This window comes from Niallia sp. WK069_GA_01 (genome assembly GCF_983173855.1).
The window spans coordinates 4785343-4843013 of sequence record NZ_OZ470138.1; the positions used below are offsets into that span (position 1 = coordinate 4785343).

General features: G+C 35.0%; 55 protein-coding genes and 1 pseudogene (2 of these 56 only partly in view). 8 read left to right on the forward strand and 48 right to left on the reverse strand.

Annotation, left to right across the window (positions count from 1 at the left end):
- The 9 genes from AC5LWL_RS22255 to AC5LWL_RS22295 form a co-directional block, all read right to left on the reverse strand.
- On the reverse strand, positions 1–905 hold the 5' portion of the coding sequence (locus AC5LWL_RS22255) for a dipeptide epimerase (RefSeq protein WP_493436327.1). The gene continues 196 nt to the left of window position 1, outside the view; only the first 905 of its 1101 coding nucleotides appear in the window; the start codon lies at positions 903–905; its stop codon lies beyond the left edge, outside the window.
- 87 nt (positions 906–992) lie between these two features.
- Positions 993–1895: a S66 peptidase family protein gene (locus AC5LWL_RS22260; RefSeq protein WP_493436689.1), complete on the reverse strand. Its 903-nt coding sequence runs from the start codon at positions 1893–1895 to the stop codon at positions 993–995.
- 182 nt (positions 1896–2077) lie between these two features.
- The gene (locus tag AC5LWL_RS22265) at positions 2078–3688 is read right to left on the reverse strand and encodes a peptide ABC transporter substrate-binding protein (RefSeq protein WP_493436328.1); all 1611 of its coding nucleotides are present in this window, start codon (positions 3686–3688) and stop codon (positions 2078–2080) included.
- 163 nt (positions 3689–3851) lie between these two features.
- Complete coding sequence (locus AC5LWL_RS22270) at positions 3852–4841, reverse strand: ABC transporter ATP-binding protein (protein ID WP_493436329.1); 990 nt, start codon at positions 4839–4841, stop codon at positions 3852–3854.
- Between the two features lie 3 nt (positions 4842–4844).
- Positions 4845–5804 (reverse strand): ABC transporter permease, encoded by a 960-nt coding sequence (locus AC5LWL_RS22275; RefSeq protein ID WP_493436330.1) that lies wholly within the window; start codon positions 5802–5804, stop codon positions 4845–4847.
- Between the two features lie 4 nt (positions 5805–5808).
- Entirely contained in the window at positions 5809–6738 is a 930-nt protein-coding gene (locus AC5LWL_RS22280; RefSeq protein ID WP_493436331.1) for an ABC transporter permease, read from the reverse strand.
- Positions 6739–6752: 14 nt separating this feature from the next.
- On the reverse strand, positions 6753–7580 hold the full coding sequence (gene dppA, locus AC5LWL_RS22285) for a D-aminopeptidase DppA (RefSeq protein WP_493436332.1): 828 nt from the start codon (positions 7578–7580) through the stop codon (positions 6753–6755).
- 308 nt (positions 7581–7888) lie between these two features.
- Positions 7889–8197, reverse strand: a complete 309-nt coding sequence (locus AC5LWL_RS22290) for a DUF3870 domain-containing protein (RefSeq protein ID WP_493436333.1) — start codon at positions 8195–8197, stop codon at positions 7889–7891.
- 215 nt (positions 8198–8412) lie between these two features.
- Positions 8413–9987 (reverse strand): histidine kinase N-terminal 7TM domain-containing protein, encoded by a 1575-nt coding sequence (locus AC5LWL_RS22295; protein ID WP_493436334.1) that lies wholly within the window; start codon positions 9985–9987, stop codon positions 8413–8415.
- 279 nt (positions 9988–10266) lie between these two features.
- Between AC5LWL_RS22295 and AC5LWL_RS22300 the strand changes: the two genes are divergently transcribed.
- The gene (locus AC5LWL_RS22300) at positions 10267–11010 is read left to right on the forward strand and encodes a TspO/MBR family protein (protein ID WP_493436335.1); all 744 of its coding nucleotides are present in this window, start codon (positions 10267–10269) and stop codon (positions 11008–11010) included.
- A gap of 171 nt (positions 11011–11181) precedes the next feature.
- Here AC5LWL_RS22300 and AC5LWL_RS22305 read toward each other — a convergent pair whose 3' ends face one another.
- The 12 genes from AC5LWL_RS22305 to AC5LWL_RS22360 form a co-directional block, all read right to left on the reverse strand.
- Complete coding sequence (locus AC5LWL_RS22305; RefSeq protein WP_493436336.1) at positions 11182–12579, reverse strand: protoporphyrinogen oxidase; 1398 nt, start codon at positions 12577–12579, stop codon at positions 11182–11184.
- Between the two features lie 643 nt (positions 12580–13222).
- Positions 13223–14389, reverse strand: coding sequence for a teichuronic acid biosynthesis protein TuaH (gene tuaH / locus AC5LWL_RS22310; RefSeq protein WP_493436337.1), 1167 nt, complete (start codon positions 14387–14389; stop codon positions 13223–13225).
- A 15-nt stretch (positions 14390–14404) separates the two neighbouring features.
- Entirely contained in the window at positions 14405–15163 is a 759-nt protein-coding gene (gene tuaG, locus AC5LWL_RS22315) for a teichuronic acid biosynthesis protein TuaG (protein WP_493436338.1), read from the reverse strand.
- On the reverse strand, positions 15163–15846 hold the full coding sequence (locus AC5LWL_RS22320; RefSeq protein WP_493436339.1) for a hypothetical protein: 684 nt from the start codon (positions 15844–15846) through the stop codon (positions 15163–15165). Before AC5LWL_RS22320 ends, tuaG begins: the two co-directional genes overlap by 1 nt.
- Positions 15843–17291, reverse strand: coding sequence for a teichuronic acid biosynthesis protein TuaE (gene tuaE, locus AC5LWL_RS22325; protein ID WP_493436340.1), 1449 nt, complete (start codon positions 17289–17291; stop codon positions 15843–15845). The genes AC5LWL_RS22320 and tuaE overlap by 4 nt, the downstream gene beginning before the upstream one ends.
- A 22-nt stretch (positions 17292–17313) precedes the next feature.
- Positions 17314–18252 carry an NAD-dependent epimerase/dehydratase family protein gene (locus tag AC5LWL_RS22330; protein ID WP_493436341.1) on the reverse strand — a complete coding sequence of 313 codons (939 nt, stop codon included), beginning with the start codon at positions 18250–18252 and terminating at the stop codon, positions 17314–17316.
- Between the two features lie 262 nt (positions 18253–18514).
- Complete coding sequence (tuaC, locus tag AC5LWL_RS22335; protein ID WP_493436342.1) at positions 18515–19687, reverse strand: teichuronic acid biosynthesis protein TuaC; 1173 nt, start codon at positions 19685–19687, stop codon at positions 18515–18517.
- A 224-nt stretch (positions 19688–19911) separates the two neighbouring features.
- On the reverse strand, positions 19912–21354 hold the full coding sequence (gene tuaB, locus AC5LWL_RS22340; protein ID WP_493436343.1) for a teichuronic acid biosynthesis protein TuaB: 1443 nt from the start codon (positions 21352–21354) through the stop codon (positions 19912–19914).
- Positions 21355–22014, reverse strand: a complete 660-nt coding sequence (locus AC5LWL_RS22345) for a sugar transferase (protein ID WP_493436344.1) — start codon at positions 22012–22014, stop codon at positions 21355–21357.
- 368 nt (positions 22015–22382) lie between these two features.
- The gene (locus AC5LWL_RS22350) at positions 22383–22622 is read right to left on the reverse strand and encodes a helix-turn-helix domain-containing protein (RefSeq protein ID WP_493436345.1); all 240 of its coding nucleotides are present in this window, start codon (positions 22620–22622) and stop codon (positions 22383–22385) included.
- A 1-nt stretch (position 22623) separates the two neighbouring features.
- Positions 22624–22788, reverse strand: coding sequence for a YvrJ family protein (locus tag AC5LWL_RS22355; protein WP_493436346.1), 165 nt, complete (start codon positions 22786–22788; stop codon positions 22624–22626).
- Positions 22785–23408, reverse strand: coding sequence for a sigma-70 RNA polymerase sigma factor region 4 domain-containing protein (locus AC5LWL_RS22360; protein WP_493436347.1), 624 nt, complete (start codon positions 23406–23408; stop codon positions 22785–22787). The genes AC5LWL_RS22355 and AC5LWL_RS22360 overlap by 4 nt, the downstream gene beginning before the upstream one ends.
- A gap of 344 nt (positions 23409–23752) precedes the next feature.
- On the opposite strand from AC5LWL_RS22360, the gene AC5LWL_RS22365 reads away from it, so the two are divergent.
- The gene (locus AC5LWL_RS22365) at positions 23753–24040 is read left to right on the forward strand and encodes a dihydrodipicolinate synthase family protein (RefSeq protein ID WP_493436348.1); all 288 of its coding nucleotides are present in this window, start codon (positions 23753–23755) and stop codon (positions 24038–24040) included.
- Between the two features lie 396 nt (positions 24041–24436).
- Here the strand turns inward: AC5LWL_RS22365 and AC5LWL_RS22370 are convergent, their stop codons facing one another.
- From AC5LWL_RS22370 to AC5LWL_RS22385, 4 genes are all read right to left on the reverse strand, one after another.
- Positions 24437–25756, reverse strand: a complete 1320-nt coding sequence (locus tag AC5LWL_RS22370) for a preATP grasp domain-containing protein (protein ID WP_493436349.1) — start codon at positions 25754–25756, stop codon at positions 24437–24439.
- A complete protein-coding gene (locus AC5LWL_RS22375; RefSeq protein WP_493436350.1) occupies positions 25753–26898 on the reverse strand; it encodes a hypothetical protein in 1146 nt (381 codons plus the stop codon). The genes AC5LWL_RS22370 and AC5LWL_RS22375 overlap by 4 nt, the downstream gene beginning before the upstream one ends.
- A gap of 138 nt (positions 26899–27036) precedes the next feature.
- Positions 27037–28194 (reverse strand): cytochrome P450, encoded by a 1158-nt coding sequence (locus tag AC5LWL_RS22380; protein WP_493436351.1) that lies wholly within the window; start codon positions 28192–28194, stop codon positions 27037–27039.
- Between the two features lie 71 nt (positions 28195–28265).
- Positions 28266–29513 (reverse strand): MDR family MFS transporter, encoded by a 1248-nt coding sequence (locus AC5LWL_RS22385; RefSeq protein ID WP_493436352.1) that lies wholly within the window; start codon positions 29511–29513, stop codon positions 28266–28268.
- Positions 29514–30081: 568 nt separating this feature from the next.
- Here AC5LWL_RS22385 and AC5LWL_RS22390 point away from each other — a divergent pair.
- Positions 30082–30258 (forward strand): annotated as a pseudogene (locus tag AC5LWL_RS22390) (dihydrodipicolinate synthase family protein); the annotation flags it as partial.
- A gap of 153 nt (positions 30259–30411) precedes the next feature.
- Entirely contained in the window at positions 30412–31101 is a 690-nt protein-coding gene (locus AC5LWL_RS22395; RefSeq protein WP_493436353.1) for a metal-dependent hydrolase, read from the forward strand.
- Between the two features lie 60 nt (positions 31102–31161).
- On the opposite strand, the gene trhO is transcribed toward AC5LWL_RS22395, so the two are convergent.
- The 4 genes from trhO to AC5LWL_RS22415 all read right to left on the reverse strand — a co-directional run bounded on the left by trhO (position 31162) and on the right by AC5LWL_RS22415 (position 34607).
- Entirely contained in the window at positions 31162–32130 is a 969-nt protein-coding gene (trhO, locus tag AC5LWL_RS22400) for an oxygen-dependent tRNA uridine(34) hydroxylase TrhO (RefSeq protein WP_493436354.1), read from the reverse strand.
- Between the two features lie 139 nt (positions 32131–32269).
- A complete protein-coding gene (locus AC5LWL_RS22405; protein ID WP_493436355.1) occupies positions 32270–32941 on the reverse strand; it encodes a DUF975 family protein in 672 nt (223 codons plus the stop codon).
- Positions 32942–33071: 130 nt separating this feature from the next.
- Positions 33072–33539 carry an immunoglobulin-like domain-containing protein gene (locus AC5LWL_RS22410; RefSeq protein ID WP_493436356.1) on the reverse strand — a complete coding sequence of 156 codons (468 nt, stop codon included), beginning with the start codon at positions 33537–33539 and terminating at the stop codon, positions 33072–33074.
- Positions 33540–33704: 165 nt separating this feature from the next.
- Complete coding sequence (locus AC5LWL_RS22415; RefSeq protein WP_493436357.1) at positions 33705–34607, reverse strand: DMT family transporter; 903 nt, start codon at positions 34605–34607, stop codon at positions 33705–33707.
- Positions 34608–35265: 658 nt separating this feature from the next.
- Here AC5LWL_RS22415 and brnQ point away from each other — a divergent pair.
- Positions 35266–36633 carry a branched-chain amino acid transport system II carrier protein gene (gene brnQ / locus AC5LWL_RS22420; protein WP_493436358.1) on the forward strand — a complete coding sequence of 456 codons (1368 nt, stop codon included), beginning with the start codon at positions 35266–35268 and terminating at the stop codon, positions 36631–36633.
- 178 nt (positions 36634–36811) lie between these two features.
- On the opposite strand, the gene AC5LWL_RS22425 is transcribed toward brnQ, so the two are convergent.
- Positions 36812–37351: a GrpB family protein gene (locus tag AC5LWL_RS22425; RefSeq protein WP_493436359.1), complete on the reverse strand. Its 540-nt coding sequence runs from the start codon at positions 37349–37351 to the stop codon at positions 36812–36814.
- Between the two features lie 172 nt (positions 37352–37523).
- Between AC5LWL_RS22425 and AC5LWL_RS22430 the strand changes: the two genes are divergently transcribed.
- Positions 37524–38978 (forward strand): SulP family inorganic anion transporter, encoded by a 1455-nt coding sequence (locus AC5LWL_RS22430; RefSeq protein ID WP_493436360.1) that lies wholly within the window; start codon positions 37524–37526, stop codon positions 38976–38978.
- 118 nt (positions 38979–39096) lie between these two features.
- Here the strand turns inward: AC5LWL_RS22430 and AC5LWL_RS22435 are convergent, their stop codons facing one another.
- The 18 genes from AC5LWL_RS22435 to modA form a co-directional block, all read right to left on the reverse strand.
- Positions 39097–39984: an SMP-30/gluconolactonase/LRE family protein gene (locus AC5LWL_RS22435; protein ID WP_493436361.1), complete on the reverse strand. Its 888-nt coding sequence runs from the start codon at positions 39982–39984 to the stop codon at positions 39097–39099.
- A gap of 101 nt (positions 39985–40085) precedes the next feature.
- Positions 40086–40562, reverse strand: a complete 477-nt coding sequence (locus AC5LWL_RS22440) for a flavodoxin domain-containing protein (protein WP_493436362.1) — start codon at positions 40560–40562, stop codon at positions 40086–40088.
- Between the two features lie 19 nt (positions 40563–40581).
- The gene (locus AC5LWL_RS22445) at positions 40582–41475 is read right to left on the reverse strand and encodes a beta propeller repeat protein (RefSeq protein ID WP_493436363.1); all 894 of its coding nucleotides are present in this window, start codon (positions 41473–41475) and stop codon (positions 40582–40584) included.
- Positions 41465–41932 (reverse strand): flavodoxin, encoded by a 468-nt coding sequence (locus tag AC5LWL_RS22450; RefSeq protein WP_493436364.1) that lies wholly within the window; start codon positions 41930–41932, stop codon positions 41465–41467. Before AC5LWL_RS22450 ends, AC5LWL_RS22445 begins: the two co-directional genes overlap by 11 nt.
- Positions 41933–42220: 288 nt before the next feature.
- Positions 42221–43345: a homocitrate synthase gene (nifV, locus tag AC5LWL_RS22455; protein ID WP_493436365.1), complete on the reverse strand. Its 1125-nt coding sequence runs from the start codon at positions 43343–43345 to the stop codon at positions 42221–42223.
- A gap of 31 nt (positions 43346–43376) precedes the next feature.
- A complete protein-coding gene (locus AC5LWL_RS22460; protein ID WP_493436366.1) occupies positions 43377–43688 on the reverse strand; it encodes a HesB/IscA family protein in 312 nt (103 codons plus the stop codon).
- Positions 43688–44008: a nitrogenase-stabilizing/protective protein NifW gene (locus tag AC5LWL_RS22465; protein WP_493436367.1), complete on the reverse strand. Its 321-nt coding sequence runs from the start codon at positions 44006–44008 to the stop codon at positions 43688–43690. The genes AC5LWL_RS22460 and AC5LWL_RS22465 overlap by 1 nt, the downstream gene beginning before the upstream one ends.
- On the reverse strand, positions 44005–44778 hold the full coding sequence (locus AC5LWL_RS22470; RefSeq protein ID WP_493436368.1) for a HesA/MoeB/ThiF family protein: 774 nt from the start codon (positions 44776–44778) through the stop codon (positions 44005–44007). The genes AC5LWL_RS22465 and AC5LWL_RS22470 overlap by 4 nt, the downstream gene beginning before the upstream one ends.
- Positions 44779–44798: 20 nt before the next feature.
- On the reverse strand, positions 44799–45182 hold the full coding sequence (locus AC5LWL_RS22475) for a NifB/NifX family molybdenum-iron cluster-binding protein (protein WP_493436369.1): 384 nt from the start codon (positions 45180–45182) through the stop codon (positions 44799–44801).
- A gap of 18 nt (positions 45183–45200) precedes the next feature.
- Positions 45201–46487, reverse strand: coding sequence for a nitrogenase iron-molybdenum cofactor biosynthesis protein NifN (gene nifN, locus AC5LWL_RS22480; RefSeq protein WP_493436370.1), 1287 nt, complete (start codon positions 46485–46487; stop codon positions 45201–45203).
- A 4-nt stretch (positions 46488–46491) separates the two neighbouring features.
- Positions 46492–47844 (reverse strand): nitrogenase iron-molybdenum cofactor biosynthesis protein NifE, encoded by a 1353-nt coding sequence (nifE, locus tag AC5LWL_RS22485; RefSeq protein WP_493436371.1) that lies wholly within the window; start codon positions 47842–47844, stop codon positions 46492–46494.
- A gap of 97 nt (positions 47845–47941) precedes the next feature.
- Positions 47942–49471 (reverse strand): nitrogenase molybdenum-iron protein subunit beta, encoded by a 1530-nt coding sequence (gene nifK / locus AC5LWL_RS22490; RefSeq protein ID WP_493436372.1) that lies wholly within the window; start codon positions 49469–49471, stop codon positions 47942–47944.
- Positions 49472–49491: 20 nt separating this feature from the next.
- Positions 49492–50925, reverse strand: a complete 1434-nt coding sequence (gene nifD, locus AC5LWL_RS22495; protein ID WP_493436373.1) for a nitrogenase molybdenum-iron protein alpha chain — start codon at positions 50923–50925, stop codon at positions 49492–49494.
- Between the two features lie 31 nt (positions 50926–50956).
- Positions 50957–51832 carry a nitrogenase iron protein gene (gene nifH / locus AC5LWL_RS22500; RefSeq protein WP_493436374.1) on the reverse strand — a complete coding sequence of 292 codons (876 nt, stop codon included), beginning with the start codon at positions 51830–51832 and terminating at the stop codon, positions 50957–50959.
- A gap of 39 nt (positions 51833–51871) precedes the next feature.
- Positions 51872–53248 (reverse strand): nitrogenase cofactor biosynthesis protein NifB, encoded by a 1377-nt coding sequence (gene nifB, locus AC5LWL_RS22505; RefSeq protein ID WP_493436375.1) that lies wholly within the window; start codon positions 53246–53248, stop codon positions 51872–51874.
- Between the two features lie 521 nt (positions 53249–53769).
- Positions 53770–54408 (reverse strand): ATP-binding cassette domain-containing protein, encoded by a 639-nt coding sequence (locus AC5LWL_RS22510; protein ID WP_493436690.1) that lies wholly within the window; start codon positions 54406–54408, stop codon positions 53770–53772.
- Between the two features lie 23 nt (positions 54409–54431).
- Positions 54432–55106 carry a molybdate ABC transporter permease subunit gene (modB, locus tag AC5LWL_RS22515; protein ID WP_493436376.1) on the reverse strand — a complete coding sequence of 225 codons (675 nt, stop codon included), beginning with the start codon at positions 55104–55106 and terminating at the stop codon, positions 54432–54434.
- Positions 55107–55198: 92 nt separating this feature from the next.
- Positions 55199–56005, reverse strand: a complete 807-nt coding sequence (gene modA, locus AC5LWL_RS22520; RefSeq protein ID WP_493436377.1) for a molybdate ABC transporter substrate-binding protein — start codon at positions 56003–56005, stop codon at positions 55199–55201.
- Positions 56006–56196: 191 nt separating this feature from the next.
- On the opposite strand from modA, the gene AC5LWL_RS22525 reads away from it, so the two are divergent.
- The gene (locus AC5LWL_RS22525) at positions 56197–57150 is read left to right on the forward strand and encodes a helix-turn-helix transcriptional regulator (protein ID WP_493436378.1); all 954 of its coding nucleotides are present in this window, start codon (positions 56197–56199) and stop codon (positions 57148–57150) included.
- Between the two features lie 268 nt (positions 57151–57418).
- Positions 57419–57671, forward strand: the 5' portion of a protein-coding gene (locus tag AC5LWL_RS22530) for a 2-oxoacid:acceptor oxidoreductase family protein (RefSeq protein WP_493436379.1). The gene runs 764 nt beyond the window's last position; 253 of the gene's 1017 nt are visible here — the first part of the coding sequence; the start codon lies at positions 57419–57421; the stop codon falls past the right edge of the window.

Genomic DNA, 57671 nt, shown 5'->3' on the forward strand with positions numbered 1-57671 from the left:
AATTTTGTTTCAATCATGCTTCCAACCATACATTCCATGCCGGAAACTTCTGCAAGATGATTGATAATCTGGGCTTGATATATGCCTCCGGATTTCATCAATTTAATATTAATCATATCTGCACTTCTTGTTTTTATAACTTCAAATGCCTGTTTAGGCGTAAATACTGCTTCATCCGCCATAATAATTGTATCTACTGCATCTGTTACTTTTTTTAAACCTTCCATATCATCTGCTTTAACCGGTTGTTCTACTAATTCTATATTCAAACCTAAATCTTCCATTTTGCGAATAGCAGTTATCGCTTCTTTTGGCTTCCAGCCCTGATTTGCGTCTAACCTTATCTTTATGTCCTTACCTATTCTTCTTCTTATTTCTTGAATTCTATTAACATCTGTTTGGATTTCGTCTTTCCCAACTTTTACTTTCAATACATCAAAACCTTTTTCCACATAAGAAACAGCGTCTTCTCCCATTTCTTCTGGACCATTAACACTTACAGTAAAGTCGGTTTCAATTTTTTCCTTATGTCCACCCAAAAACTGATAAAGAGGCATATCGCAATATTGTGCAAAGCAGTCATAAAGCGCCATATCAACAGCTGCTTTCGCACTGGAATTGCCGATAAGTATTGTTTGAATACCTTGTAATAATGACTCTAAACTTAATAAATTTTTTGTTACTAAATACGGTTTAAACACTTGATGTATAGCTGATTCGATGCTATTTAAGCTCTCGCCTGTAATGACTATAGTTGGAGGTGCTTCCCCCCAGCCGGTTATACCATTATCACAGCTGATTTTCACTAGTATAGAATCAGCTATTGTTACCGTTCGTAAGGCTGTCTTAAATGGTTTGATTAACGGAACTGCCACGCGGAATGTTTCTACTTTTATTATTTTCAATATGTATCAATCCTTAGTTTCAATTAATAATCTACTCCTGCTTCCTTAACCCTTATCCCTTTTAACTAATCAATCTATTAAATAAACTTATTGAACACCAGTTTCTAGTATTACTTTTTTTGTACTTGCATATAAATCTGCCTGAACACCTAATGGCACCGCAATATTTGGCGAGCAGTGGCCAATCTTAAATCCTTTTAATGCGGGTTTCCCTTGTTGTGTAATATATGTATCTATTACTTCTTTAAGGGTTAAAGACTTTTCTCTTTTTGACTCGCATTGATGAAAGTCACCAATAATAAAACCTGCAGCATCTCGAAGCTTTCCTGCTGACTGCAATTGATTTAACATCCGATCAATGCTCCTAGGCTCTTCATTCACATCTTCTATTAAAACTATCTTTGACTTTGTATCCACTTCAACAGGGGTTCCGAGTGTACTCGCAATAAGCGATAAATTTCCGCCAATGACCACTCCAGAAGCATTTCCCTCCACAAGGGTTTCTAATGGAGAATATTCCTCTGTATAGCTGATCTTTTGTGGTTCAAATAATTGCCGGAACATAGCATTTGTTGTTTCACAGGAAGAGCTTCCAATATCTGAAGATAGCATTGGTCCATGAAAGGTGCTTAAACCTGTTTTTTTGTATATGGCAAGATGCAAATAGGTAATATCACTATACCCCCAAAACATTTTTGGATTTGAAGCTATTATTGAATAATCTATTTCTTCAGCAATGCGAGCAGTCCCGTATCCTCCACACGCACAAAAAACCCCTTTTATTTCCTTATCTGTAAACGCCCAATGAAAATCTGCCAACCTTTGTTGATCACTGCCCGCTAAATAACCGTATTGATGAAAAAGATGATTGCCAAGCTTTACTTTTAAGCCTAATTTTTCTAAAAAAGCTATTCCTCTTTCTAGATTCTCTTTATTAGGTGGACTCGCAGGAGCTATTACGGCTACTGTGTCCCCTTTTTGTAATCTCATCGCCTTCAATTTTGTATACACCTCCATAGCCAATAATCTTTTTTGTTTTAAACGCTATTCTTCGATAAGTATCTTATAAATATTAAGGAGCTGTCCTAGAATGCAGTAAACTCTTCCACCATATCGCTTTTAGGTGAAAGTCAGCTAATTTCAGACAGCCCCTTTTAACTCTTCCTTATTCTTTACTTCTTATCCGCCCATTTTAACTCTAAATATCCAACAGGATGGCGTACAATTCCTGTTACATCATCATTCTGCATATATACATAGTTATAAAAATGAATAGGGAAAATTGGTGCTTCGTCTAAAAGCAGTTTTTCTGCTTGATACATGATTTCAAATCGTTTTGTTTCATCTGATTCATTTTTTGCTTCTTTAATCAACTGATCATATTTCGCATTAGACCAGCCAGTTCTATTCATTGCTAATCCAGTTTGGAAATTTTCAAGGAAATTAATTGGATCGCCATAATCAGCTAGGAAAGAACTTCTTGATAACTGTAATTTCAGCCCCGTTTGATCTTGAACAAATACATTTGCTTCCATATTTGCAAGCTTTACATCTACCCCTAAATTATCTTTAAACATTTGCTGAAGCGCTTCTGCTATCGCTTTATGTGTATCACTTGTACTATACGTTAATGTCACTTCAGGAAGCTTGTCATATCCCTCCTCTTTCATCCCTTGTTCTAACAGCTTTTTCGCTTCTTCCACATTCGTTTTCAATAAGTCACCACTTTTTTCACGGAAATCATTTCCATCTGCGTCTTTGAATCCGTAAGAAACAAATCCGTAAGCTGGTTTTTCTTTGCTTTTTGTTACATAATCAACAATTTGCTGTTGATCGACTGCTAAAGCAAATGCTTTACGAATATTTTTATTATTAAACGGCTTTTTCGTTACATTAAATCGATAAAAATAAGTTCCTGCTTGATCTTCTATTTTTACTTTGCCATCTTTAAATAGCTGTTCGCTTAAATCCGGTGGTACATCTGAAGTATCCAGCTCGCCATTTTGAAACATCTGATACTCTGTATTAGTGTCGTTAATCATAGCCCAGTGAACTTTATCTAATTTCACTGTACTTGCATCCCAATAATCTTTATTTTTTGTCATTTCAAAATAGTTATCGTGTTCCCAGGCAGTTAAGTTAAATGGACCGTTCCCCACAAAGCTGTCTGCTTCCGAGAACCACTCTGGATTTTCAACTGCCACTTTTTCATTGATTGGAAAAAACGCTGGATTAGAAATAACATTTAAAAAATATGCCTGTGGACTTGTTAGCGTCACTTCGAATGTTTTATCATCTACTGCTTTTAATTTGACATCATCTGCAGACCCTTTTCCATTTGCATAATCTTCTGCTCCATCAATGAAATACCCTAAGAAAGAAGCAGGTGAAGCCGTGTCTGGATTTAACAGCCTTTTCCACGCAAACACAAAATCTCCTGCTGTCACGTCATCTCCATTTGACCATTTAGCTTTATCACGAATATGAAAGGTATATACTTTTCCATCTTCTGAAACATCCCATTTCTCAGCTGCAGCAGCAACTGGTTCGTTGTTTTTGTCTAACCTTACCAGTCCTTCCATTAGATTATTTAATGCACTCCAAGAAACACTGTCGAATCCAATAGGAGGATCAAAAGAAGTCGGCTCTACTTGATTATTTAAATAAAGGACTTTCTCACTGTCTTCGCTTTTCTTATCTGTACCTGCATCGCTGTTTGCCGTACATGCTGATAGTGTAAAAATAAGCATGATTGCTAGAATACTACACCATAATTTTTTCATTGTTCTCCCCCTAAGATATAAGTTTTTACCTAATCTATAAAAATGCTTTTTCTAGAGGCTGTTTTCGTATGAATATTGCTTTTGAATGGGCAGCCTTTTTACTTTCATTAGAATCAGCAACTAGATTACTCGTTTATCTCTCACTTACTAAGCTATTTTTTTATTATCTAGCCAAAACTTTCTGTGCACGCTTATCCTGCAGCCAGCAGTCCACCTCATGATTTTCCTGTATGGATGTTTTCATTGGATATAAACGTTCACATACTTCCATGGCAAAATCACATCTTGCAGCAAACGGACAGCCTGTTGGCGGAGAAAACAAATCCGGTGGAGTGCCGTCTATTGGTACTAACTCCCCATCTTTGTCCAATCTTGGAACAGAACGCAATAACCCTTTTGTGTAAGGGTGCTGTGGATGATAGAAAATATCTCTTCTATCTCCCATTTCTACAATTTTGCCTGCATACATAACAGCAACTCGATCCGCTACTTGAGCAACTACACCTAAATCATGTGTAATAAGAATGATAGAAACTTGAGTTTTTTGTTGAATCTCCCTAAATAAATCTAATATTTGAGCTTGAATCGTTACATCAAGTGCGGTAGTCGGCTCATCTGCAATTAGTACTTCCGGTTCACAAATTAAGGCCATGGCAATTACAATCCGCTGCCTCATCCCTCCACTAAACTGATGGGGATATTGCTTTAATCTCAATTCCGGATTCGGTATTCCGACTAATCGGAGCATTTCTAGCGCTTTTTCTTTTGATTCATGCTTGGTGATCCGTTCATGCTGTCTGATTCCTTCCATAATCTGTTCCCCGACAGTTATGGTTGGATTAAGTGCTGTCATTGGATCTTGAAAAATCATTGAAATATCCGCACCTCTGATTTTTTGCATATCCGCTTCTTTTAATTTTGTTAAATCCTTATTTTTAAAAATAATCGAGCCATCTTTTATTTGACCAGGAGGATTGGGAATTAAACGCATAATACTTTGCGAGGTAACGCTTTTCCCACAGCCTGATTCTCCAACGATGGCTAATGTTTCTCCTTTTTGAAGAGCAAAGGATACTCCCCTTACTGCTTGCACTTCTCCACCATATGTTGTAAATGATACATGAAGATTATTCACTTCCAGTATAGTTGTCATCCGTTACCTCCTTAACCTTGGATCAAGGGCATCTTGCAGGCCATCCCCTAAAACATTAAAAGCAAACATTGTTAATGAGATAAATAGGGTAGGAAAAAACAATCTCCACCAATGACCAGATAATACAGATGACAAACCTTCGTCTGCCATTACACCCCAACTTGTTAATGGCGCTTGGATTCCCAGTCCTAAAAAGCTCAAAAATGCTTCCGCAAATATTGCTGTTGGAATCGTTAAAGTCATTTGTACAATAATTGGCCCCATTGTATTTGGAAGAAGATGTTTTTTTAATATTCTAAATGTTTTTGTTCCAAAAGTTTTCGACGCTAAAATAAATTCATAGTTTTTAATTTGCAGCACCTGCCCTCTGACAATCCTCGCCATTCCAACCCATCCTGTTATAGAAAGGGCGATAATGATGGTTGAAAGTCCTGGTCCTATCACTACCATAATTAAGATGACAATTAAAAGGTATGGCAATCCGTATAGAACCTCTACCACTCTCATCATATAGTGATCGGTTTTCCCTCCCTTATAACCAGAGAAGCCACCATATACAACACCTATAACAAAATCAATTACCGCAGCAATAACTCCTACAAAAATTGATATACGTGCTCCATACCAAGTTCTTGCAAAAACATCTCTGCCTAAATTATCCGTTCCGAACCAATAATCGGAGGAAGGAGGTAGATTTTGATTCATAAGTTTTTGTTCACTAATCGAATGAGGCGAAATGATTGGGCCAATAATAGCCATAATTATTAGACCAATTAAAAAAACAAGTCCACTCATTGCCAGCTTATTTTTCACTAACCTTCTCCATGCATCCTGCCAATACGATAAACTAGGTCTGACAACAGCTTCCGTTTCCCCTGCCTTTTTCTGTAATGGAACAAACCATTCATCAAGAGCATTATCCTGTTGTGTATTTTCAAATAAACGTTCCTTGCGCAAGCCCATCTCCTTATCCCTCCTTCTTATGCAGCTTTATTCTTGGATCTAAGATTCCATATGCTACGTCGACTAGAAACAACATAACAATTAATATCGCACTATAAAAAATCGTAGTACCCATGATTACCGGGTAATCTCGGTTATTGATGCTGTCTACAAAATATTTCCCCATTCCAGGTATGGCAAATATTTTTTCAATAACAAACGTACCTGTTAATATGCTGGCAGCAAGGGCGCCAAGCAATGTTACTACTGGGAGCAGTGCATTTCGTAATGCATGTTTAAAAATTATTTTCAAAGGAGTTAAACCTTTGGCTTTCGCTGTTTTTATGTACTCTTGTGTTAATACCTCCAACATGCTTGTTCTTGTTAATCTCGCTATTATGGCAGTTGGTCCAGTAGCCAATGCGATGATAGGCATCACCATATGCTTCCAGCTTGTCCATGTTGCAGTAGGTAGTATGTTCCAGTTCACTGCAAATTGCTGAATTAACATGGTCGCCAATACAAAATTCGGAATAGAAATACCAATTACCGCCAATGTCATCGCTATGTAATCAACCATTCCGTTATGCTTTAGTGCTGCTATAACTCCGAGCGTGATTCCCGAAATAACAGCAACAATAAGGGCAATTAGTCCAAGCTCTAATGAAACCGGAAATCCCCTGCCGATCATTTCATTAACAGTTTGAGAGGATTTTTTTATCGATATGCCAAAATCAAATGTCGCCACTTGTTTTAAATAAATGCCATATTGAACAATTAGCGGCTTATCCAAGTGATAATATGTTTCTAGATTTTTTTGAATGGTGCTGTTTGTGCTGCGCTCTTCGTTAAAAGGAGATCCTGGAGTAATATGCATTAGAAAAAAAGTAGCTGTAATGATTATCCATAATGTAATAAGCATGGAAAAAAATTTTTTTATATAATAGGACCTCATGATGTATCACACTCCTAACAAAATGTTGTATGCATCGCTAATTCGGTCATAACAAGCATTGCTTGATACGCTTCAAGAATATTTTTTGCTTGATATCGAACAACGGTTGTTCCTGATTCTATTTCTGTCCCAGGCATTAAATTAGCCCATTCCGCTTGACCATGATTGGCAAACTCAATTCGCAGCAATGGATTTTCAGGTGGAACCAGTGGCTGCACTTGATCCCTTTTCTCTAAAGCAAGTTTTGTTTTTTCCTTTAACAGCTCCCCTGCCATTTTAGGTGTTAATGAAAGTGCGCTTGACCGGGAAATACTTTCTTTTACTACCGCTGTTGTAATGTTAGGAATAAGCTCTTCCGCTTCTTTCGCCGCCTGGTCATCTCCAGCAACCATTAAAACAGGAACGCCAAAATAGCCTGCGACAAATGCATTAAACCCTAACTCTCCAACAACCACATCATCTATGTACATATGTCGTACACCGTAAATCATGCTATGTGTCATCACGCCAGGAGTAGAGGCACGAGCATGATATCCTACAAAAATTGCACCGTCATTAGTATCATCCAAACCTTGTACCATAGAATACGGCTTGACATCACCGGTAATTAGCTTCGTTTTGGGATGCAATCTTTCAATAAGCAAATTATTCATTTTACTATGGCTATCATTTACGATTACTTCTTCCATTCCATTGTCAAAAGCACTTGTGACGACATAATTCGCTTCATCTGTCATGATAATTCGGCTGCGGTCATAATTTAATTTGCCTGAATCTACTTGAGTGTGGTCGATTAAACCTGTAATTCCTTCCATATCAACGGATATATATAATTTTTTCACTTCATTAACCTCCTATATATTAGTAATTATTATTATACATCTAGATTGAAAATTCTGTTATTTTATAAGAGAAAGGCAAACGCCTTGTTCAGCTCCGAAGAAAAATGTTCTCTGGCCGGCTAAATGCGCGTAAAAAAAGAAAATCGACTAAATACGCAACATCCTGTATGGCGAAGCTAGACACTTATCAGAATTCAAAAATCTTATACTTTCTTACCTTTTAAATAAAAAAATCCAGTTGACAGAGAATATATTTACTCTCTATCAACTGGATTCTCTCTGCGTATAACAGAAAAAGCAGTTTTCATTTATATTTGTTTATATTTTAGATAAGCATTTTTAAAAGCAACCATTACCGCTTTTTGAGATGAACCAAAATAGCGTGTTTCAATTTCCTTTAATACTAAATCAATATCAAAAATAGAATATCCTATTAAGATAGATTTGATAAAGGCTGAAGTTAAATCGATGGTAGAGGAACACTCAGCATCTACTATCTTATTCGTTGATTTATCAATAATAAGGGCAATAAAAAAACCGTTATATTGCTGCATAATAGCATTATTGGAAGATGTTTTACTCTCACCAATAACATAAACAGTATTAGGATTATACATAAAAGTCCTCCTGCTGCACACGGGTATTATATGAGGTATTTATGGGTTAACATAAATATTCATTATAATGCATATGCCTTATAAAAATTGTAATACAGGCTATTGCTTTTCGCAATCATTTTTTACGTATTTTCTGATTTTTTTAACAATAGATGTTAAATTTTCTAACATACTTTATTTAAATCACTAGTTTGGTAGAAGCTTGCTTGAAAAAATCATATTTTTCTCATCTCTGCACCTTCTGCTACATAAACCATGTTTCTACCGTTCTTTTTAGAAGCATATAAAGCTTGGTCAGCTTTATTAATCAGTTCGTCTACCTTTTCTAATCGGTTAGAACAATCTATAGACGCTACTCCAAAGCTTGCTGTCATCTTTAGTGCTTTATCCCCAGCATAAAACAAGCTTCCTTCAATTGCTGTTCTTAATTCATCAGCAAACATTCCCGCTTGTTCTAATGAAAAATCGGGTAAACAAATGACAAATTCTTCACCCCCATATCTACCAAAAATCCCTTTATTATCAAGGATTTTTTTCCCGACAGATGCAATATGTTTTATGGCTTTATCCCCGCACGCATGCCCATAATGATCATTAATGATTTTGAAATGATCAATATCAAATAAAATAAATGAAACAGGCTGTTGTGATTGTAATGAATTTATAGTCAATTTTTTTGCTTGTTCAGAGAAATAGGTTCGGTTATATATGTTCGTTAATCCATCCGTATATGCAAGCTGCTGTAATTGCTTTTCTAATTTTTTATGCTCTGTAATATCTATTAATACGATGATGCTTCCTACAATTTCCCCTTTACGCTTACTAACAGATGAAATTTTCACTTGAAAATATTTCATCTCATTTAAGTCGGAATATTTTATTTCTGTTATAACTGGAGATCCTTTCAATCGTTCAAGTGAATAAAGTATCTTTTTATCGATGAAGTCTACTTTTTTTATCTCTTGGCTGATATTTAAATAAGGAAATAGTTCTTTTGCCAACGAATTAAATTCTACAACTCGACTGGAAAGATCCAGTACAATAACACCATCTCTCATACTTTCAAAGATATAATCTTTTGCTATCGGATTAACGACTAGCCAATGAGTAGAAATAATTGCCCATAAATACATACTAGACGTAAAAAACATGACAATTGGAACGGGATCTATTCCTTTTGGTGTTATACCTACTAAATAAGAGAGGGATGCCGTTACTGGCAGTATAATCCCTATTATTAGAGTCAATATTTGCTTCCAATGTTTAGATTTTGTTTTCACCCAATACCATACTAGAAGGAGAGCACCAATAAAAAGCGTGCCGAATGTATAGCTGCCGTGCACAATATACCATTGGCCAACTGTTATATTTAACAGTGCGGTTCCCTTCACATAGGTTAGTTCTGTTGCTTTATAAAAAAGATGATGATACTCATTTGTAGCTATCAGGATAAAGGAAAGGGCAGGAATAAGATAAAAGAAACTATAAGTCTTCTTGTTTACAAGCTTCGCTAGTCCAATATATTGTAAAACAAGAATCAGCGTTGCAGGAGCAGAAAAAGGCATTCCAATATACTGAAATACTACCCAAAACATAACACCATCCATTGTGGTACTGGTCAGTTCTAAAGCATGCCCAAAAGAATAAATGGCAGAAAACGCCGATAACCAAACAAAAGTTTTTGTCCCTTCAAAGATATGTCTATTCCAATAGGCAATTATTCCTAAAATAACTTGAAAAACACCTGTTAGAGACATCACAACAATATAAATCATAATAACGTGATCCATTTTTAAGCCTCAATTCACCCATTAATAATTGTTTAAAAGGAAGAATTCTTTCTAATCATCAAGAACTAATTCTCTCTTTCTATTATTATAATAGTGGTTAATCCGGCTTACTAGCAAAAAAGTGATTTTCTTCCTTTTTTCAAGCATTAATGAGCGAAGGAAATTCTTCACTATTTCTTTTCTGCTTGTCGTTAGAAGAAACACTACTGAGTAAATGGATTAGATAATGCCCTATTGTGGAATATAAGGAAAAGAATCTTGATAGGAAGGGAGAAATTCGTGAAGCTTTTTATCTTAAATCTTAGTGCCTTTTTCATTATGGTAGGAGTAAATGCACTAGCCAATCTTATCCCACTGAATGGGCATACAACAGGTGAAATATCCAACAAACTAAATGTACTAATTACTCCAGCACCATATGCGTTTATGATTTGGGGGTTCATTTATGCGATGATAGGGATTTGGCTAGTAAGAGAGATTCCAAGAAACAAGCGGAATTCTCCAGTATATACAAAAACCTCTTTTTTATTTGTGCTAAGTTGTTTATTTAATGCTTGTTGGATTATTGTTTGGCATTATGAACAAATTGCATTATCTGTTATCATTATGATTTTTTTATTTATTGTTTTGCTATTGTTGTATAAAAAGATCAAATTCTATTCTAGGCGTTTTTTTGCTTATTTTGCTTTTTCTGTTTATTTTGGATGGATTAGTGTTGCAAGTCTTGTGAACATTAACTATTACGTTAAGCACCGAGGATGGAATGTTTTTTCTGTTTCGGATACGATATGGACCATTTTTTTATTATGTTTGACTGCAGCTTTTTGCATCTATTTTCGTATTAGGGAAAGGGACTGGCTTTATTCTCTTGTGATCATATGGTCGTTTATTGCGATTGGCATAAAGAATATGGAGCATTTTCCTCTTGTTGCTTATACGGCATATGTATTAGCAGTTGGTTTGTTTATTTTTAATTTCTTTCCTTCATTGGAGAAGAAAAAAGGCGTTGTTCATTTGAAATAGTCCACAGCCTGCATAATACACTTCGCCTTTCTCATAGGAGTCTCCGTGTATGCATGCTGGCTGCTCTGTGCTATAAATAGTGAAAGTTCACAAAAAAACTTACAAAACGAGTCAAAGACTAGTCTTATAAGGTTGTATAGTACCTTCTACTTTGATTGTTTTTTTAGTTTGTTAAATTTTCTGCAGGATGGTGTTGGCTACTTTTTCTGCTGTTGCTTCTCCGTTTGCAATACAAGCGGCGATGCCTACTCCGTAATAGGAGCATCCTGCCAAGAATATATCTGGATAAAAATCCGCCAATTTAGTAGTTAAACATTCAACCGCCTCTTTATGCTGTAAAGAATACACGGGCATTAAGTTATTCCATTTCGTAATCTTATAGCCTGTTGGTTTTGTTTGTATGCCAAGACTTTTTTCGATGTCTTTTCCTGCTACATTCACGAGTTCTTCTTCCGTTAATCCATTAAGATGCTCATAAGCTGGATTCGATTTTTTATAAAATACTCTTAAAAGTAATTGATTATGTTTTGATGTATGTTTCCATTTTCTGCTTGTCCATGTACATGCATTACATGTTAATTCACTATCCTCTGATACAATAAAACCTGTTCCCTCTTTAGGAAGCACTTTATCTGGAACATCATACGTTAAATACATCGTTATGTTAGAGGAATTTTTCAGTTTATTAAAGTCAGAATCTAGCTTATCATGACATAACAGCTGCTGTGACACATCATGTGGTGTTGATAAAATCACAGAATCTGCTTCTATATCTTGATGATTCGAAAAGGTGAGCGTATATTTACGATTTTCTTTTCTTATTTTCGTTGTTTGTACCCCTTTGATAATGGTTACATCTGTTAATACTTCCTCCAAGCGAGTAATAATAGTTGATAATCCATTTTTAAAGGAAATAAATTTTTTATTTGCTGCAGATTGAAAACTGCTTTTATTTTTAGCCAATCCTTGAACAATGCTTCCAAACTCATTTTTATAATCCAATAAAAAGGGAAGTGTCGATGCCATTGTTAATGTATTTAAGCTCCCAGAATAAACACCTGCCAACACTGGGGCAATTTGTTTTTCCACTAACTCTTTTCCAAAGAAATACTCTAAAAATTCACCTATTGATGTTTCTTTTGTAAACTGTTTATTTCGTTTAAAGAGATCTTTTAATGCTTCTATCTTTCCTCTTGCTGAGACAAGCTCACTGGAAAATAAGGAATCCAAACTCATTGGTATTCCAAAAATAGAATCCTTTGGAATTTCTAAAAGCTGATCTTTTGTGTGAATATAAGAGATTCCTGTCGCATTATATACAAGCTCGTCTTCTAATTGAAGCTCCTTCACAAAAGGCAATACATTTTTGTTTCTGGCAACAATCGAATCTGCACCAGTTTCCATAATAAAATCATCTTTTTCAATCGAATGGATTTTTCCGCCTAAAGTTTCTTTTTCCTCTACCAAAAGAAGCTCAACAGGTAAATTATTGGCTTGTTTTAATTTTTGCAAATAATACATAGTAGATAAACCCGTTATTCCTCCACCTACAACAACGATTTTTTTCAATTAAATTCACCTCAAAATTCTGTATATATTAGGGTCATTATCCCATTTTCTATAAAGATTAACAGCTAGTTTTTTGTGTATATTTGTTCACATTTACCTATAATCTGCTACTAACTAAACCTTCGCAGTTACATCTCATTCTATATAAAAATACAACTAGGATTTGAGCAATTAAGAAAGGAGATTCATTTTTCATTTACTTACTTTTTCCAGGGTAGACACCCGCGGAAAAATTTTTGCATCATGACAAAAGAGAAGAAGCAGATTTCTTGAGTTTTATAAGCAGGGAGCAGACGGAATACACGAAGACTCCTGTGAGATTTGCGAGACAGGTGAGACCCCGCAGGAGCATGCTGCGAGGAGGCTCACCGCTCGCCCCACGGAAAGCGAAGTGTATTCCGGCTGCGGACGACGCGCCTCTTTTCAATGTAGCCATCCATACAACCAAATTGCACCATGGCATATGAGAAGAAGCAGATTTCTTGAGTTTTAGTCGGAATACAAAAAAGACGATTAATAAATACCACTTAATTAGACTCTAATAATTATACCCCATTGACGTTCATGAACAAAATACCGAACCCTTTTCCTTCTATATCATTCAAAAAAGCAGCCTATCTGCACGATAAAAGGCTGCTTTTTCCTATCTAACGGAAACACGCTTTACTATTTCTGTAAAGATTGTATCCCAATCCTTTGTCTTTGCCAATTCTATCCTTCTATTCCTCCTTTCTTTATTATCTATGTGCTTCTCCATCGCTTCACAGGCTTGAATAAAAACTTGACTATCACTAGTATCGATTGAACAATATACACCAGCCTCTTTATACGAGTCTGTTGATGGTAAATTCACTCCAACTGCTGCTTTCCCTGCTGCCAAGAACTCAAACAATTTAAGAGGAAAAATAGCTTTATTATAAAGTGATGGCTTATAAGGCATTATCCCTATATCAATTGTATTCATATAGGTTGGGACGATATGAGCTGGAATGCTTCCTGTCCACCATACATTCTTTTCTTGCAATAATTGCTGAAAATCCGCAGAGCCATTTGTTCCATCCGGTCCTACAAATAAAAAAAACCAGTCCTTTTTTTGTTGGGCGACTTTTTTTATCAAGTCAAAATCCAATTTTGGTTTAATTCCACCAATATAACCAAACACTGTGCCTTTTGCATAATCTGGAAGAATAGTGTTCGCTTTTTCGTTTATTTGAAAAGAGGCAAACTCCACTCCATTTTCATATGTATACACATTGTCCCGCTTGCTTTCTGGCACTCGTTCTTGTATTTGATTAAATAAATAAAGCGAAGTACAAGTTATATGTTTTGCCTGTTGAATAATTTTTTCTTCGCTGCGATAAATTAATTTTTGTCTTACAGCCATTAAAAATGATTGAGTTCCACTAATTGGTTGTGCCCACAAATCACTGCAATCATAGATGATATTATCCCATGAAAAACGTTCAGAAAGATTCGCATAAGCAGGATAGGTATACCAAAGCACTAGTTGACATCCTTGCTTCCTTTTTTCTAAATAAGCAACGAGAGTATCCAGTTTTTTTTGATAAAAAAACGCAAGAAACCGACTGAAACGAAAGAGTTTATTTTTTCCTGCATCTGTTAGTGGCCATTGTGTCAGACCATTTAGCAGCTTTTTTGGCTTGCGTTTATCTTTTGAAGATGGATATAACCAAATAACTTCTTCCGTGTCTTGCTGTTTCTGCAGGTACTCCGCAAGACGATGTCTGCGATAGCGCAGCGAATCTCTTGTCCATTCTCCAGTTGCTACAACTACATGAATTGTTTTCATCCCTATACCCCTTCTTTATAGTCTTTTGCGGACGGCATGAAAGGCATAGTGGGAAAAACACCATGTTGCTTCTAATAGATTCAATTTTTCCACTTGACGATAAACATACCAAGTTTTTTGAGCTGCCCTCCACTTATTGCCGGAGATGGATAGATTCCCAACTCGATATTCTGCCAATACTTCACTTATACCAAATGCCTTATATCCTTTTTTTAAGATGCCTAACCATGTTGCCAGGTCTTGCCGTGTTCGTATATTCGGCATTTTTATGGGTCCAGTTTGCTTTCGATCGACAACAACGGTTAAACAGCCAACAATCGTGTTTTTTAACATATCTTGATAAGAAACCATCTTTGGTGCACACACTGTTTTTCCTAAAGGAACCCCCTCAGCCGAGATATACTCATATGCTGTAAACGTAAAGGCATGCTGGTGCTCCTTCATAAAAGTGAGCTGAACCGCTAATTTATTTTGCTTCCATTTATCGTCACTGTCTAAAAAGGCAATATATCTTCCTTTGGCATGCAGCAATGCCTTGTTTCTGGCAACTGCTGCTCCTCCATTTTCTATTTCACAGAAAACTTGGATTCGCTTTTCTTTCATTGCAAGCATTTGCAGCAACCTTTGTGTTCCATCTGTCGAGCAGTCATCCACAATAATCAATTCCCAGTTTTCATACGTTTGTTCTAAAATGGATTGAATACTTTCCTGGATAGAATCTCGGCTATTATAAGAAGGCATAATGATTGACACTAATTCATTATCATACTTCATCAGCGAGACACCTCTCTAACGGAATTACTCGTCTTCCTTATCGGTACAATCACCCAAATAAAGCTAAAAGTGATTCCTAACAAAGCTCCTAACACGCCTCTATCCTTTGCAGATAATGTCCTGCCTTCCTCTAACAGCGTTACATCTTTTACTATCGAAGCAGGCATAATAGATAGTTTGGTATTTTGCAGTTCATATAAAAAGCGCTGCTTGTCAACAGCTGTATCAGAGCTTGCTTTGATTTGTCCTAAAGCATTAATGTTTTCTTGAATAATGGATTCCTTTTCAGAAAAATGCTCTTTATCTGCTGTTAAGAAAGCAGTAACAATCTTTGTTAAGTCTGCTAATGATTCATCTTTGCTAGAATTTGTATACGATAAATGAACAACACTATTTGCCCCTGCGGTGACTAAGAGGGAAGTGTTTTTTGTTTCAAACCAATTATCTTCTATATATTGATTATAAAAAGCTTTATTCGTTATCATCTGTATAACATTCCCTACCTGATTAAAAGAAGCATTTTCATAGCTTCCCAACTCTATATCCGCTTCTGCAGTAAAACTTTTATGTTCTTTTCCAAAAGGGAGAATTGCCCCAATCAGACTACATATAAAAATGAATCCTACACATACCCATATTCTCTTTTTTATACGTTCGGCTACCTTAACCATTATTTCCGTCATAATAGAACATACTCCTTTGTTTCTTTTTTGAGTACCGCTATGGTAGAAAGCGCAAATCCTAGAAATACCCAATGAAAATAAAGGTTGCTGACAGAACTTGGACTGATGCTGGAAAGGAGAAACGCAATCTGAGCAGTTAAGCATGCCTCTATTAACATTTTGTGTGTTGGCTTACGGACAATCTCATGTAGTTTATAAAAAGAAACGCAGATATAGAAAATCAAACTGATATAGCCCAAAAAGATAAAGATTCCGAAATTACCGATAATTTCCGCAAACCAGTTATGCACCTGCCACACATTCCCAGTAGGAAATATCGGATATTTTTCCAAATAATAAGGGATATTTCCTGCCCCTACTCCTAAACCATATGTATCTAGCACATAATAAAAAGTATTTTTCAATAGATTTACTCTCGCAAGATTAGATGGCAAAGTCTCTGTCCTTGTATAACCCGCTGACATAATTGCCCATTCATTCATTTTATTTATCACTTCTGGAATAATGATAAGCAGTCCAAGAAGAAAAAAAATGGCAGACAAAATCAGCGTTATTTTTTTTATTCTTTTGTTTAACAGTAAAAATAAATAAATCAGGATGCCTGTAATAACGGCTAACAAACTAGCCCGGGAATCTGTTAAATAAATGATATAAACAGAAATACAACCCAGCAGGAAGGAACCTCTTCTGATCCAAACATTTTGTGTATTTCTTGCAGCAGCCATATACAAAAAGAAGGAAATACTTAAAAAGACAGCAAAATCATTTTGATTAAAAAATACGGCTGTTGGGTAAGCAAGCTTATAGTCGGGTGCGCCATAAAGGCTAGAGCTTGACAGTTGAATTTTCATAAAATGATTAATCAATCCCAGAGCCAATAAAACTGCTGTCATGCTCAGCCATATCCCGTAAAAAATAAGCAGATAGGATACTTTTGTAAAAAGCATGTTCGCTAAATATACAAACAGCATGCCAATCCCTAGCAGCATCATATACTTTACTGCATCCAATACAGATTTCGCCCAAAGAATCGAAATGATTCCATACGAAAACCATAAAAATAAAAATAACCAAACACCCTTCAATGGAAACTGCTGAAAATTTTTCACTAGTTTCTTTTCCTTAATACCATATACAAGATAAAAAACTGCCGTTATGATCAACATGATTCGATAAAAAAACAATGTAAAAAAATCAATATTTATACTAAAAATAGATTGGTTAAGAAAAGTGGCTGCCACTAATACATACATCATGCCTCTTATCTGCTCTTCTGCTGTAAATATTTCTTGTAAAAAGGCAATTGCCAGCAATGCAATCCATAAGGCTGAAAAACAAAACAACCATGTAAACTCCACGTGAAATAATACAACGGAACAGGCAACAATAAGAAACAGAAGGATGGCTGCACCTATTGTTTGGCGAACCAATTGATTACTTTCCATGTGTTTCAAATCCTTCCATCCATTACTTTAGGGCTTGCAGCCTATTGTTGGAATAGATAAGCGTTTCCTTCAAACCAGCTTCTATATTCGTTTGAGGAGTCCAGTTTAATATCGTTTTTGTTTGTTGATTGCATAATACGCTGTGTCTAATATCTCCTGCCCGTTCTGTTTCATACGTTGTGTCCAGCTCATCTGCAAGTGCAGCGCTTTTCATTTTAACCAAAAGCTCATTGATGGTAATAACTGTGTTGGATGACACATTCACACAAATATTTTCTACAGCTTGCAACGCCTTCACATTAGCAGCTGCCACATCTTTTACATAAATAAAATCCCTTGTTTGCTCCCCATCTCCATAAATGGTGAGCTGTTTATTTTCACTTATCCGTTCTGCAAAAATAGAAACAACTCCACCTTCTCCCTTTGCATCCTGTCTTGGACCATAAACATTACTGTAGCGGAGTATACTAAAGGGCAGCTGATATAACTTATTAGCAAGTTTTAAGTATTGTTCCACTGTCAATTTTGTCAACCCATAAGGAGATTCCGGAATAGTTGGATGTTCCGTTGTAACCGGCAAAAACATCGGATTGCCATAAACAGCAGCAGATGAAGCAAATACGAACTTTTGAACAGATGCTTTTATAGCTGCTTTCATCACATGCAGAGATCCTTTTACATTTACATTTTCATCGTGTAAAATATTGTGCACCGATTCCGCAACACTTACTTGTGCCGCTTGATGAATAATATAATCTGGTTCTAATGAAGCAATAAAATCAATAATGTTCGGATTGGTAATATCGGATTGATATATCTCAACGGGAAGATGAGCAATATTTCTGTAATGTCCGGTAGAAAAATTATCAATAACAATAACTTTATACCCCTCCGCAAGAAGCTCTTCTGCTATATGGGAGCCTATAAAACCTGATCCACCTGTTACGATCACTTTTTTCATTCTTCATCCTCCTAAAATCTTTTGTTATTTTTTCTTATAAAGGTTGTTCAAAAAGTCCGGTAAAAATGACACGTCGAATTTCTTCGTTGGTTTGCTTTTCCGCTTCTCACGTATTAACTAGAGGTTCTTCCACTAAAAACGCTCACGTCCTGTGAGCAACGTGGAAGTCATCACATCCTGTGAAAGGGTGATGCTAAAGGTGAAACCGCCTCGAACTTCTTGGTCCTTTTTATCCTCCTTTTTGAACACGCACTTATAACACTTATCTAAGCAGCGTTGAATAATGATGTTTTAAGCGATTTGCATTTTTATCTGCTTCATAATATTGATGCACATAATCGTATAAGCCCTCACATATAGCATGAATATCATATTGACCTTCTAAATACTCATTTAATCGTTTTGCCAGACTTTGAACAGATTTAGGTTCAATTAATACATCCCTAAACTTACCAAATAGATCTGGGACTCCTCCAACACTTGTGCAAACTACAGGTATCTTTAATGAAATTGCCTCTATTACAACGGTCGGCATTCCTTCCGTATAAGAAGGTAAAGCAAATATCTCACTAGCAAGCAAGTAATCTACGACTAAATCATTTTGAATTTGACCTAATAAGAATAGACGATGATTATATTCAGGGTGCTTTTGTAATAATTCTTTAGCAGGTCCATCTCCTATATAATAGATGACGACATCTTTAGGCAGATTTTCCAAACTTTCTGCGAGTTCAAATATTCCTTTTTCTTTTATTAATCTGCCAACAAAGGTAATAATTCTTTTATCTTCCGGCAGACTCAGGCGTTTTTTTATACTATCTTTCGATGATGAAGACATTTTAAATTTGGATAAATCAATGCCGATAGGAAGGACGATGCTTTTTTTACCTGTTTTTTCTTTTGCTGCATCCGCTAAATGCTGGCCTACTGCAATCACCTGATCAGCCGAAGCAACAGCTTGTTGAAATATCTTTTTTGCACTATTACTAAAAGTCGGATAAACGTGAACATCACTTCCATGTAAGGTTAAAACCCATGATCTTTTCAATTTTTCCGCTACTATTTTGCAAGCACCACCAGATGGCATTGCAAAATGAGCATGGATAAAATCAAATTTCAGTTTTTCAGCTTCAATTATATGTAAGAGCGTATTTGCAATTCTTTTATGTGGCTGGGACCATCTAAGCTGCCCTGGATATGCTCTGTACTTTGGTTTATATACGGTTATGCCATTGCGTTTATACACTTCTGGGCAGCCTGACTGTTGATATTTCTTTTTTATTAGACGAATAATAGGAGGGTTGCATGGTACAGGACAAATCACCGTAACCTCTACACCTAATTTTTTTAAAGCAAGAACTTGAGTCTCATGAAATACTCCGCTTCCAGGCTCAGCTTCACTAGGATAAACACTTGTAATCCATAAAACGTTCATGATCATCTTCCTTTTAATTAATATGGCAATCTTTTAAATGCTTGTTCAAAATAGAGGATAAAAGGACCGAGAAGTTCGAGGCGGTTTACTCCTGAGCATCACCCTTTCACAGGATGATGACTTCCACGTTGCTCACAGGACGTGAGTGTTTTTAGTGGAAGAACCTCTAGTTAATACGTGAGAAACGGAAAAGCAGACCAACGAAGAAATTCGACGTGTCATTTTTACCGGACTTTTTGAACAACCTCTTTAAGTAAATATTTCTTCAAAAGCAAGATATACACAAGGGCACTTGCCGCAACAGATAGTGATAAAACGAAAATAGTGCCGTTATGATAAAAACTGGTGATCCATTTCACTAGATAAGCAATACAAGCAATTACGATTGCCAATAAGAACGGGACTGCAACAGCGTTAACATACTCCCCCCATCGCAAGTGGATTAAATACGCTAACAACCATCTTCCCATTAGAAAATTAACAAAACTTACAACAGCATATGTCCATGCCACCACTTCTAATTGATTGGTTAATACTGCTGTAAATAGAGCAAATCCATATAAAAACATAACGGCAGTATCCCAATAAAATGCGATATTTGCTTTTCCTTTCGCCAATATTACACTGCCATTCGGGTTACTTAAAACTCGAAAAATGCCAACAATTAGCATGATTTTTAAAATTGGAACAGCATCCATCCACTCTTTTCCAAAGAAAGTTGCAATAAACAAATCTGCTACTGCAAATAAACCGATTAATAATGGGAAGGAAAGAAGCGCCAATAATTTTGTCATATATAAAAATCCGTCTACTAACAGTTTTTTTTCATGCTGTACTTTTGAAAAAACTGGAAAGGCTACCCTTGTTACAATCGGATTAATCTTCAGCACGGGAACTGTTACAATTTGATACACTAAGTTATAAATTCCTAATGCTTCCATCCCCATAAATTTCCCTATCAATAACACATCCATATTGCTGCCGATTCTATTAACCATTCTTGACAACAGCTGATACAGGCCAAAGGAAAAAAATTCTTTGCAGCACTTTATGTCAAAAACAAAGCTTGGTTTCCATATCTTTCGGTAGAAGCAATAGTACAATATTCCTTTTAAACTATATAAAACAACTTGGGAAAGTACAAAAGCCATAATAGGTGCGACTATATGTGTAAATAACAACAGTAACAGCAATAAAAAACTACTAATTGCTGATATCGTTTCCAGTTTTCCTATTAGTTGAAAAGACAGTTTTTTTTGCATTAAATACTGTGCCTGCTGGCCAATTGGTGCAATTAAAAACATAAAAGAAAGAAGCCTAACAGCAGGAATTAAAGCATCCTCATGAAAAAAGCTTGCGAAAATTCTACTGCCCAACTGCAAAACAATAAACAACAGAACGCCTAACAGCAAATTCAGCCAAAATAGTGTGGACAATTGCCTGTGGGATGCCTGTTCTTTTTGAATAATGGCAGATCCTAATCCAAGATCCAATATGATTTGGGAAAAAATAATAATGGTTGTAAGCATACCGACCAAACCAAATTCATGTATCGTTAAGGTATTGCCAAGCAGCCAAAATTGAACAATTTGAATTAGTGTAATAATAATGGTAGACAGGCTGGTCCACTTTGCACCTTTCTTAATTTCCGATTTAATGGAAAGCAATTAACGTGCACCTTCTCCTGTTAAAATAACCTTTACTGTTTTTAACAATATTTTTAGTTCCAATTTAAAGGTTAACGTTTTGATATATTCCAAATCATATGTCAGCTTTTCTTTTGGTGTAATATCATATCCACCATTTACTTGAGCCAATCCCGTTAATCCTGGTTTTACGATTAGTCGGTTGGAAAACCCAGCTATTTCCCTATCAAACTTCGCTGTAAAACAAGGTCTCTCTGGTCTAGGACCGATAATCGACATTTCCCCTCTTAATACGGATAAAAGTTGGGGAAGTTCATCAATCCGCGTCTTCCGAATGAAAGCACCTACCTTTGTAACCCGTGGATCATTTGTTTCTGCCCATTTGGCACCATCTTTTTCTGCATCTATTCTCATTGAACGCAATTTAATCAAATGAAAATACTGTCCTCCCTTTCCAACTCTTTGCTGTATATAAAAAGGGGATCCAGGTGTTTCTATCCTAATTAATGCTGCAAATACTACAATGATCGGCATGGAAACCAAAATTCCGATAGTAGCTAAAATGAAATCCAGTGCTCGTTTTACATACAAATAATATTCAACTTGTTTAGGTAAGGCTATTTTAGAACCCTGTACGATTGAATAATCATGAAAGATATTAATACTCTTTTCTGCACGCATAATGCTCACCTCGTAGATTGATAAATGACAAGTTCTTTGTATTCAGTATAGGACGAGATTATGTAGCTACTATTTATGAAATATAAAGGAATGGTAAATGTTTGTAAAAAATCATTGATTGAATGTAAATCTGTATTATTTCTACTTTTGAAAGGTGTTACAGCTAAATGGAGCTAGACAGACTTCACATTTCAGAAAAAACTTATCGTTTCTTACCTAAAAAAAAGCCTTCTACTAGAGAAGGGCTTAAAAGTTTTCTATTAATAGCGAGAATGATTTGCGTTTTTTAGGGATACCTTGAAAAGTGGTTTTGCTCCTCTCGAATAGTCCGCAGGCGGTGAATTCGTTTTACTTAAGATAATAAGCTGCTAACCTTTTTCTCCGTTTAATTTATCTTTAAATTCCCAAAATCCAGGAACGTTATTCACATCGTACATATATAAACAATTTATTACGAATAGTTTCAGTTCTTGGGATAAGTCCTCTCTCTCATGGAAGGTTGTATTGGCAGCTGCTTTTTTCATTTTTGGTTCGAATAGTTGAAGCACTTCTTCCATTGCTTGCCCATCTGTTTTTGATTGCTTCACTAAAGAATATAATGTTCCCATATTAGCTATGCTCCTTTCCTTTTAAGTGATCTTTTTCCAAAATGAATTGTTGAAGGTTTTCTAGCTTTTTATCAATTTTCACTAGTAGGTATAATGATAAACAAATCGGAAAACCAAAATTACTAACAACGGTTATCCACTGTATTAACTCTGTTATATTCATCATGCATCTTCTCCTTCATTTTTAAGTAAGAATTGATGAATCCGTTTTAAAGCTGTTTTATGTGTTTTCGATATATATTGCTGCGACTTATTTAGTTGTAGTGCTATATCTGTGTCCTTGCATTTTTGTACATATGCATAATAAAGAATATTTTGTTGCGCATTCGTTAAAGACTGAATAGCTTTATACAACAATGGATCCTCCACGTACTCTGCTACATTCTCCCGTAAGCCTCTTTTTTCCACATATCGTTCTATTTCTGACTCTTTGTCATCTAATTGATCTTTATACGTACTATTTCCATCGATTTCTTTTTCTGCATCTAATAACAACGGATATCTCGACTTGTATACGTTTTGTTTATGATGAAAATTTACCGCCTTAAAATAAATTGATTTAGATAGATAGGACGTAAAACGGATGGTAAAATAATGTTTTTTAAAAGCTATATCCACCTTGTCCTTATTCGTTTTTGTTGGATGATTAATAGCATCTACTAAAAGTTGATAATGATGTTCTATTTTTAAAAATTCCTGTACGATTTCATTTTCAAAAAGACGGCTATTTTCTTCCCTGAATTTTTTAAATACCTTTGTTTCTGCTCCTGCTTTTCTTTTATTCATTAACAAAACTCCTCTTATAAGGAACGTATGTTCTGTTTTAGTTTCTAAAAAAAGAACTAATCAATGTATAATTAGTCCCGCTTATTGTTCATTATACCATATATACCCTTCTCTTTCCCTTTGTATCTACCATTTTATTTCCTCCTCTCTATTATATAAAGACAAGTTTATCAAGAAAATAACAACCTAAAGGAGAAATATTTTACACTTAAACTACAGGCTTGCTTCAACACATTGGATTCATTAGTTGGTTCCGGCATCGATACCCCCCAAGTACTTATCCTTTTCTTGTTAACCAGCAATGCTTTAAAATATACTAAAATCCCTTTTTATAGGAGGAAATCATGAAAAATCCCTTTATTCCCTTCAGTGTAGCAATGGTTACTCCTTTTTCATCTAACGGAGAAATTGATTTAGATGGTGTTACAGATTTACTAAACTATTATAAAAACCAAGAAGTTCCAGCATTACTTATCAGCGGTTCAACAGGGGAACAGCATTCTATGACTATCCAAGAACGAAGCGACTTCTTTTCGGCAGTGAAAAAAAGCTGCAAAGCAAGAAATGCGTCTTTATGGCGGTGTAGCTGCTGTTCAAACAAAGGATGCCGTTTCACTCGCTCTTGCTGCTGAATAATTGGTAATGAAACTATTGAGATAATACTGTTCCCTCTTTTTAACAACCCTTTCAAACCAATAAAATGAATGTATATTTTTTATCATTCTAGCATAAGGAAAGCAAAAAAGGCGAAAACCGTGTGGTGTCGCTTTCTTGAATGTACCATTTTAACCAAAATCATATATTGAAAATAATAATTAATTACCTTATCATTAAGCTTACTCGAATTTAGATTTGGTCATAATAAAACAGATATCACGAGTAAAATGATATCTGTTAAGAAAATTATCAATATCCTGTGTGTTCATTAATATCACTAATACAATATATATCATTCTCCTCTAAGCTTTCTATTGGAACATTATTACTCATAACAAATCAATGCTCCTTATAAATTACTTGTTATATCTTTAGTTTGGTACTGAGACTACCTTCAAGTTTGTCGTAATATTTTTTTCTTCATCGACGTTCTCATACACAATACAAAATGAAGCGAATTTACCTACCTCAGGTATTATAGGTAATGAAAGTAACACACCTTTTCTTTCAACAGGATCATATTTAATCCCTAATTTTTCAATAGTAGAAATGAAAGCTTGGAAATTTACTGGATCCCAATGACTGGGTGAATGATACTGTGCCACTGTTCTTTCAGGATAGTCACTTGTTTTGACAACTCTTTTAGCAATTGAGTCATAGATATGTAATGACCCTCCCACTCTAGCATTCATTTCAGTAAATATCACTTTACCTGATTCATCGATTAGAGCATCTGCAGAAAGATATCCTCGATATCCAATCTGATTATAAAAATAAGCTAGCTTTTTTCCATAAGTAAGTAACTGAGATAATGATTTTTCTGGAATTCCTCGTAATGGAGCAATTTCCTGTACTAATCTTTGATTTGTGTAACCTAATCGACCGGAACCCGTATTATGGACACCGGAATCATCAGAGAAGAATTCTGCATATATTGTTTGTGAGTTTGGTATATATTCTTCAATAACAACAGGTCTTTTTCCCTGAACAGAAGCCCAATCCCAACGTTTATTTAAATAGTTTTCAATTGTTTTTTCTTCCGAGGATAATCGATATAAGTTTCTCGCTCCCACATGGTTAGTATCTAAATTAAAATCATTTATAACTAACTCATTCCCCACACCTGCACCATTATGTGCTTGTTTAACCATTACGGCACCCTTTTTTTTCAATAGCGATTTTAAAGCTATGTGAGCATCTTCTATTACATGACAAACTTCTCCACGCGCAATTGGAATTCCTGCTGTCGTTGCAAACACACGAAAATACGCTTTATTATTTACCAACTCAACACCATTTTGAGATATAAAATCTATTCCTATCAAGCGATCTTCTAAATTTAATTTTTCAGCAAATCTAGCTATCGCTGGAGATGGCCATAATGGAAATATATATTTTACTTTTTCAAAATTAAACGTTAATTTGTCTATGAACTTATCATCAGTTAAACTGTATGGATCAAAATGTTTACCATTATATCTATTATTAGGCGGAACAAAAACTTGTAATGATTCAAAATTAACACCTGTTAAAGAAGTAACATACTTCAAATAATCTATATTTGGTTCATCGGGTAATATTATTACATCTCCATCCTCAGCAAACCAAATAGCTCTATGCGAAAAAATTCGATCATCACTGCTCATTTTTAAAATTGAATGTTCGATATGATTCCCAATTATTATTTTCACTTAGTATAATCCTCCAAACCACCTTCTCTAACTGTATCAAGAGTGAAGCAATGGAAACCTCCTCCAAAAAGTCTTCTATGGCGATGTCTTACTGGTATAACATTGAATTTTTCATTCTCCAACGTTCTTATTAACTCTACACAATCTTCATTAACTAGTACCGTTTCTGAGTTGATAGATAATACATTTAGGTCAATGTATGGACTAGTCAGCAATAAATCACCATCATCATATACTGGAAAATTACCTTTTTTGGGTTCAGGGGGAACTATCACTTTCCATTTATTAAATGGTTCAGGTAACATATCTCTTATCCCTTCATGTCTAGCTAGAAAAACTCCAGGACGCAAAGCTAATAACATACTATCAATATGGTTATCACTCATTCTATAAATGCGGTGAATTCTGAATCTATTATTAAAATGTCTTTCTAACCAATCACATGCCAAAGCGTGATTTTCATTTGAAATATTAACAATAATGTCTTTGCCTAGTCTTAAACATTGTGCCCCATCTAACATCATCTCAAAACCTACATCAAATGGAGATGGAGTTTGATTTTCAATTACCTCAGTTGGTCCGCCAAGAGTGGTCTCTAAATCACGTGCGTATGATTGATCAAAAGACATATCTGTTAAAATAGGTCTAGGCATAGTTGTCCAAATAGCACCTTGCTTAAAATAATTCATAAAAATAGGAGCCAATAATCTAGTCTCCAAATAACGTGATCTTATAGCTGGAGGTGTTTCAATGATTTCATCTCCCAGAATTAATGTATTATCACGTACATTTAAAGCTGGTACAGGAGCACTTTCCCAACCAAAACCACCTATATTGTTAACGTTATATGGTAAATTAATTGGTCTGTGTACACGAACACCCTGAGATTCCAATATTTCAACTAAGTTTTCTACATCTTCATTCAGTTCATCAACATACTTCTTTTTTATATTAAATTTTAAGCTGTTTTTTTCAAGAAGATTAGAGCTATTTAATCGGGGGTACGCCCAATCAGATTTAAATAAATTCTCATGAAAGAATATATCAAAAGAAAGATCCCTCTCATGTGATATATAATTAAAAGCAGATCCGACAATAATTTCTTTAAGAGAAGACCAATCATCATAACTGTTTAATTTCATCAAAATACCCTCCTGATTATTTTTTCTGAATAATCAGATATAGTCAAAAAAATTTAACTATATCTGATTCATGCTTAATATTAATTCTAGTGATCATATGTCATGACCTGGTCACCTCCTTTAATGAAGACGATAATATTACTTGTCTAAAAAAGTAACAGGCAATTTGTCTATACAACGAACAGTAGCCGTTTTTCTTCTAGTAGGTGTTCTCACCAACTTGAGGCTATTTGAGCTATATAATAAAGATAAGACTAGTTCACGCACTGCTAGTTTTCCAAATATAGTTCCTACACAACTGTGTGGTCCCCACCCAAATCCTAAATGTTTATTTTTTTTTCTATCAAGAATTATTTCATCTGGATTAGGAAAGGCTTCTGGATCTCTATTAGCAGCAGCAAGTAATGTTAATACGATGTCCCCTTCTTTAATTACCGTATCTCTAAGCGTAAGTGTTTGAGTAGCAAAACGACTTGTTCCTTGAGCAGGGCCATCAAAACGAATTAACTCATCTATTCCAGAATCAATTAAATCTTCATTTTTAAATTGTTCTAGTACACTAGGGTTATCTAATAAAGTTAATAAAACATTTCCAAAGATAGCGTATAAAGTTCCAAAACTTGCATTAAACATAGTTCCAGTAGTATTTCTTATATAATGCATTGGAACATTAGCCTTTTGGCTATTTTTCTTTATATAAGGTAATATCCCTGTATTCCCTTCTGAAGCAAACCACGTATCGGCAAGTCCATTAAGTTTTTCTCTTGCTTTTTGACCAGGTTCAAAGTTCTCAGGCGATAGTCCTGAATCCATTTGAAGTGCAATTGCGTCAGATATTTCGACATACAAGTCTAAGTCTGGCTCTTCAACGCCTAACAATATGGATGTAAGGGTAAGAGATAAAGGCGCAGAAACCTCTTTCATCCAATCAAATTCTGTTTCCCTATAATTTTTTTTGAATTGTTCTTCTATGACACTACGAACTCTATAACGTATGTCTTCAATGTCTTGTGAATTAAATGCTCGCATCATAAGAGATTTCAGGGACACATTTTCCGGCGGATCTAATGATTGCAGATTTTGTTTAACTTTAGGTACTTCTCCTCTAGTCCTTGCAAACAAATTTGAATTTCGTAAAACATACATACAATCATCGTGACGAGTTAACACCCATGATTTCATTTGTTCATGCCAAAAAATAGGAAATTCTTCTCTTAGTTTTTTATATATTGGATAAGGATTTAAAAGTGTATCAGGTTCTAAAGGATTATAATGGGGTTTTACATCACTAATCATTAAATAACCTCTTTTCCATCTGTATTTTTTCAATATATTATAATATTAGACAAAAAAAACCATAATCCTTTTTAAATGTTTAAATTTTTAGAATTATCACTTTTATAAAGCCGAATATACATCAACGCACTGATAATGGCAAAAAATAGAATTATACCAAAAATTCCAATAGGATTAATCCATTCTGATAAAAACACAGTTAAAGGAGCAAAAAACCTTCCAATTGTAAATTGTAAATTAGAGGCTCCCATATACATTCCTCTTGCATCTTTTGGAGCATAGTCACTAACAAAATTTTCTAATACTGGAGCTCTAACAATTTCACCGAAGGTAAAAATAATAGTCAATAAAAATAACAACCAAATATTCTCCGTTAAACCAACTAGAAAAATTCCTCCTCCAGCTAAAATAGAAGAAAGAATAAAAACATTACGATCTTCCCAATTTTTCAGCCATTTTGTTACTGGAATAACAAATAAAACAAATAAAAGACCATTTAAACCAAGTATCCACCCAAAAATTTCATTACTATTAAGCATATAGGTCCAGTTATGCCAATTAATAAGATTTTGAGCTGGGACATAATTTATTACATAAATTGATAAATAGAGATCCAACTGCATAGTAGTAATTACAGCGAAAACTCCTCCCAAAATATATAATATAAAAACTCTATCTAATAAAATGCCGCCATACCCTTTCCACTCACTTCTTAAAATATTTGGAATAGAAGTCATTTTAAATTCTTTCTTTGTAAAATTAGGAAGAGATTCGTGAACCTTTATATAGATAGCTATTGAATATAAAAACATCACTAATGTACATACCCATAGTAATTGACTCCTATATTGAAAAAAGAATATTGCTCCTAGAGATGGACCTAAAACTGCACCAATATTCTTAGCAGTGATAAAGGTTGCAAATATTTTTTTCCTTTCTTTTTCCAATGCTAGATCAGCAACCATAGCTGAACTTGCTGGTCTATATAAAGCCCCTCCCAAACTAATACCTAAAAACGCTATATAATCTATCCAGTAGTTAATTGATAATGAAAATAACACAAACATAATTGTTTGTATTAGGGAACCTAACAACATAGTATAGCGTCTTCCTAATTTATCAGATAAATTTCCTCCTACAATATTTCCTATAATGCTAAAAAGCGGTGGAATTGTCATTAACAGCCCAGCAACATGATTCCCTAAAGATTTACTAAAATAAATAGCAATAAACGGAAAATACATCCAATAAAGTAAGTTAAATAAAGTTTCTCCGCATAATCTGATTTTCAAATTAATGTCCCATTGACTTATTTTCATGTTATCCATTCCCCCTAATATTTGTAATAACATAATTATTTCATCGGTATAGATAACCATATATTGTTTTTTTAAAAAAAAATAGACTTTTATATATTTTTTTTATATACTAATAATATGAAGATTCAGTTATAAGACTGTTAAATTTGTGTGGTCTAACAAAAGAACACACGTTCGTATAAAATATAAGCAAAGGGACCTTCAAAATTTAAAGGTCCCTTTGCTTATATTTTATTTGCTTTTCTTTTAAAAGAAAGATACATAAGTTATTTAAAAAGACATGTAAATAACTTCATACTTATCACCTTCGTTTTAATAGTACTTTAATGTACTATTAAATAACTAAATAGGATATTTATAAAAAAAACACGAAAGAAACCTTTTTTGGTAGAATTTATTTCCTTTCTTTCTTCTAATGATTTTTTTAAGACAACATTAACTGCTCGTCTCTTTTATTTAATTTCTTCTTCAATGTATTTATCTTGCTCATTTTTTTGTTCTTGTAGATTCTTGACCATCTTTCACTGTAATTTCTTGTGGGTTTAATTGCTAGGATGAAGCTGCTAACAAAATGATAAAAATTAAGCCTATAGGAAATGCTATTATCAACTTAGGAGCCTTGCGGACGATCAAGTATTTATTTTCCTTAAAAGGGATAAACGCAGGAATCTGTCGCAATCCTCTGTCCACTTTAAATGAATCAGAAAAGGAAGCTGCAACAGCGATTCTCGAAGCATTTGAATGATGAAAAGCTTTAGATTAATTGAATGCTACTACGGGTATATAGAGGAAGATAGTACAATGAAGCATTAAGGCTGCTGAAGGACAAACTTTATTTTTATGTACTTGATAATTGGTTTTCTCACAATTGAAAACCGTACTAAGGAGACGATAATGGATGAAAATTACGTATCATGGACAATCAACAATCGAAATTTTCACAAATGGAAAATCCCTTATTATTGATCCGTTTATTAGCGGCAACCCATCTGCAAAAACTAAAATAGAAACGATTAAAACAGATGCTGTACTTTTAACACATGCACATCAGGATCATATTCTGGACGCCGCTCCAATTGCTAAAGCTAATAATGCACCTGTCATATCTAATCCTGAGCTTGCTGCCTATATGTCCTGGCAAGGTGTAAAAACTATTGGCATGAATATTGGCGGTACCCTTGATTTGGAATTTGCAACCGCAAAAATGACACATGCTTTTCATAGTTCTGGAATTATTGACGAAAAAAATCACCACATCTTATACGGTGGAATGCCTAGCGGTTATATTATTGAAGCAGAGGAATTGACCGTTCTTCATGCAGGAGATACAGGACTTTTTAGTGATATGAAGATGATTGGTGCTCGCCATTCTATTGATATCGCGTTCCTTCCAATTGGCGATCATTACACAATGGGGCCAAAAGATGCTGTTCAAGCTGCCGAATGGTATAATGCAAAACTTGTTGTTCCGATCCATTACAATACTTTTCCTGCTATTCAACAAGATGGACAAGCTTTTATACGAGAATTAAAGGAAAACCGGATAAATGGAAAAGTATTAGACATTGGCGAATCGATTAGCTTATAAAAACAGGACTTCCATACAGTCAGAAAGATTGGCTGAGGAAGTCCTATTTCATTTACCTTTTTATTTTGCTGCATTCTCTTCCCACGAAGCAATTTCTTTTACTCGTGCTTCCACTTGTTCACCTGTTAGATTATGTGCTTTTATATATAAATTCCTTGGATGCGTGCGGCATTCATGACTGCAGCTTCTCATATATTTTTCTTCATTTTCTGGCGTACAAAGCATTTTTCTGTTGCACTCTGGATTTGCACAGTTTACATAGCGTTCACAAGGCTCTCCAGAAAAAATATCTCTTCCAACAACAACATGCTCTACTCGATTGACTGGTACACTGATTCGCTGATCAAATACATAACATTGTCCATCCCAAAGCTTTCCTTGAACTTCTGGATCTTTTCCATATGTCACAATGCCTCCATCCAGCTGTGACACATCTTCAAATCCCTCTCTTACTAGCCAGCCGGAGAATTTTTCACAGCGTACTCCACCAGTACAGTATGTTAAGATTTTCTTTCCTTCCAAGAGATTTTTATTTTCTTGGATCCATTGTGGCAATTCACGAAAATTCTCAATCTCTGGTTTAATCGCACCCCTGAAATGCCCTAAATCAAATTCATAATCATTGCGAGCATCGATTACAACAGTATCTGGAGATTGCAATTGCTCAAAAAATTCTGATGGTTTTAAGTGTTTTCCTGTTAACTCGAGTGGGTTCACATCTTCTTCTAAACTTAAATTAACAAGCTCTTTCTTATATCGAACATGCATTTTTTTAAAAGCATGGCCGGTTGCCTCATCTATTTTAAAAACAGTATCCACAAACCTCGGATCATTTCGAAATGCTTCCATATACTTTTCTGTCTGTTCATACGTTCCAGAAACTGTCCCATTAATCCCTTCTTCTGAAACTAATATTCTTCCCAATAAACCAAGCTCTTTACAGAAAGCTAAGTGCTCCATCGTAAATTCTTCTGGGTTTTTAATGGTTACATATTTATAATAAAGCAAGACTCTATATGCTTCGTTCATTATTTCAACATCCTGTTCTCAACATTTTATTGTATTCTTCCTATTAATAATACAACAAAAGTGTTAATAGGAAAAACCCATTGCTTTTATTTACAGAATACACCAAAAAGGAGACCCTTTTAGGTCCCCTCTTTACACTTTATATTAATTCTTTCTCTATATCTTCTTTATCTGCAATAAGCTCATTATAAAATGTAGCTAAAGAAGTGCTCATATATGGAACTAACCATAAAAAGCCTATTCCTATTGTAATTAGGCCTAATATTCCCCAACCGATAAAACTTAAGTTCAAAAGAAAATATTTCCACCTATAACCATACATTCTTTTTCTGCTCTCCGTAATTGCCTCAAGAACAGAGTATTCTGGATGATCCTTTAATAGAAAAAATGTTTGAGAATAAGCAATACCTTTTATAATTGCAGGAATAATGAATAATAATAACCATAAGAATAAAAATATTCCTTGTAAGATTGATGCCCATATCAACTTTAAGGCTTTTTTTATATCTGTATAGATGATAAATACATTCTCTATTTTTGGAAGTTCTTCTCTAACTACAGCTAAATAAAACCAAGTTACTGCTATGCTTAATGGCATTAGGATAAGACTGATTATCCAACTAGCAAAACTAGCTCCTATTGGGGTTTCATCTTGTAAAATCCAATTGGAAAATCCTCCACTTAGCGGTACCTCTACTATCATTGGCAAAATAGCATTTATTAAAAAAACAATAAAAGTTAATAATACCCCTTTTCCCCAATTACCGCTTAAATGTAATCTAGCTTCTCTTTTTATTTCTGAAATACGCAAATCTTAACTCCTCCTTTAAAGTTAGATCATACCATAACAAGAGAATTTTGTTAATTACACATTTACAAAACCCTGTATGGTCTGGATGTAAAGATTGTCTCTGTTCCATTTTATTGTCGATGTGCTGTAATTATTCTATGGAGAAATTAAATTCTTTTGCAAGATCAACCGCTTTTCCATCAACTGTAAATGTCTTTATAATACGGTATTTTCCATTTGTAAAATCATAATCAAACGTATCAAGATCTACTTTTTGCTTATAACATTCATTCGCTTTTAAGATGATGGCTATTTCAATAAAGGCCGCACTGGATTGAAACGGAATTTTTCTCCATACCCCATTCTCGTTTTTTTCTAGTTCGTACGGCATGCCGAATGTTACTCCTTCTCCCTTTTGATAACATATTTCCAGTTCTATTTCCTGCTTGCTTCTATAAGTATCTTTATCTACCTTTAGTGATAGAACGTAATCATTTGTACTTTTGGTTGATTCTAACTCCCCATAGCTTGACTCTTCTCCATCCTGCTTTTTCTCTTCACAACCAGCTAGAAATAAAGCCAATACAATAGATAAAACTCCATGTAAATATTTATTCATCTGTATAAATCCCCTCCACCTATATTTATGATTAGACGAGTAAAAGGTCAGGAAGTTGCAAGACTGAATATAGATGGAGAATTTTTTTCGATCAATCAAATTACACAATAAAAGCAGGAAACGGAATGTTCACTGCTTCAAGTATCATGTATTTATTTTTTTCTGCTACATATGCAGTGGATTATTTTCTCTTTTTTTCCGAAATGTATTTTTTTTAAAATAGGAAAATAAATAACAGCCTGCAATTACCACGATACTTCCGATTGCTTGCATCCAAGTCATTTTCTCTCCTAAAAATATATATGCAAGAATAGCAGTAAATATCGGGTTAAAATTCAAAAAAAGCCCGCTCGTTGTAGCACCAATTTTCTGTACGCCGATATTCCAAAGAACCATGCATATAACCGTTGAGATACCTGTAGCCAAGATTGCTTGAATAAAGGAAGCGTTTATATTCTTTACAGTAAAGGTGTTCCAATTAAACGGAAGAAGAACGAGTACACCAAATAAGCCGGAATAAAAGGTAGATAGTAATGGGCTAAGTTTTTTTCCCATTGCCCATTTGCTGCATACAGAATAAATTCCCCAAATGCATACAGCGAAGATCATAAACAGATCTCCCGTATTTAATTGTAATGTTAGTAATAACTGCATATTTCCTCTAGTCAGCACTAAAACTACACCTAAAAAAGACAGAATCATAGCAGCTATTTGAAGCTTATTTATTTTTTCTTTTAAAAATAAATAGGAACAAACAGCAATCGTTATGGTATTTAATGTGGAGATTAAGCCAACATTTGTTGCAGATGTTTTATGTAATGCTACAAACTGTAATAAATTAAAAATAACAACACCTGTTAATCCCATTAAAAACAAAGGAAAAACGGTTCCTTTTGGCGGCAATAATTTTTTTTCTTTCCACAAAACCAATGGAAAAAGACATACAACTGCAATAATCCACCTTAAATTCGTCAGCGTCATTGGCGATGCATGGCCAACAAGGGACTTTCCAAGTACAAAATTCCCCCCAAACAATAAACTTGTTACAAGTAAAAATAAATATGGCATATGATTCGCTCCCTTGAACAGAAAACCTATCATGCAGGCTACATGTATTATGGCAACTTATTAATTATTATCTTATCACTTTCCACTGTCAAAATATATGAAAGTCTATTCTAAAAAAAAAGGTCCTTACACGCTCAATGAGTCCGCAGCCAAAATACACTTCGCTTTTCATGGGACTCATCTACGAGCCTCCTTGGAGCCAAAACTCATGTGGAATCTCGCCTTTCCCATTAATCCCATAGGAGTCTCCGTGTATTCTGACTGCTTTCTATAAAACAATATGGAAACTACTTCTTTTCATGCGCCCAATGCAAATTTAGTTGCGTGAGTGCCTGCTTAAATATCGACAGAAAAGTACGAAAAAACATAATAAACTTTTAAATTGACCAAAGCTTTTATCCTTGTTACTATTTCTCCTAATCACATACAAAGAAAAACAGACATACGTTGGAATGATACGATTCAATACCTTACATTAAAGCGTAGATTACACCCTTTTCACCATAAAAAAATGTTCTGTACAATCAACACAACTATAAAAACGTTTTTTCCTTTAATGGAGGGGAAACGTTTTTTATTTAAAATTTCTATTAAAAATATTGTCATTTTACTTCATGCGTATGTGAACATAATCAATTATTTAAGGAGGTCATACCATTTGCAACAGAAATTATCATTTTCATCTTACTTAGTTATTGGAACTATGTTGTTCGGCTTATTTTTTGGTGCGGGAAACTTAATTTTCCCTGCTCAATTAGGACAAGAATCAGGAACTCATCTTTGGATTGCGCTAATAGGGTTTTTAGTTACTGGAATTGGATTGCCTTTTTTAGGTATTTTAGCAATGGGGATTTCAGGAAGCAGTAAATTACAAGATTTAGCAAGTCGTGTTCATCCTGTGTATGGTGTCATTTTTACTATGGCTCTATATCTAACCATTGGTCCTTTTTTTGCCTTGCCGAGAACAGGCACTGTTTCTTATGAAATAGGAATCTCTCCTTTTCTTGACCCATCTCATCAAAAAATGGGATTAGCTATTTTTACTACATTATATTTTTTAGCGGTATTATGGTTTTCATTAAATCCAGCAAAAATCATTGTATGGGTAGGAAAAGTTTTAACCCCTATCTTCTTAGTGTTTCTTAGTACTCTTATCGTAACTGCATTCATTCATCCAGTCGGTACACTAGGCGAACCACAGGGTGTTTATGCCGAGCAAGCCTTCTTTAAAGGATTCACCGAGGGCTACAATACGATGGACGCTCTTGCTTCACTTGTCTTTGGGATTATTGTTGTCCAAGCAGTAAAAGGTTATGGAGTTACTAAACCTGCACAAATTGTCGCAGCTACTTCTAAAGCCGGGTTGATAGGTGTTCTGCTTATGGGTGTTATTTATACAAGTGTTGCTTATATAGGAGCAACGACAACAGGAACATTCGGTTTATTAGAAAATGGAGGGCAAGTATTTTCCCACTTGTCTGATCATTATTTTGGATCTTTTGGAAGCATTATGCTTGCCATTATTGTTATTCTTGCTTGTTTAAAAACAGGCATCGGCTTAACAACTGCTTGTGCAGAATACTTTCATCAGTTATTTCCGCGGATCTCCTATCAAATATTTGTTATCCTATTCTGTATCTTTTCAGGTATAGTTGCCAACGTCGGATTAACAAATATGATTAAATTGGCAGTACCTGTATTAGTAATGTTATATCCGCTTGCCATTACATTAATGTTTCTTGCATTTTTATCTCCATTATTTAATCATCGCCGTGTCGTCTATGTTATAACAACATTGTTTACAGCTGTGATGAGTATTATTGATGGGTTGAGCGCAGCAGCTGTTAAACTGGAAACAAAAGCGTTATCGTTTATCGATCCAGTTGTATCCTTTTTAAACCAAAACTTGCCTTTATATAGTGAAGGTCTTGGTTGGGTACTGCCAAGCTTAGCAGGACTTTTGCTTGGTTGGATTATCAGTATTTTTACAAAGGGAAACGTAGATTTACAAAGTATAAAGAAATAAAGCGTTTTTAATTAATGTGATCACTGGGATGTTTGATAGTCGATATCTTGACTATTAAACATCCCTTTAATGGTATTTTTTCTTATCCTATTCAAAAAAGAGGACGTTATTTCCTATTTCATTAGAGCTCACTATTTTTATTCCGGGTGGCTACTCTAACCAACTATTATAAATCTTTCTATCTACACCGATTTTTGCTTGTTTTGTTATTTTCATACCATAATAGTGCTTTTCTTTCCATTTCAGCTGCCATATCATGCTTCCCACACATATATGCATCTATATTATAAGGAAAGGCTAAAGCAAGCTCTTCTTTTAAAAGGCCGTAACGAGATGCATCATCACGGTGTGTCTGCAAATAATCCCGAAAAGCTAAATGTCTTTTAATCTCTTTGCTTCCATCTTCATATACATGGACATGATGTGTACGACACTCTCCACCCTTTTGAAAAAGCGCACGTCCCGGTATTCCATTTTCTCCTTTTGCTTCATAACCGATTGCTGTCATCTCGTGATTAAACGCTGCTACTCTGTTGATATCTTTTACAATCGGCATTATATCAATGATTGGTTTTGCTTTTAACCCTGGAACAGAGGTGCTCCCAATATGATGAATAGTCAATAACTGTTTACCGAATATTCTCTTCAGCTTATTACTTTCTTCCTTAAAAAGCCTCTTCCAGTCTTTTTTGTATTCCACTACTTCTACTTTTCGCATATATTTTCCTCCTATCTTTCAGAGGTGTCCTCTGTTTAGTTTAAATAGTTAATTTCTCCGTGCCAAAAAAAATTCCTTTTTAGAAAGATTCATGATAAACTTTTTTAATATTCATTGGACGTTACTGATGTAGGAGAAAAACCTACAATACTTTTTTATGAGGTGAAAAAAATTGTTAGCAAAGATTAAAAAAGATTGGTTTTCCAACACGCGTGCAGATATACTCTCAGGTATGGTCGTGTCGCTGGCATTAATGCCAGAAGTGATTGCCTTCTCTATTATTGCGGGAGTGGAACCAATCATTGGATTGTATACATCTATTTGTATTGCTATTATCATTTCATTTGCCGGAGGAAGACCTGCTATGATTTCTGCAGCTGCTGGGTCAATGGCTTTAGTTATGGGTCCTTTAGTCAGAGAGCATGGTTTAGATTATTTGTTTGCTGCAACCATACTAACCGGAATGATTCAAGTGGTTTTTGGTGTATGCAAAATCGCTAATCTAATGAAGTTTATCCCACGTGCAGTCATGATGGGGTTTGTAAATGCATTGGCAATATTAATATTTATAGCACAAATCCCTAATTTTTGGAACATTTCCAATACTACCTACTTATTCGTTATTATTACTTTACTAATTGTCTATATTTTACCAAGATTTATAAAAAGCATTCCCGCTCCATTAATTGCCATTATTATCTTAACAGCAGCAAGCCTCTTTGGTAATGTTCAGATTGGTACGGTAGGAGATCTAGGTGCCATCACGAAAACATTGCCATCTTTTTTGATTCCGGACATTCCTTTTTCACTTGAAACACTAGCGATTATCTTTCCATACTCTCTTGCACTTGCTTTAGTTGGTTTATTAGAATCTCTTTTAACTGCAACAATTGTGGATGATGCCACAGGAACTGGCAGCAATAAAAACAAAGAGGCTCGGGGACAAGGAATTGCTAATATTATTACTGGTTTCTTTGGTGGTATGGCCGGATGTGCCATGATCGGCCAAACAGCTATCAATTTAAAATCTGGAGGACGCACAAGACTCTCTACCTTTGTTTCTGGGGTATTTTTACTAATTTTAATTCTTTTACTAGGAGAATTAGTCGCTAAAATTCCAATGCCTGTTCTCGCCGGAATTATGATTGTCGTTTCTATCAGCACCTTCGACTGGTCCACTTTTTCTTATTTAAAAAAGGCGCCAAAAACAGATATCACTGTTATGCTCCTAACAGTTTGTATTATCGTGGCAACAAATGATTTATCAAAAGGGGTTATTGCAGGGGTCATTTTAAGTGCTATATTTTTTGTTGCAAAAATCTCTAAAGTTAAAGTAAAAAACCAAAATAATCACATATATATCGTAGAAGGACAGCTCTTTTTTGCATCTACAGAAGATTTTATTTCTTCCTTTAACTTTCACGTTGAAAACAACACGATTAAAATTGATTTTTCCAAAGCCCGTGTTTGGGATGATTCCGCAGTCGGCGCTCTTGACAAAGTAATACAGAAATACCAAGAAAACCAAAATACTGTTTTTATCCACGGTCTTGATGCAAACAGCCAAAAACTTGTTGACAAGCTTGCTGTTTTTCAAGGCGAACAAGAAAAAGTATCAAGTAATTAAAGACTATAGCATCTTCTCACTGTCAATAAACCATCCAATTATTCGTTATCAATTGGATGGTTTATTTAAATAAGGGAATGACAGGCTGATTGTCATGCTCTCTTCCTACTTGTCTTTCTTATCTATGTCCACCATAAAAAGCTGTTTTTATTCCTTTTACTCCTGTCTTCACTTTAAACAATCCTCCAGAGAGCGGATACTTTTCTACTTGTTCTTCATCCATGCCCGACCTTGCTGTTGTAATATACAACTCATCTAAACCATCCCCTCCAAATGTGCAGGAAGTTGCATTTAATACTGGGAGGTTTATTTCTTTTAACTTCATCCCTAAATTAGGATCCCATCTTGAAACTTTGGAACCTCCCCAATGGGCAATCCACAGCATGCCCTCTGCATCAATCGTCATCCCATCAGGAAATCCTACTTCTTCTGTAAAATTAATTACTTCAACTGCTGTTCCTATTTCTCCTGTATCTAAATGATATCTATAACGAACTACTTTCTTCATAGGTGTGTCAATATGATACATATAATTATTATCAGGAGACCAGGCTAAACCATTGGAGATGCTTACTCTGTCCAATTTTTTCGTTAGGGTTCCATCCCCATCTAAACAATACAATGCACCTTCACCATCTTTATCATTTAAATTCATGGAACCGGCCCAAAACCGCCCATTCGCATCGCACTTGCCATCATTAAAACGATTTTCAGGCAAATGCCATTCTGGATCAACTATATTCTCCACATCCCCTGTTTCCAAATCTAAATAGCAGAAGCCTTTATCTGTTGCCAGTATCGCTTCCCCTGGTTTAACGCACGGTACGATTGCCGTAATCTGTTGTTCAAATTCAACTTGTCTATTCTCTCCATTTACAGGATCGAAGAAAAATACTTTTTTCCCTTCTATATCTACCCAGTGGAGGGTACCTGTTCTGTGATCCCAACAAGGCCCTTCACCTATAATTGCCTTTGCGTCCACAACTAATTCTACTTTACCAGCCATATAACTTCCTCTTTTCTCTCTATATTTTGTATTTACTATATAAATAGCCTTTAAGGAAAAAAGAAAAACCTTTCGCCTTGGAGGAGAAAGGAAAACAAATGTTATACTGTTTTGGCTGACTGAATCTCATTCCCTCTAATACTAGCAGCATCCAATGCTTCTTTTACAAAAGTAGCTATTTCTTCTTCCTCTTCTTTGTCTGGAGCCATTTCAATTCTAAGTAGATTTGTCGCAATAGTTGCCCCCTTGCTTGTTAAAACTGGCTTTAATCGATCCAATGCTCCGCAGAAATCATCATAGCTTGTATCACCTGAACCAAATAAAGCAAAAGTATTATCCCACTGTGTTTCTCCCATCTCCTCCACAAAATCTAAACATTCATCTGGGAAATCACCATCCCCCCATGTGTACATGCCTAAAAAAATAAGATCATATTCCTTTAATTCCTCAACATGATTTATATCTGGGATTTCTTTTAATACCGGTGTAAAACCACTCTTTACTAAACACTCTGCTATACAATCAGCAATAGCCTCTGTATTGCCAGACATTGTTGCATAAAAAACTCCTATTTTCACAAAAACTTCTCCTTCCTAACTAATGAATTTTTTGTTCTGTCTTTGTTTTTAATGCTATCCATTTACTTTCCTCCGCCCCTGCAAGCATTAATTCGTCATAAGCATAAGCTGCTCGGTAACAATGACCGCGAATTGTTTCCATTGGAATTAATTCTTCTTTCCTAACATCGCAATAATATATAGTTGAGTAGCCATTAACTCCTTTGCTGGAGCATACATATAAATTCCCTTTCGAAAAAAAGATATCTAAAAAGGCATTCTCTTTCATTGGTGAATGCAGGTTTTTCCATTGTATCAATTGATTATTTCTGTTCATATAAACTTCTATACAACCGTTGTTAGAGGAGCATGCCCCTTTTGCAATACACATTATTTCTTTATCCACATAAATAGCAGAAATCATCATTGATTGTTCTTCTTTTATTCTTGTTAATGTCTTCGTTAACAAGCAATATTTCCACAATCCTCCACATTCTTTATGTATTTGTGTTCCTATATAAATAGCATTCTCAAAAATAGATAAGGAACGAATAATAGGTTTGGACTGTAGCTTTTTAAATGGCTTAATAACTATCCAGTTTTTGCCGAAATTTTCAGAAAATAAAAGTTGAGATCCTGAGTGGGTAACAATTAGCCCATGATTATTGCCTGCTATATCCCATAACCTTTGAACAGTCGGAAAAGTCGCTTCAGTCCATATTTGTTTTTTAAGATTATATCGAATGATTTTCCCATTGTCTCCAACACCAAAAAGGTAGTCTCCAATTATACGAAAGTGAAAAATAGAAAAGGAAAGAGGGTATTCAAATTTCCATACTCCATTTATAAAGGAATAAATACCTTCCTCCCTAATGGATAGAAAAAAACAATGCGGCGACGTACAAACAACTGCAGTAGCACCTTTATTGAACATTAGATATTTCCTTCATCTTTGCCCATTCATATAAGGAGCTAGCAAATTGTTCACATGCTGCCACTTCTTCCTCTGTATCTGGACTGAGTTCTACCTTTAACAATTGCTCAAAAACATCTAGTCCTCTCTCCTTTAACTTTTCAGCAAGCAGTTCAACTGCCTTGCAATACTCCGGATAATCCGTATCACCAGAACCAAAACAAGCAGCAGGAATACCTGGAAAAGTTACTGCATCCAATTCATCATAAAAATCTTCTACCTCATAAGGTAAATCTCCATCTCCCCATGTATAACTACCTAATAAAATTAAGTCATATTGACCTAAGGACGCAGCCTCGATTGTATCTATTTCCATTGAGTCTACAGTGCATTCTTTTCCTTCTAATGTAGTTTTGATGATTACCATTATTTCTTCTGTATTTCCTGACATACTAGCAAAACCAATTAACACTTTCATAAAAACACCTCATTAATTGAGAATTAATTTCATTTATATTTAGAACTATAAGTGATAACGATTATCATTGTCAATTATTTTTTTATAATTATCTCTTTTTTATTTTATGATTAGAGTCAATTTCATAATTTCAACTTTTAAAAAATCAAAAAGCGGAATTACCGGGAGCGCCAAAGCCTTTTTTCAGGGTAACTTATTATATTATTATTTAGATCCTTTATATGCAATACAAAAAAGGAATAGCATCGCGCCATTCCCTTTGAGTGTAAAGAATCTCCACTTGTATCTCTATGTATTTAATTGATAAAAAAAATTCTTTAAATCAGCTACTTCTACTGCCTTTTTTGTTTCACTTGTAAACATTCGAACATAATCTAATAAATCCTGCCCTTGCTGTTTGTTTATCAGGATTCCTTCCTTTTGCAGAAAATAAGCAATGGATGTAAAACCAGAATGCTTACCTAAAATAAAATCATGTGTTCTCCCCACTTCTACCGGATCAAAAGTTTGGTAGGTAGCACTATGTTTAAGCAGCCCATCCACATGTATTCCTGATTCATGAGTAAAAACCTTTGCTCCTATAATAGGCTTATCATCAGAAATCCCCCTGCCAGATGCTCCGCTCACCATATCTGCCATTTGATGAAAATGAGTAGTATTTACTTTCAATTTCCCATTATAAAGATGCCGCCACCCCATTGCTACCTCTTCAAAAGATGCATTACCTGCCCGCTCCCCAATTCCTGATATAGTAGTGCTCGCCCATTTTGCCCCAGCAAAAAGAGCAGAAAGGGTATTGGCAGTTGCTAAACCAAAATCATTATGACAATGTATCTCCAGTTCAATATCCGCTGGGCATTCTTTAATTATTTTTTGTATATTGATCTGAGTTGTTATTGGGTTCAATACCGATACTGTATCGGCATAACGGAAACGTGTTACCCCTTCCTTATATAAGGCATGTATTAACTCAATTAAAAAAGAAAGGCTTGCCCGTGAAGCATCTTCAAAACCGACCGAAACATACAAATCAAATGATTGTGCATAAGCAACTGCATGTTGAATGAGCATCATGATATCTTGCCTGTTTAATCGTAATTTGTGGTACATCTGAATATCAGAGGTCGGAATAGAGATATGAGTCCAATTTACTCCTGCTTGTATAGAGGCATCAATATCTTGTTTCACTGCTCGATTCCATGTAATTAATTGCATCGGCAAGTTCATATCAACAATAGAATGAATAACAGCTTGTTCTTCTTTTCCCATTGCAGGTATTCCAACCTCCGCCTGTTCAACTCCTGCCTCAGCTAATAAAGTTGCTATCTTTCTCTTCTCGTCGGCAGTAAAAACAACACCAGCAGCCTGTTCTCCATCTCTTAATGTTGTATCACAAAATTGAATATACTCCACTTATTCTCCCCCCTTTCTGTTGTATGCAAATTTAAAAGCACACTGTCGAGCAACTAGAGCAATCGGAAATTGCGTTCATAATAAAAAGTCCAGCTTTACCATCCTGTTCCGTATAAAATATAGTCATTTCCTCTAATAGTTTACTAGAATCACTATCTACAAATATCTTCAGTCCCTCTTGTTGAATTATTTGATCAGTAGGTAAACCATTATTTTCCCAGTAGATTTGTAAATCTACTTTGTCCATTGAAGACCTCGCAGTTATTCGCAGTCCCATATTACATTTATCCTGCTGTTCCATAAGCTCCAGTACCTTCTTTGCTGCATCTTCGGTAATTTGCATTATTGACCATCCCCTCTGTTCTTTATTTGATCAAATGCATAAAACGTTCCGTTATTTTGATAAAATGTTGGGAAAAATTTCTGCCTTAATGGTGTTGGTTTTACAAATTCACGATATGCTCTAATAAGCAAGGCTCTTTGCACATTCCAAACTTCTTTATCCGTAGAATCAGCCTCTAGGTATCCCTTTTCTTGCAAATAGGTTCGAAACGTTTTAAGAATATACATACGAGATACATTTAGAATTTCTGGATGGTATGGTACATGAAAAAATTCAAAAAAGTCTTCTGCATCATATAGTTCCTTTAATGGATTTTTCATGCCTTCACTTCCTCCCTTTTTTCTGAACAATGTTTACATGAAGGGTTTCGTTTTAATGAAAAAACACTGGAATGAAACTGCAATGAATCGAATCGAAATAATTTATTGTAATAGGCTTCCCCTATTCCAGTTACAACTTTTGTTACCTCTATCGCAGCTAAACAACCTGCGATTCCTGATGTTGCTCCTAATACTGGAAAACCTAGCGGCTCCCAACTTTTATCTCTTTCTGGAAAAATACAAGCTAAACAAGCTGTTTCATTCGGCTTAATGGTAGTCAGAGAAATTTCAAACCCGGACATTGCTGCTTCTACCATTGGTTTACCTATATCTATACAAAGCTTGTTTAAGGCATATCTCTCAGGGAAATCATAACGAGCGTCCACTACAATATCTGCTGCTTCTACTAATGAATAAGAAGATTGATAAGTAATTTTTTGCGAATACGCTTCAATTTCGACTTCTGGATTAATTCGTTTTAAGTTCTCAATTGCACATGGAATACGTTCTGATCCTATTTTTGTACTATCCATTAATATTTGCCGATTTAAGTCAGGGGGTACAATATTTCCCTCATGGGCAATTATTAACTTCCCAATTCCTGCAGCCGCCAAATAAATAGCTGTCGTTCCTCCTAATCCGCCGATTCCAGCTATGAATACAGTAGCTTTCTTTAACTTTTGCTGCCCTTCTTTTCCTAAAAGCTTTAATTGTCTGCTATATCGAGAATATACATCTTTATTCTCATTTTGATGAAGTATCGAGTTCATTTTCACTCATCCCCATTCTTTTAAAAAGTATGTTCAGCTCTAGTATTCATTGCCTTTGATAACCACAATGGAGGATTTGTTTGCAGCATCAAAAGTAGTCGATCTAATTGTTCATATATAGGTGTTCCTTCCTTCACTTTCACAGGCATGATTTTACTTCTTGTAACACGTGCAGCTGCAGTAGGACCAATTTGATTTATAAATAACAGCGTACAATCAATCACTAGGTTCAATCGTTCTTCTATTCGATTGCTTTCATTATTATCTTCTTTATCGCTTATCACCCTTGTTGCCAGCTTTTGATATTTCTCCGTTGTAATTTCATAAACATCAAATGCTTCACAATGGCCGAAATGTGTATCAACATGCACTCCATCTTCTGTAGCAAATGCCACTTTAATCATTTTTTTCCACATCCTTTTCTATTCTATTAAATTTGCTAGCTTAATAACCGTTTCTGCTGTACCTCGATATCCAACATTCGTTGTTAATGCACTGCCTATTTGATGGAAAATAGGAAATCCCATCTGCATAAAAGGAATATTCATTCGACTGGCTCCCTGTTCTCCATGAGAATTGCTAATCCATAAATCGGCGTCTTTTGCCATCGTTTCTAAATCATCTAAATCTCCTATGGTTATCTCTTCCTCTATTTTAGAAAGCAACCGTGTAGAAAATGTGGTAACCAATCCGGAGAATGCTACTCCCAATTCCTTACATATACTTATCATGGAATAAAGATGATCCGGCTCCAATGCTACGACTATTTTTTTTCCTAAAAAATTAAAATGAGCATCTAATAAACAATCGACTAAATTATCTCTTTCCCAACGATAAAATGGAGAAACAGACTGCCCACTAAATGTTTGTAAAAAGGAAAAAAACTCATCATTAGCCTCTAATCCAGATAAACTAGGAAACACTCGATAAGGGATACCAGCTGACTCTTCTAATATTTGTGCTGCTTGCTCCATGCTTGCTCCTACTGCTATTGTAAATTCTGAAGATAGCAGCTGCTGTAATTGTTCTAAAGAGACTCCTCCTTGAGAAAGTGGAGAATATCCTTTTGAAAGAGTACCTGCAAGAGATGTTGATAAGTCTGGAGCAGTTATAACATCTAACCCAAAAGAAACAAGGATTCTCTTTATTTCCATTACATCCCCCGGCGTCAAATGGGAACCTGGAATAAAATTTATTTGATTTTTTGTTTTTTTTACGGATTGCCCATCCGATGTATACAATAATAATTGCTTTAACATTGCTTCTACTGTTAATCGGTAGCCTGACTCTAAAGATCCTTCAAAATCTGGTAACGCAACGGGAAATATAAAGCAGTTTGATTTATTTAAACTTTTTAAATAGCTTTTTATATTTCCCTTTATATCATCACCAGCGATTTCTGTTAATCCTGTACTTAAAACTGATACAATAGATGGTTGGTGTTTTTCTAACACAACGTCTAGTGCCTCTATCATGCTTTGTTCTGCACCAAAAATAATATTCATTTCTTGTAAAGCTGTAGTTTGAATTGCAATCGGCTCCCGATAATGCTGAGTCATTAGAGCTTTTATAAAAGCGGTACATCCTTGTGAGCCGTGAACAATTGGAATAGCTCGGAAGAATCCTTGTAAAGCCAATACTCCACCTAAGGTTTGACTGACTTTTAATGGATTAATGGCTAATTTCTTTTCCTTTTTATAAATAACCATTCCTCTAAAGCTCCTTCCATGGCGCCTGAATCTTAATTTTCTCCCAGATAGGATTTTCAATCGTATAAACAAGCTGTTCTGCCAGTCTCTTTAATCCAGCATATCCTGCATAAGCATGATGCCTCTCTTGATTAATATCAATAAATGGAATTTGTTCCTTTAAAGCAACATACATATTTCGTCCGCCAGCAATGATTATATCCGCTTTTTCTTTTCGAAATGTTTGTAAAATTCTTTTTGCTCCACCAGACTCTATTAATTCCACATTATTTCCAACACGTTGTTTAATTCTTGCAATATCTTCATTTGTACTTTTATTTGTACCAACGCCCACTACATCCAATCCAAGCTCCTGTAGTGCAGTAATGATAGACCAGCTCTTTACACCACCCGTATAAAGAATGGCACGCTTCCCTTTCAACTTATTCCGATAAAAAACAAGCTCTTCATTAAGTTTTTCTTCTTCCTTCTTTGTAAAGTGGTGAACACGATATATTAGTTCTCTATCGTTTAATAAGTAAGCGATAGTTTTTAATGATAACGTTGTTTCTTTCGCTCCATAGAAAGATCCTTCAAAATAAGGAATTTCATATTTTTCTTCCATTTTCCTAGCCATATTTATCAATGCACGGCTGCATACAACCATATTTACCTTTGCTCTGTGTGCCCAACGAATTTCATTATATCTCCCATCACCAGTAATTCTTGATAATAGTTTTATACCTACTTGATCAAATAATGCTTTTATATCCCACATTTCGCCAGCTATATTGTATTCACCTATTAAATTAATGTCCCATTTCGTTTCTATAGGGGGCATTCCTGTTCCAATTACATAATCCAATAGAGCCTCGCCAGCTAATCTATTCCCAAGATTTTTACTTCCAATAAAACCCGGGCTATTAACTGGAATAACAGAAGTACCTAATTTTTCTGTTTCACTCCGACAAATAGCATCTAAGTCGACTCCAATTAACGCTGTAATACAAGTGGAGTAAACAAAAACAGCTGGTGGGTTAAATCTCTTAACAATCTCTTGAATGGACTCTCTTAAGTTCTTTTCTCCTCCAAAGATTATATGCTGTTCATTTAAATCAGTTGTTAAGCCGTATTGATATAAATGAGATCCAGAGCTTAGGCTTCCTCTCGCCTCCCAGCTATTTCCTCCACAAGCAATTGGACCATGAACGAGATGCGCTGCATCAGTAATTGGTAAAAGAGTAATTTGCGCTCCATCAAAAGAACAACCTCCAGCTGCTTCACCTGGTTTAGGTTTTGCACAGCCTTTTCGATCTATATTTGACGCATTGTGATCACATGCAGGTTCTTGCAATGCTTCTACCACATAACTTTTCACATCTCCACCCACCTTTATAAACTAATAGTCAGTGAAGAGCTTGCAGCTTCCCCACTGACTACATATTTTCATCCATTTCTATGCTACTTCATTTCGCTTATCTAACAGCGTCAAAGCTATGATCAGGAGCTTCATCATCTAATTGCTGTAATAGCGTATTTACTATTAAAGTTAGTAAATTTAATGTACCTTGGTATCCAATAATCGGATAACGATGCATATGATGACGATCAAAAATCGGAAATCCTACGCGAACCAAAGGAATATTAGCATCTTTTGCACAATATTTCATATGTGTACTGCCGATTGCAAAATCAACTGGTTCTGTCAATAATAAAGAACGCATATGCCATAAATCTTTTCCGAGATGAATTTTCCCTTCTATTCCATAAGGGCTTGTTTTTAGAAGAGCTTCTGCTTCTTCAGCAAATTTTTTGTCTCCGTTTGTGCAAACAATATGCACTGGTTCAATTCCAATTTCTAGACAAAAGGAGATTAAACCTAATAATAAATCTGGGTCCCCAGCTAACGCCACTCTCTTTCCATGTAAATATGGATGTGAATCTGTTAATGCATCTACCACCCTGCCTCGTTCATCTTTTAACGCTTGCGGAATGGATTTCCCAGTTACTTCCTTAATATTTTTCAGTAATTGATCTGTATTTTTTATACCAATAGGAGTAGACATTTCCATCGTATCTTGCTTCCACTTTTTACTAATATATTTAACTGTTTTTTTCGTGGAATACTTTTGCAAAAGTAGAGTAGCATTAGCATTAGGCGCTTGTGCTACATCTTCTAATTTTGTTCCTCCATAATAGTAATTGTATTCTCCATTTGCCGGGGAATCTAAATTGCCACTATGATCACCTAAAATAGTATAATCAACATTCATGATAGAAAGAATTCTTTTTAGCTCTGCAAAGTTTCCTGTATAGGTATCAAAACCAGCAATAATGTTCAACTTATCATTTGGTTCTTTATAAGATAAATCCCCATTTTTTTCTGAAAGATACGATAGTATGGAACGCATCATTGCATCATATCCAGTTAGATGTGATCCAACAAAACTCGGAGTATTTGCATAAGGAACAGGAAAATCCTGACCAATTGCTCCGTCTATACGAGCATTTTCAATAAAGGCGCCTAAGTCATCTCCAATAACTTCTGCCATACAAGTAGTACTTACTGCCACCATTTTTGGTTTATATAATGCAGTACTGTTTTCTAATCCTTCTATTAAATTTCTCATCCCACCAAATACTGCTCCATCTTCCGTCATAGACGATGATACTGCAGGTACTGGTTCTTTAAAGTGACGAGCAAAATGACTGCGAAAATATGCTACACAACCTTGTGAACCATGTACAAATGGAAGTGTTCCTTCAAACCCCAATCCGGCAAGGACCGCCCCTAAGGGTTGGCATGCTTTAGCAGGATTTATTGTAGCTGCCTCCCGATTAAAGTTCTTTTCTTTGTATTCTTCCGTTTTTAAAAAATCAATCGTTTCATCTACCTCTTGGGCTGAACAAGCAAGCTCAAAAACTTTTTTTCCTTCTGCTTGCTTTACATATTTTTCTGATTGAAATAATGTATTATGATCTTTTATTTCCACTTTTTTCGTCATCTTTTCCCCCCCTTTTCCATTTAAAATGGTGCTTCCATTAAGTCCCAAACTGGACTGTTAATCGCTGTATCCATATCTTGAGCAAATACCTTAAAACCATCAAAGCCATGATACGGACCACTATAATCCCATGAATGCATTTGTCTAAATGGAACACCCAATTTGTGATAGACATATTTTTCTTTAACTCCTGCACCCATTAAATCAATATCTAATTTATTAGATAAAAACTCTACATCAAATGCACCTGGATCGTCATAAAGAATCGTTCCTGCTTTTAGCTCAGTAATTGTTTTTTCATAATCATCCTTATGGGCAAATTCATATCCAGTAGCAACAATTTCCATTCCAAGATCTTCATATGCACCAATTGTATGTCTAGCACGTAATCCTCCAATAATGAGCATTACCTTTTTTCCTTCTAATCGAGGACGATACTTTTGGACAATCTCATCCACTTCTGCTTGATATGCAGCGATTACTCTTTCCGCATTCATCTGAATGGTTTCATCAAAGTGAGCGGCAATAGCACGTAAACTTTCAATTGTTTTCGTTGGACCAAAGAAATTATATTCCATCCAAGGAATGCCATATTCCGCTTCCATTGTTTTCGCCATATAGTTCATAGACCGATAACAATGGATTAAATTTAATTTTGATTTATGTGTAATACCTAATTCGTTAATAGATCCATCCCCGGACCATTGAGCAATAACTCTTAAACCGATTTCTTCTAATAAAATACGTGATGCCCATGCGTCTCCACCAATATTATAATCGCCAATAATTGCGACATCGTATGGTCCACATTCTTCAAGCTCACGAGTTCCCATTACATGGTCACGTATGGTATCATTAGCAATATGGTGACCTAAAGACTGGCTGACTCCCCGGAATCCTTCGCAACGAACCGGTATAACAGGAATGCCAAGCTCTTTGGTCATTTTTTTCCCAACAGCTTCTATATCATCTCCAATAAGTCCCACTGGACACTCTGATTGGATAGATATCCCTTTTGCTAACGGGAACATTTCTTTAACTTCTTTACATAAAGTTTCTAACTTTTTATCTCCACCGAAGACAATATCGCGCTCTTGGAAATCACTTGTCACCTGCATAGCAGTGAAATTATTGACACCCAACGTTCCATTTGCATAGTTTCTTCTTGTTCCCCAGCTATATTGTCCACAACCGACTGGACCATGGCTTATGTGAATCATATCTTTAATTGGACCCCAAACAACCCCTTTAGATCCTGCATAAGCACAACCGCGAATTGTCATAACCCCTGGACGTGATTTTATATTAGATTTAACAGAACACTTTCCACTTTCTATATTTTCTTCTTCTACTACTTCGAAATGTTTCTTTTTAAATTTCTTCGTTCTTTCTGGATATACCTCAAGCAATTCCTCAATAATTTGCTGTTTATCTGTAATTTCTTTTGTACTCAATTCATATCACCTCCATTTTGGATAATATAATTTATTTAGCAGTCGCTTCTGTTTCTTCTAGTTTTTTAATTTGAGCATTATCATCTTCAATAACTCCAAATTCCATTAATAATTCTTCTAGTTCTTCCATTTCAATTGGAGTCGGCACAGTTAACATTTTGTTTTCAAGAATTTTTTGAGCCAACATTTCGTACTCTTTAGCTTGTGGATCTTCTGGTTTATATTGAGCAACCGTTTGTTTACGTAGCTCAGCATGCTGTACTACATTATTTCTTGGTACATAATGAATCATTTGTGTATTTAATCGACGTGCTAGTTCGGAAATAAGCTCTGCTTCTCGGTCTGTATTACGACTGTTACAAATTAAGCCACCTAAACGAACTCCGCCGCTATTTGCATATTTTAAAATTCCGCGGGCAATATTGTTTGCAGCATACATCGCCATCATTTCACCTGAACACACAATGTAGATTTCTTCTGCCTTTTTTTCACGAATTGGCATCGCAAATCCTCCACAAACAACATCCCCTAATACATCATAAGAAACAAAATCCAATCCTTCATATGCACCCTCTTCTTCAAGAAAGTTAATAGAAGTAATAATCCCACGACCAGCACAGCCTACTCCCGGTTCTGGTCCACCTGATTCAACACATAAAATGTCTCCATACCCAGTGTCTAATACATCATCTAACTCTAAATCTTCAACTGTTCCCATTTTAGCAGCTAGTTCTAATACGGTACTTTGTGCTTTTGTATTTAGAATTAAACGTGTTGAATCTGCTTTCGGATCACAACCTACAATCATGATTTTTTGACCGAATTTTGTAGCTAATTGAGCTAATGTATTTTGAGAAGTAGTTGATTTTCCAATTCCACCTTTACCATAAAAAGCTATTTGACGCATTGTTTTTCCCCCTCGAGTTTTTTGAATTTTTAGATATTTTTAACTGAAAATTGGTTCAGTAACATTCATATATCTGTAAAACTTACTGCTTTCATACAGAAGTTCTTCAATATTTCCAGACTTTACAAATGGAACAATTCCTCTATCTAATAAATATTTTTTCGGTGTTTCACCGATGCCAGAACTTAATAACATATGACAATCTTTTAAAATTTCAGCCGTTTCTGCCAAAATAGGACCTTTTCCTGTCCCGCAATTAACTTTTCCCACACAATACGATTGAACTTTTCTTACACCTACAAAATTAATAGACTCATTTTGAACATCAAAAATTAAAAATTCCTTTGCATGACCAAAATGCAAATTTACTCTTGCGTTTCCACGAGTAGTGACTGCAATCTTTATTACAGGTGAATTAGTTGCTGCGTCATTTCTTATTTTGGCTGCTTTTTCTTGTTTTTTCTTCTTGTTTTGCTTCACTTTCATTTCAAGATCATCTTGAAATTGCTTTCTAGCTTCTCCATCATAACGAATAGGAAGGTCCATTATGTTTTCTTTAGAAAACTCTGCACTTCTATCTTCCCCTAATAAACCGATAGCATCAGCCCGGCATTGTCTACAATGCTTCATCATTTTTAAACTTCCTGAGCACTTTTCCTGAACTTGCTGTACTTCTTTAGCAGTTGGGTTTCTCATTCCATTTTTTTCAAAAACAGTGTCTGGAGTAACAATTAAAGGCATAATGTTATGAACAAAAGCCCCTCTTTCCTTGATAGCCTTTGATATTTCTTCAATGTGTTGATCATTTACACCTGGAATCAAAACAGTATTTACCTTGCATAAGATTCCTCGTTCTGTTAAAGCTTCCAATCCTTTTAGCTGATTATTGATTAGAATTTCCGCTGCTTCTAAGCCTTTGTACCTTTTTCCCTCATAGAATATCCATGAATAAACATGCTGCCCAATTAATGGATTTACTGCATTGATTGTAATCGTAACATGATCAATATTTAATGCATGAATCGTATCCACAAATTCCAATAAACGTAATCCATTTGTACTTAAACATAATTTAAGGTCAGGAGCTTGTTCTGATACTCCACGAAACGTCTCGAAAGTTTTTTCTGGATTTGCTAAAGGATCTCCAGGGCCGGCAATACCAATTACCGATGTTTGCTGTATCTCTCCAGCAACAATTAAGACTTTTTTTACCGCTTCTTCTGGTTTTAATACTTCGCTTACTACCCCTGGTCTGCTTTCGTTTGCACAATCAAATTTACGACTACAATAATTACATTGAATATTGCAGGCAGGTGCAACAGGCACATGCATACGTGCAAAATAGTGATGAGCATCCTCACTATAGCAAGGGTGACGGGCAATTCGATCTTCTAGTTCTTGATTAATCGTCTTCACACTCTCTCCCTCCCTGAAAATAAGGTTTTTTTCTACACACGAATGCATTTTTTACAATTCAACTATTTTTTTATCCCAATCACGCTCCCACATTTCTTATTTGCTAGGAGGTTTCCAATACGACAAGATTGTTAATGTCATTATTTGGAATTCATAGTTGTTACCCTGATAATATTTTTTGTAATTTTTTAAATCAACACAATTGTCAGATAAATTAACATACTTTTTTTATGAAACCGCTTTTTAATAGCTTTTTTATTCATTAAATTGTAACAATTAAGACTTTTATAGGTAAAAATATCTATTTTTATATTCTGCTAAAAAAATAAATATGAATTAATCACGGTTAAATATAAAATCAGTATTTTTCAACTGGACTTTTTGAAAAATGGAGAAAACATAGAGGAGAAAACCATCGGGGATATTTCTCAATTTATTTGCCACCAGCCTGTTTATTGTTCTGCCAATGGCAAAAGATTGAATAAAACATTTTAAAACTACTGTTAGTCTATGCTTATTACTTAACTTACAAATAATTGCTCACTATCAACAATTTTTCCTTTTTTTATATGAAATATATGATCTCCTAATTTTTTTGCCTCTTCGTAATCATGCGTAACCATGACGATAGGAATTTTCCAACTATCATGAAGCCTTAAAAGTTCCATATGACAGTCATCTTTTGTTTCTTGATCCAAACTCGAAAATGGTTCATCAAGCAAAAGGATTTTTGGTTCTGTTGCTAAAGCTCTTGCCAATGCCACGCGCTGCTTTTCACCGCCTGAAATTTGTTTTGGATATTTTTTAAGCAAATGTCCAATTCCGATTACTTGAATAAGATGATCCATAAGCTCTTGACTTTTCATGCCATACTGAATATTTTTTTCAACCGTCAAATGTGGAAATAGTGCAAAATCCTGAAATAAATATCCAATATTTCTTTTTTGTATCTTTAATGGCTTCGCATTTGTCTGAAAAAAAATGTGTTCATTTAGTTTTATATGTCCTTCATCTGGATGATCCAAGCCTGCAATGCAATTTAGAACCGTTGTTTTTCCTGCTCCAGACTGACCAAACAAAATAATAATGTCATTTTTTGCTTCTAATTCAACTGCTAAAGTAAAATGCGGGAGTTGTTTTTTTATTTGCACAGATAGCATCAAGCATGTCACTCCTTCCCTCACTATTCACTTTTATACTTTAACATATTGCGCTTGCTCCACCAGTTTAACCAAATAATCGCTGCAAATCCAAGTATGATTAAAATGACTACCCAATAATTTGCCATATCTGAATTCCCTGATTGAACGGCAAAATAGATAGTGAGTGGAATAGTGTCTGTTTTTCCAGGAATAAATCCAGCAATCATTAAAGTTGCTCCAAACTCTCCTAAAGATCTTGCAAAAGTTAATACAAGTCCTGCTAATAACCCTGGCCATGCAAGTGGAAAAGAGAGTGTCCAAAAAACTCTCCATCTCGACGCCCCCATTGTTAAGGCTGCATTTTCTAAATTTTTATCATAGTTTTGAAAAGCAGCCGAAGCGCTTTGATACATTAAGGGAAACGCAACTACTATTGATGCAATAACGGCCCCAATCCATGTAAATACAATCTGAAAATCAAACCATTGCAGAAGCAGTTTGCCAACCATTCCATTTTTACCAAAAATATAAAGAATCGTGAATCCAACAACGGTTGGCGGAAGTACCATTGGCAATAATATAACTGCTTCGATGATGCTTTTCCCAAAAAAATCTTTTTGTGCAATGACCTTTGCTAAAATAATTCCTACTACAAAAACAATACAAGTAGCAATACTCGCAATTTTCAATGACAAAAATAGTGGTGTATAATCCATATATGTTATTAACTCCCTTTAAGTAAACTATTTATTATTAGAATTTTCAGATTACTAAAGGCGCCTTTTCATGTGTTCCTATAAGCAATTTTCTATTTTTCAAATCCATATTTACTTAAAATTTCTTGCGCCTCATCTGTTAATAAAAAGCTAACAAACTCTGCAGCTTCATCTGGATTTTTTGAATCAGCAAGGACTGCTGCCGGATAAATAATTGGTGTATGCCATGCAGGGTCTGCTTCTGCAAGTATTTTCACTTTATCTGATAAAACAGCATCACTTGAATAAACAAAACCAATATCTGTATTACCTGACTCTACATAAGTTAATGTTTGTACAACATCACTGCCATACACAAAGTGACTCTCTAACTCTTTCCATTTGTTGATTTTTTCAAGTGATTCTTTTGTGTAAGCTCCAGCTGGTACACTTTTTGGATCACCGATTGCAACTTGTCCTATTGTGGATGCACTTAAATCCGTAAATGATTTAATATCTATATCGCTATCTTTTCCAGCTATTAAAACAAGCTGATTACCTGAAAAGTCTTTTCTTGTATCCTCTTGAATTAATTTGCTATCAGCTAGTGTATTCATCCATTTTTGATCTGCTGATAAAAAAACATCTGCTGGTGCTCCTTGTTGAATTTGTTGTGCCAAATTTCCTGAACTGCCAAAGTTATTGGTAAATTTCACTGATGGATGTAATTTTTGAAAAGCTTTCTGTAAGTCTCCCATTGCATCTGTTAAACTAGCAGCAGCAGAAATATTTAATTCTACAGCTTCTTTTGTTGCATCTTTGTTTGCATCTTTCGTTGTTTGTTTTTCATTTGCACCACAAGCTGCTAAAAGCAAAAGGGCGAAGCTAAATAAAAATACTAATATACGTTTTCTTTTCATCTCTTTTTCCTCCTAAATATTATTAATTATAATTAAATATAACTAAACATAACAATAAAAAATATAAAAGTTTTAATAAAATACAATTAGTTATGTTTAGTTATAATTAGTTAAGGTGATTATAAGTGTGATTTCAAAGTAAGTAAATGCTAAAATGAAAAAAAATTCAAAAAATTCTGGGGGATTAATCTATGAACCACAATGAATCCTTTACCACTGAAGAGATTGCAGATATTTTAAAAGTTTCTAAACTAACCGTTTATGACCTGATAAAAAAGGGGGAAATAAAAGCATTTCGAGTTGGCAGGCAAATGAGAATAGACGCTGTCGACTTAGAAAATTTTAAAAATAATGCAAAAGAAATACTAGTTCATCCAAAAGAGAAGCTAAAAACACATACAGATACTGATAATACTTCTAAAACCCATCAACCCGTTTCTAACCATCGGTCTATTATCATTAGTGGACAAGACAGTTCTTTAGATATCCTCGCCAAACATTTTGAACTGAAAGGAAACACATATAGACCACTCCGCTCTTATATAGGCAGTTTAAATGGTTTATTAGCTATGTATAAAGGAGAAGCTGATATTGTGAGTACACACTTATTCGACGGAGATACAAACACTTACAATATTCCGTATATAAGAAAGCTATTTGTTAGTCACTCCTTTATTGTTATGCGTTACATTACAAGACAAGCTGGCTTATATATCGAAAATGGAAATCCTAAAAATATTAACGGTTGGTCTGATTTACAGCGTCATGATATAAAAATGATAAATAGAGAAATCGGTTCTGGAGCACGTATTTTACTTGATGAGCAATTAAGGCTTCATCGGATAAAAAAAGAAAACGTAAATGGCTATAATCATGAATGCACAAGCCACTATAGTGTAGCTGCAGGTATAAGCCAAGGAAAAGCTGATATTGGGGTAGGAATTGAAAGAACTTCCCAATCTGCTGGAATTGATTTTATTCCCATGATAAAAGAACGTTATGATTTAGTCATTCTTAACTCTGATAAAAATAAAGAGCTTATTCAGCTGATAAAAGAATTATTAACATCTAATGAGCTTAAAAACGAACTAAAAGCTATAGGATATGACGTTGAAGAAACAGGAAAGATTATTCACGAACAATAAAAATTAACAAGCTGACTCTGGTGATAATCATCTAAAATAAGAAGTCAGCTTTTTTATGTTCGATTTATCGTCACTTTCTAGCTGAATTCTTAAAAACACCCTCTAGAATATGGAAAGTTACGATATTTGTCACAGCTAAGTGGCTATTTATCTATTAGAATAAAAATTATGAACAGTTTTTTAAATTTTCTGTCATTTGCTGAAAATTTAAACTTTTCTTTATTGTTCAATAACGTGTTGAAAATTTTGCTATGAGGGGGGAGTTCAATTGTCTATATTACCGACTAAAAATGAACTCGGCTTTTTTGAAATTCGATTAGAATCAATAGGTGGATTAGGTGCAAACCTTGCAGGAAAGATGTTAGCTGAATCCGGTGTACTCGGTCTTGGTTTAAATGGGGCGAATTTTTCCTCATATGGATCTGAAAAAAAAGGATCTCCGGTAAAAAGTTTTATTCGTTTCTGTGATCCAGAAACAGAAATTCGGGCACACAGCCCAATCGAAGAACCTCATGTTATCG

Coding starts and splice junctions, on each gene's coding strand:
- AC5LWL_RS22260 (WP_493436689.1), bottom strand. CDS start 1,895: ATGAGATTACAAAAAGGGGACACAGTAGCCGTAATAGCTCCTGCGAGT.
- AC5LWL_RS22265 (WP_493436328.1), bottom strand. CDS start 3,688: ATGAAAAAATTATGGTGTAGTATTCTAGCAATCATGCTTATTTTTACA.
- AC5LWL_RS22270 (WP_493436329.1), bottom strand. CDS start 4,841: ATGACAACTATACTGGAAGTGAATAATCTTCATGTATCATTTACAACA.
- AC5LWL_RS22275 (WP_493436330.1), bottom strand. CDS start 5,804: ATGGGCTTGCGCAAGGAACGTTTATTTGAAAATACACAACAGGATAAT.
- AC5LWL_RS22280 (WP_493436331.1), bottom strand. CDS start 6,738: ATGAGGTCCTATTATATAAAAAAATTTTTTTCCATGCTTATTACATTA.
- AC5LWL_RS22290 (WP_493436333.1), bottom strand. CDS start 8,197: ATGTATAATCCTAATACTGTTTATGTTATTGGTGAGAGTAAAACATCT.
- AC5LWL_RS22295 (WP_493436334.1), bottom strand. CDS start 9,987: ATGGATCACGTTATTATGATTTATATTGTTGTGATGTCTCTAACAGGT.
- tuaH (WP_493436337.1), bottom strand. CDS start 14,389: ATGAAAACAATTCATGTAGTTGTAGCAACTGGAGAATGGACAAGAGAT.
- tuaG (WP_493436338.1), bottom strand. CDS start 15,163: ATGAAGTATGATAATGAATTAGTGTCAATCATTATGCCTTCTTATAAT.
- AC5LWL_RS22320 (WP_493436339.1), bottom strand. CDS start 15,846: ATGACGGAAATAATGGTTAAGGTAGCCGAACGTATAAAAAAGAGAATA.
- tuaE (WP_493436340.1), bottom strand. CDS start 17,291: ATGGAAAGTAATCAATTGGTTCGCCAAACAATAGGTGCAGCCATCCTT.
- AC5LWL_RS22330 (WP_493436341.1), bottom strand. CDS start 18,252: ATGAAAAAAGTGATCGTAACAGGTGGATCAGGTTTTATAGGCTCCCAT.
- tuaC (WP_493436342.1), bottom strand. CDS start 19,687: ATGAACGTTTTATGGATTACAAGTGTTTATCCTAGTGAAGCTGAGCCT.
- AC5LWL_RS22345 (WP_493436344.1), bottom strand. CDS start 22,014: ATGCGTGCAGAAAAGAGTATTAATATCTTTCATGATTATTCAATCGTA.
- AC5LWL_RS22350 (WP_493436345.1), bottom strand. CDS start 22,622: ATGGGAACATTATATTCTTTAGTGAAGCAATCAAAAACAGATGGGCAA.
- AC5LWL_RS22355 (WP_493436346.1), bottom strand. CDS start 22,788: ATGATGAATATAACAGAGTTAATACAGTGGATAACCGTTGTTAGTAAT.
- AC5LWL_RS22360 (WP_493436347.1), bottom strand. CDS start 23,408: ATGAATAAAAGAAAAGCAGGAGCAGAAACAAAGGTATTTAAAAAATTC.
- AC5LWL_RS22365 (WP_493436348.1), top strand. CDS start 23,753: ATGAAAAATCCCTTTATTCCCTTCAGTGTAGCAATGGTTACTCCTTTT.
- AC5LWL_RS22375 (WP_493436350.1), bottom strand. CDS start 26,898: ATGAAATTAAACAGTTATGATGATTGGTCTTCTCTTAAAGAAATTATT.
- AC5LWL_RS22380 (WP_493436351.1), bottom strand. CDS start 28,194: ATGATTAGTGATGTAAAACCCCATTATAATCCTTTAGAACCTGATACA.
- AC5LWL_RS22385 (WP_493436352.1), bottom strand. CDS start 29,513: ATGAAAATAAGTCAATGGGACATTAATTTGAAAATCAGATTATGCGGA.
- AC5LWL_RS22395 (WP_493436353.1), top strand. CDS start 30,412: ATGAAAATTACGTATCATGGACAATCAACAATCGAAATTTTCACAAAT.
- trhO (WP_493436354.1), bottom strand. CDS start 32,130: ATGAACGAAGCATATAGAGTCTTGCTTTATTATAAATATGTAACCATT.
- AC5LWL_RS22410 (WP_493436356.1), bottom strand. CDS start 33,539: ATGAATAAATATTTACATGGAGTTTTATCTATTGTATTGGCTTTATTT.
- AC5LWL_RS22415 (WP_493436357.1), bottom strand. CDS start 34,607: ATGCCATATTTATTTTTACTTGTAACAAGTTTATTGTTTGGGGGGAAT.
- AC5LWL_RS22425 (WP_493436359.1), bottom strand. CDS start 37,351: ATGCGAAAAGTAGAAGTAGTGGAATACAAAAAAGACTGGAAGAGGCTT.
- AC5LWL_RS22435 (WP_493436361.1), bottom strand. CDS start 39,984: ATGGCTGGTAAAGTAGAATTAGTTGTGGACGCAAAGGCAATTATAGGT.
- AC5LWL_RS22445 (WP_493436363.1), bottom strand. CDS start 41,475: ATGTTCAATAAAGGTGCTACTGCAGTTGTTTGTACGTCGCCGCATTGT.
- AC5LWL_RS22450 (WP_493436364.1), bottom strand. CDS start 41,932: ATGAAAGTGTTAATTGGTTTTGCTAGTATGTCAGGAAATACAGAAGAA.
- AC5LWL_RS22460 (WP_493436366.1), bottom strand. CDS start 43,688: ATGCAAATTACCGAAGATGCAGCAAAGAAGGTACTGGAGCTTATGGAA.
- AC5LWL_RS22465 (WP_493436367.1), bottom strand. CDS start 44,008: ATGAAAAATCCATTAAAGGAACTATATGATGCAGAAGACTTTTTTGAA.
- AC5LWL_RS22470 (WP_493436368.1), bottom strand. CDS start 44,778: ATGAACTCGATACTTCATCAAAATGAGAATAAAGATGTATATTCTCGA.
- AC5LWL_RS22475 (WP_493436369.1), bottom strand. CDS start 45,182: ATGATTAAAGTGGCATTTGCTACAGAAGATGGAGTGCATGTTGATACA.
- nifN (WP_493436370.1), bottom strand. CDS start 46,487: ATGGTTATTTATAAAAAGGAAAAGAAATTAGCCATTAATCCATTAAAA.
- nifK (WP_493436372.1), bottom strand. CDS start 49,471: ATGACGAAAAAAGTGGAAATAAAAGATCATAATACATTATTTCAATCA.
- nifH (WP_493436374.1), bottom strand. CDS start 51,832: ATGCGTCAAATAGCTTTTTATGGTAAAGGTGGAATTGGAAAATCAACT.
- AC5LWL_RS22510 (WP_493436690.1), bottom strand. CDS start 54,408: ATGCTATCTGTGCAAATAAAAAAACAACTCCCGCATTTTACTTTAGCA.
- modB (WP_493436376.1), bottom strand. CDS start 55,106: ATGGATTATACACCACTATTTTTGTCATTGAAAATTGCGAGTATTGCT.
- modA (WP_493436377.1), bottom strand. CDS start 56,005: ATGAAAAGAAAACGTATATTAGTATTTTTATTTAGCTTCGCCCTTTTG.
- AC5LWL_RS22525 (WP_493436378.1), top strand. CDS start 56,197: ATGAACCACAATGAATCCTTTACCACTGAAGAGATTGCAGATATTTTA.